The following is a 54,575-nucleotide window of genomic DNA, read 5'->3' as shown; positions in this document are numbered from 1 at the left end:
GGCGACCCCCGTCGGCGAGGCGTCCGCGTTCGCCCGGGGCGCGATGCCGGCTCCGGCGCTGAACCCCCGCCCGCCGTACGAGCGCGCGACCGCCCTGCCTCCGATGAGCGAGGCACCGTACGCACCGGACGCCGCCGCCGATGAAGGACGATGACCGGCTGCGCCTGGTCGAGGAGACCGTCCCCCCCGAATCCGGCAATACGGCACCCAGCCCGCAGGCCGTGGCGGACGCGTTCGACGGAACCCGCCTCACCCAGGCGCGACGGCTGGCGGCGCTGACGAAGAAGGAGGTGGCCGAGCGCATCGGCGTGTCCCCCGCCGCGGTCGGCCAGTACGAGGCCGGGGTCACCCGGCCGCGTCCCGATCTGGTCCCGCTCCTCGCCGAGGTGCTCGCGGTGCCCGCGGCCTTCTTCCTGCCGGGCCGCCCGCACGGCAAGCTGGACGGCTCGATGGCCCACTTCCGCAGCCTGCGCTCCACCCGGGCCTACCAGCGCGCCAAGGCCGTGGCCTTCGTCGAGCAGGTCTGGGAGCTGACGTACGCGCTGGAGAAGCGGGTGCGGCTCCCCTTCGTGGACCTGCCCGGCTTCGCCGGGGGCGAGGTGCATTCGGGCAGCGCCCTGCCCCGCGACCCCATGGGCGCGGCCCGCGCGCTGCGGGCCCACTGGGGGCTCGGCACCGGGCCGATCAGCCACCTGGTGCGGCACATGGAGTCCCGGGGGATCGTCGTCGTCTTCCCCCAGGCCGACGAGGACGCGGTCACGGTGGACGCCTTCTCCACCTCCAGCCTGCCGCGGCCCATCGTCGTCCTGACACCCAACCGCTTCGACGACGTCTACCGGCACCGCTTCACCGCCGCCCACGAGCTGGGGCACCTGGTGTTGCACGGGGACGCGGCCGCCGGCGACAGCCAGCAGGAGCGCGAGGCCGACTCCTTCGCCGCGGAGTTCCTCACGCCGCGCGACAGCATCCTGCCCAGCCTGCCCGCCCGCGCCGACCTGCGGCGGCTGGCGGAGCTGCGCCGCGTCTGGGGCGTGTCGGTCGACTCCCTGCTGTATCGGTGCCGGGAGGTCGGCCTGCTGTCCGACTCCGCCGCCGGGCGCGCCTATCAGCGGCTCGCCGCGCTGCGCGGGCAGCCCGGCTTCGCGACCGAACCGGTGTCGGGTTACCCCGGCGAGCAGCCGGTCCTGCTCGCCCAGGCCTTCGAGATGGCGGCGGCCGAAATCGGGCTGACCGTGCCCGCGCTGGCCCGGGAGCTCGCCTGGCCCATGGCGCGCGTACGCGAGCTGATCGGCCTGCCCGCCCACCGCCCCCGGCTCAGACTCGTCCCCTGAGGCCGCGCACACACGCGCCGGGTGACGGCTTCCTCAGTCCGTGGATCGGCGCTCGCTGAGGATCAGGTCGAGCATGCCGGGAAACTCGGCGTCGAACTCGGGACGCCGCAGGCGGTTGAACCGGCGCGCCCCCTCGTCTCGCTGTTCGATGAGGCCCGCCTCACGCAGAACCGCGAAGTGGTGACTGCGGGTGGCCTTGGAAACCGGCAGGTCGAATGTCCCGCACGCGCGCGTCCAGTCGGGCTGACCCGCGAGTTCGCGGATGATCGCCCGCCGTACCGGGTCGGCGACCGCGTCCAGGGCGTCCTGCAGGCTCACCTCGCGCGGATGCCGGTGCACGAGACTGCGGGCCCGGGCCGTGGACGCAGTGTTCGATCCTTGTCGTACACTCATGGTGTTAGACCTCCATCGAACATTCTAGATGGGAGCTCAGCGTGATCCAGCAGAACGATTCCCGATATGGTGCCGCCGCGCGCAACCGGCTCGACGCGACCGGCGACCCCTCGGCCGAAGGTGCGTACGCCGCGCTCGAGACCTTCTACTACGCACTCAACCATCGCGATGCGGCCGTGCTTCGCGAGGACTGGAGCGATCACCCGCTGGCACAGCTCAACAACCCGCTGGGCGGCATCCTGCGTGGCGGCGACGCGATAGCGGAACTGTACGGAAAGATCTTCGACGGCCCCGTGCGCGTGGAGGTCACTTTCGGCGACATCGTCGAGTATCTGGGCGAGGGGCACGCCGTCTTCGCCGGCCGCGAGAGTGGCACGTACACCGGGCCGGACGGCCTCGCCGTCCCGCTCGCCATCCGCACCAGCCGCTACTTCCGTTACGAGAACGGCCGCTGGCGGCAGTTCCACCATCACGGCAGCATCGACGACCCCGGCGCGCTTGCCGCCTATCAGCAGGCGGTGTCCGGCCGCCGCACCGCCGGTTGACCCTCTGGGCCGGCGGAAGCGCGGGTCAGACGAGCGGGGTGGGACCGGCGGGGGTGAGCAGGCGGCGGGTGGTCTCCAGCCCCCACTCGTCCAGGCCGCGCAGCCGGTCGCTGGAGGCCCGCAGGCCGCCGTACCGCTCGACGGTGCGCGCCCAGTCCTCCCGCCGTTCGACCTCCGGCCGGAGCATGAGGCAGTCGGGGTCGTTGATCCAGAACCTGCCGTGCTGCCAGGCCCGGGCGACGGTGTTCCTGGTGGCGTTGGCCTGGCCGGGCTCGGACGGGTGTCCGCTCGGGTTCTGCCAGTACGCCGCGATGTCCGGGCCCACCCGCATGGCGTCGACCATGCCGACCGAGGGCAGGATCGGCGCGCCGCAGCCCAGCAGGTACGCCTCGGGACCGATCGCCTCGCGGATGATCCGCAGGCCGTGACGGTAGGCCTCCACGCCGGTCACGTCCTCGTGGCGGCGACCCTCCAGCGCCCCCGCGTACACGAAGTCGATTTTGAAGTAGTCGACGCCCCAGCCGCGCATGGTCCGCAGCGTGTCGGCCAGGTATTCGGCCGCGCCGGGGTGGGTGAGGTCGAGCGCGGCGCAGGAGTCGCCGAGGACGTCCCCCGCGGAGACCGGGTCGCCGCTCGCGGGATCGGTCACCAGCCACTCCGGGTGTGCGGCGAACAGGGCGCTCTTGCGGGCCACGACCATGGGGGCGATCCAGATTCCGGCCCGCCGTCCGTGCTCCCGGATGCGCCGGATCAGCCCGGGCAGGTCGTCGAAGCGGCCCGAGGACGTCAGCCAGTCGCCCGGCGCGGCCTGGTAGCCGTCGTCGATCTGCACGACGTCCACGGGGACCGCCAGGTCGTCCATGGCGGTGAGGTTCTCGGCGACGTCCTCCTGGGTGACCTCGGAGAAGTACTGGTACCACGAGCACCAGACCGTGGGTGACGGGCGCGGGCGCACGCCGGCCCGCTCGGCGAAGGCGGCGCCCCAGCGGGCCAGCGCAGCCTCCAGGCCGCCCTGATGCTCCAGGTGACGCACGGGGGCGTCCGACGTGATCACGACCTGGCCGCCGCGCGGCCGCGCCTCGATGACGGGCACGCGGGAGTCGGCGGTCTCGGTTCCGAAGATGCGGACGGGGCCGCCGTCCCCGGGGTCGATCGCCAGCAACCCCTCGCCCCGGAACACGCCCTGGTCCGGGGCGGAGCCGTAGTGGCAGTCGATGACCAGCGAGTTGGGCAGGGTCACCCGATAGGGAGTCTCCGCCAGGGGCAGGGCGGCGGTGACGCTCCAGGACTGCCAGCCCTCCGCGTAGACCCGGGCCCTCGCCGGGTCCACGCTCAGGGCGGCGACGTCCTCAAATCGCGATTCCATCATTGGCCAGTTCATCCATGAACCGGTTAAGGGTCAAGGTCCGTCTCACCGGGTGGACGTTTCGGGCGTGCCCGACGTGGATCGTTCAGGCCGCGACGGCGCTCTGCACGACCTGCTCCTTCAGTGGCGCCAGGGCCCCGGCGATGGAGCCGATCGTCTCGGCGTCGACGCCGCACGATTCCAAGGCCCCGGCCAGATGGGAGACCACCTGGCCGAACTCCTCCGCCGTGATGCCTAGCCCGGCGTGCGCCTCGTCCATCGACTTGCCCCGGTATTCCTGGGGGCCACCGAGCGCGGCGGCGACGAAGCTGCGCTGGTGTGCCTTGAGCGTGGCCATGTCGACGTCCGCGAAGTAGCCCCGCAGCATCGGATCGGCGACGACCCGCGTGTAGAACTCGTCGACCACGGCCGCGACCGCGTCCGAACCGCCGATCCGATCGAAGATGGACGCCATACCGGTTTCCTCCCGCATCTGCGTGACCTCGTTGCCCACGACGATCGCCACGCTTCGTTACCAGCCGATTGCCGGGCGGAAATTCGTGGGTAGCCGGGCGCTCACGCGGTCGACACGGCCGAAAAGGCCGCAGGCGGGGGCGGGTGCGGGCGCCGGTTGTTGCTCCAAGTAGTTGATTGTTCCCACTGGCGACGGGGAGCGAGGCGGGGATACGGTCCCACTCGGGAGGACGTTTTTCGCCTTCACGACAAGAAAAGCGTCAGCGAATTCGCTCTCGATATACCGGCCATTTCGGGGTTGCCGACGCTTGAGGGCGATGTCTACCTTTGACATCAAATGTGACTCGGGGGCGAGCGGCGGGCGGCGACAGGGGGCGGCGTGGCGGAAGAGATGGTGCCCAACCCTCGCCACGCACAACTGGTGGAACTTCTCAAAGAGGTACACAACCGATCTCAGGAGGTCGGGCAGGCATACCAGCGCGTCTACGCGTCGATGCAGTCCGGCAAGGTCTGGACGGGACCGACCGCCGCGAAATGGACCACCGAGGTCGCCGACCGGCACCACCGCCTGGCGCAGCTCGTACGGCAGATGACCAACGCGATCGAGGACGAACTGCACCGGCACCCGGCGATGGTGACCCGTTCCCAGGCCGAGCTCATCCGCCGCCAGCAGACCGGACGCCCCTGAGCCCGGTGGCCACGGGAGGAAGGACGCGATGACATCCCCCAGCGGCGACTTCTGCGGCATCGACCCGGCGGCGATGAACGCCATGGCTGCCGACCTGCGCCAGGCGTCCGACCGGCTCACCACCTTCGCCACCGACTTCGAGGGGCTCTTCCGGGCCAACGGAGTGAGCACCACGCCACTCGCGCAGATCGCCGTTATCGCCGACTGGGGCAGAAGCCAGGCCCCCACACTGTCGGAGCGGGCCGAGCTGATCAAGGCGCTGAACGGAACCGGCGACCACACCTTCGCCCGCCTGCCCGACGCACTGGACAGCTTCGCGGCCGGCCGCGGCCTTGGCCTCATGTTCGGCACCGACATCCTCAGCAACCCTGACACCAGCGTGGAGACCAAGGGCGAACTCGCCCACCAGCACATCAAGGAGATCGCCGGACTGGCCAAGGATCCCGCCGCCGCCGCGGCGTTCTTCGCCGCACTACCGGCAAAGGTGCGCGACGCGCTGCCCAACCTGCTCATGAACACCGGCAGCCCGACGGCCAAGCAGGATCTCGCCGCCTTCAGCGCCGCCTTGGGCGCCGCGCTGCGCGCCCCCGGCGGCATCCCGGCGTTCGAGAAGGTGAAGGCCGAGCTGCTGAGCAAACCCGGCAGTCGCGAGACCGCGTGGAACCGGCTCGCGCTGCTGGCCGGAGCGAAGGCCCCGACCAGCGTGCGCGTGGCCGCCGCCCGCTCCCTCGCACTGGACGACTTCGTGAAGAACCCCCGCCAGGACCGGACCGGCGCCGGCCTCGACGAGAGCAGGACGTACGGCTACTCCCCCGACACCCTCGCCCTCGCGCTGGAGGTCCTCGTCGGGGACGGCAAGGCCGCCCGCGCCGCCTTCGCCCAGATGGGCGGCGACGGGGTCAAGCTCACCCAGGTCGAGAAGATGAAGCGGTTCCTCGACTACAGCAAATCCGTCGCCTCGGGTAACGACGTCGCGGACGCCTTCGGCCGGGTTCTGGCCACGGCCTCCGGAGCGTACGACGAGAAGGACGGGGCCCACTCGACCGAGGCCGCGAGGTTCGCCTTCGATGTGATCCGGGAGATGCCCAAGCTCGGTGTCCTCAGACCGATGCAGGTGTCCATGGCCGAGATCGCGGGCTCCTATGCCACCGAATTCACCGAGGGGGCCAACCTCAGTGATGCCAACCGCACCCAGCCCAGCGCCTTCGGACCGGTCAAGACGATCGTGCCCGGCCTGAACCCGGTGTTCCGCCTCAGCCCGAAGGACACCAAGGAATTCGTCAGAACGTTCGCGGATTCGGCTGCGCACATCAAGCCCTTCGAGGAGGGGATGGGCAATCTCACCGACAGGATCGTCAACGCCGCCGCGAAGATGGACCACGGCAAGAGCACCGACCACCTCGAACGGGCGATGCGGGCGCTCGGCTACGTCGCCGGCATGCAGCTCACCACCGAGCGGGAGGTGCAGGGAAAGCTCGACGCCGAGGATCAGGCCCGGGTCAAGGCAGAGATGTTCACGTACGGCCTCGGTCTCGGCGTCGTCGGGCTGGCCATTTCAGGCATGACCGGGCAGATTTTGTGGCTGGGGGTTTCCAGCTTCTCGCCGCTCATCGTGGAACCGGGGATCACTCCAGGCAAGAGCCGGGTGAGCGGGCTGGATGAAAAGGATCGCGCCGCCTGGATGGCGCGGGAAACCTGGCTGGCGAACCTCTTGATGTCCAACGGCTTCAAGGCCAAGGTCCCGCCGAACGACCCACGCTTTTCGAACGCGCCGATCACCGGAGCCGACGGCACACTGCTGCCCTTCTCCGAGATCGCCAAGAACAAGGAGGCCGTACGCAACTTCGACAACTGGCTCATCGCCAACGGCTCCGGCCGGACGAACGAAACCCGACTGGGCGAGGCACAAGTGGTCATTGAAGAGACATTCGGAGGAGCCAAAGAGCGCGTGCAATCTATGGGTCCATCGCCGTACGAGTGATGGCGCACCTCAGCTCAAGGGCAAGCAGTCGGTCTCACCACGGGCAACTATCTTTCCCTCAGCGGGAGAGGATACTGTGATTCGCGTGCGATACTGAGCACCAACGGCTTCCTGGGTAGTCGCATTCACATCAGTGTTGATCAGCTTATAATCACCCGCACCCTTCAGTGCGCCGACCAGCATGAGAATCACAGTCTCAGGATTTCCAGATCCGGCCCCAGACGTTGCCTTCACGGCATAGGTACGCTTATATTTTCCGCTTCCACAAGGGATGTCCTTGCCTCCAGGGTCGGTTACCTCAACGTCGGTAGCCCAGACATTCTTCATAGTTTGGTTGATGTGAGATTTGAGGACCTGGCCGGCTTCGGCTGCCGTTGGTTCCGGTTCGCCGCATGAGGACAGCATCAGTCCGGCTGCCAGGGAAATCGGGACGATAAGCCGCAGGCGAAGCGTCATGCAACCCTCCAGACAACCAAGTCCATGCGCCACACACCATCATGTCAACCGACCGGCCCATCGTACGTCCCGTTTACCGAAATACCTAGACTCCTATCAAAGGCGAGCTGTTCTGTTCAGTGGCTCTAATTAGCTCAGCTCTTTCTTGAACTCAATCACCCGCGACGACGGGCGCCCCGAGGTGCTCGCCTCGGGCCTGGGGCCCGTCTTGTTGCCCGACCGCCGGTCACTCACGCGGGCCCAGCCGGCTCAGCGGAGCGGACGCAGATCAGGAAGCGAGACGGTGCCCGGCCCCCGATGGGCACGGGCACCGTCTCGGTGGGAGGGTCAGTGTCTTCCGGCGTCGCGCAGGGCGTCGCGGATCGCGTAGTAGGCCGGCTTGGGCTGGAGGTTCTCGTCGTACGGCAGGGCCGCGCCCTCACCCTGGAAGACCGCGGGGATCCAGGAGTACTTGTCGGTGTAGTCCCAGATCGTGATGCCGACACAGCGGCGGACGGCGAGGCACGCCTTCGTCACCCTGGAGTACCAGTCGGCCTGGGTCGCGAGCTTGGCCTCGTCGGCCGGCACGTACATGCGGATGTCCAGCTCGGTGATGGCCACGTCCAGGCCGAGGTCGGCGAAGCGCTGCAGGTTCTGCTGGAGCGTGTCCGGATAGCCGTACTGCAGCGCGAGGTGCCCCTGGAAGCCGACGCCGTCGATCGGCACGCCCTGGGCCTTGAGCTGCTTCACCAGGGTGTAGTACGCGTCGCTCTTCGGCCCGATCGCCTCGAGGTTGTAGTCGTTCAGGTAGAGCTTGGCGTGCGGGTCGGCCTGGCGCGCCCAGCGCAGCGCGTCGGCGATGTAGCCGGGACCGAGCGTCCGGTAGAAGATCGTGTCGCGGTAGGTGCCGTCCTCGTTGAACGCCTCGTTGACGACGTCCCAGGAGTAGACCTTGCCCCGGTAGTGGCGGGCCTCCGTGAGGATGTGGTTCTTGAGGATCGCCCGGAGCTGGTCGGCGGTAAAGGTGCCGTTGGTCAGCCAGTCGGGGAGCTGGTTGTGCCAGACCAGCGTGTGCGCCCGGAAGGACATGTGGTGCTTGCGGGCGAAGTCGAGCACCTGGTCGCCCTGGGTGAAGTCGAACACCCCCTGCTGTGGCTCGGTGGCGTACCACTTGAGCGCGTTGCCCGCGGTGGTGGAGTTGAACTCGCTGCCGAGAATCTTGAGGTACGCCGCGTCGGAGAACTCGGGGTTGTCGGTGGCCGAGCCGAGGTAGCGGTGCGAGGCGGCGGCCAGCTCACCCAGGGTCTTGTCGTGATGCCGCTCGGGGTGGGCGGAGGCGGGGGCCGCCGCGAGCGCGGTGACGAGCCCGGCCGCGGCGAGGGCCGCGGCGAATCTGTGCAGCATGAGGAAGGTCCTCCGGTCGGGGGTACGTGGTCGGACGTCCAGATGCACAAGCCGGGAATGCTCCGCAAGCCGAAACTTTTCGAAACAATCCCCTAACTTTCTGTTGACGTACCTTACGAATTGACCGGTCTCGGGGTCAATACCGGATGACAAATGCGAGATTTACCAGCGGGAACGCCAGCAGAGAGCCACAAACTAGTCCGAAACTTTCATCGAGAAGGGCCGCAAAGGGCGCGCGTGACGGGTCTGTCGTACCCGGGAAGCATGATGGGCGGCATGAAGGACTGGATGATCGACTTCGCGGAGTTCGCGCGCGAGGAGTTGCCGGAGGACAGCGCGGAACGACTGATCGGGCTGTTACGACCGGCCATCCGGCTGTCCGCCGCAGAGGACGGGGAGAGCGTGGCCGGGCGGCTCGGGGGTCTTCCGAAGCTGCCGGACGGCATGGCATGGCCATCCCTCCCCGACGAGGGCCGGCCGATGTCGTTCGTCGCCGAGCTCGACTGCGGGGTGCTGGCGCGCTACGAGGTGGACGTCGCCCTGCCCGTCGCCGGCACGCTGCTGTTCTTCGCCACGACCGACGCGAGGCAGCACCAGGTGATCTACGTGCCGCGCGGAACCGCGGTCGCCGAGCGGCCCGCGCCGGACGACCGCGTCGAGGTGTACGCCGAGCTGCCGCTCGCCGCGGCCACCGAGCCGACCTGGCCGCCGCGGAACCACCCCGCTCTCGTGGATGTCTTCGGGAGCCTCGATGAGGCCGAGGACCTGGTGTGGCACCACGTGCTGGACGAGGACACCGGTGAAATCTTCGAGCAGCAGCTCCGGCTGTTCGAAGACGGGGGAAGGGACGGGCCGCCGCACCAGGTGGGCGGATACTCCGACGGGCTCCACAGCCCGATCGAGGCCGTAGCGGCGCATGCCGCCGGCACCGGCTGGTACGGCGATCCGGCCTTCCAGGAGGAGGCGTGCCAGTGGGTCACGCTGCTGCAGGTAGCCGAGGACACCAGGGCCGGGATGATCTGGGGCGACGGCGCGTGGCTGATCTGGGGTATCCGTAAGGACCATCTGGCCGCGCGCGACTTCTCCAAGGTCCACCTCTCCGTCCAGGGACACTGACCCCGGCGGTCACGGACGAAGGAGGAGGGCCGGGGCGTCCCGGCCCTCTCGTCGTCACGGTTCCAGGCTCTCCGGAACCGAGTCGGAGTGCCCCTTCGGGCGTTCGGTGCGGCCGTGGGCGTCGTAGATCTTCACCCAGCGGATGCCGGGAAGCCGCTTGAGCGTGGGCGTGATCTCGTCGGCGACGGTGAACGCCGACCCGCCGCTGCCGAGGGACCCGGTGAGCCGCACGTGGGCCACCCCGTCACGGACGACGACCGAACCGACGCCCGTGGCCCCCGAGGCGACGAAGCGCAGCCCCTTGGCGTACTCCGCCTGCGTGGGCCCGGCGAACAGTCGCTGGAGGGCGCCGCGCGCGGTGGACGGCGGCGCCACCGGCCGCGACACCGACGCCGTGTACGGCCGCCGCCCCGCCGCGTACGCCCGGGAGTCGAGGAAGTAGGTGCGCACCGGCACCGTCCGGTAGGGCGTCTTGATGTCCACGACCACCCGGCTCGGGTGCGTGAGGGTGTAGACGCGGTAGGACGCCTTACTGCTCAGGCCGACGCCGAACGTGAGCTCCGCCTCGAAGTCGCCCGCGTTGACGACCTGGATCACGCCGGGCAGCGCGAAGGTCTCGCGGGCGGGCCCGTAGGTGGGGCGCCCGCTGTTGTCGTGGCCGGTCGCGCCGCCGAAGCGCAGCCCGAGGATCGCGTCGCCGGCCACCGGGACCGTGCGGCCCGAGCCGTCGGCGATCAGCCGGGACACGTAGCCGGCGCTCCGCCGTGCCGGGAGCGGCCCGCGGAACTCGAAGACGACCCGGTCGAGTCCGGGCTGGTGCGAGGCGCGCACGTCGACCAGGGTCGCCACGCGCGGGGCCGCGTGAACGGCCGCGTTCGACGGGGCGGGTGTCGCGGCGGCCGGGGCCGCCAGCAGGCTCACCAGCGGCACGGCCAACGCCGCGAGCGAGCGCTTGGGGGGCAGAAACATGAGGGCTCCTTGCCGGGTTCCTTTCGCGAGTTGGGGGACCCGCGGGCGGGCGCAGGGCCGGTTCCGGACCGGCGCCCACCTTGAAGTATCCCCAGGTAGGCCCGGCTTGGGGACGGGACAGACCTGTCACCTTCCGTCCGGCTTTTCCGACCCATTGACGGCACGGTGGCCCCTATGTAACATCTGGGCAACCTAATGTAAGAAATTTGCAGCTCTAAATCGAGACTTTGCGGTTCTCCGCAAGTTCCGGCAGGAAGCACTGCGTCCGTGCGCCCCGCCACCGTCACCTTTCGCATGAAAGGACACAAGGTGATGTCGGCCACGGCAGTGGGCAACCGGTCGCCGCCGCGACCCCAGCGAGCCCCGATCTCCGAAACCCCCCACGACCACGGATCGGATGACCCGCCGGTCGGTTCCTGCCGGACAGAGGAACGCAAATGTCGAAAACGCATGTCCCGTTATTGCGCTTGATCGCTGTGGTGGCCGCGGCCTGCCTGCTCGCCGTGGCCGCGCCTCTCATCCCCGCCTCCGCCGCCGGCGGCCCCAACCTCGCCGCCGGCCGCACCGTGACCGCGAGCAGCAGCAACAGCCCGTACGTCGCGGGCAACCTCAACGACGGCAACCAGGGCACCTACTGGGAGAGCTCGAACAACGCCTTTCCGCAGTGGGCGCAGGTGGACCTCGGCAGCGCGACGAGCATCGACCAGGTCGTGCTCAAGCTGCCGGCGACGTGGGAGGCCCGCACCCAGACGCTGTCGGTGCAGGGCAGCACCGACGGGTCCTCCTTCGGCACGATCGTGAGCTCGGCCGGCCGCTCCTTCGCCCCCGGCTCGGGCAACGCGGTGACGATCGGCTTCACCGCGACCACGACCCGGTACGTCCGGATCAACATCACCGCCAACAGCGCCTGGCCCGCGGCGCAGCTGTCCGAGATCGAGGTGTACGGCGCGGCCACCGCCTCCGGCAACCTCGCGCTCGGCAAGACCATGAAGGAGAGCGCGCACGCCGACGTGTACGGCGCGGGCAACGCCAACGACGGCAACCAGGCCACCTACTGGGAGAGCGCCAACAACGCCTTCCCCCAATGGCTCCAGGTGGACCTCGGCGCCTCGACCGCGGTGAACAAGGTGGTGCTGAAGCTCCCGCCCACCTGGGAGGCCCGCACCGAGACGCTGGCCGTGCAGGGCGGCACCGACGGCACGAACTTCTCCACCCTCGCCGCCTCCGCCGGCCGCGCCTTCGACCCCGCGAGCGGCAACACGGTCACGATCGGCTTCTCCACCGCCAACGTCCGGTACGTCCGGATCAACGTCACCGCCAACACCGCATGGCCGGCCGCGCAGGTCTCGGAGTTCGAGGTCTACGGCCCGGCGCCCACCGGTGACACCCAGGCCCCGACCGCGCCCTCGAACCTCGCCTACACCGAGCCCGGCGCCGGCCAGATCAGGCTCACCTGGTCGGCCTCCACCGACAACGTCGGCGTCACCGGCTACGACGTCTACGCCAACGGGTCGCTGCGCACCAGCGTCGCCGGGAACGTCCTGACCTACACCGACACCCAGCCGGCCGACGCCACCGTGTCCTACTACGTGCGGGCCAAGGACGCGGCCGGCAACGAGTCGGCCAACAGCAACACCGTCACCCGCAAGGGCGCGACCGGCGACACCCAGGCCCCGACCGCTCCCGGCAACCTCGCCTACACCGAGACCACGCCGGGGCAGGTCAAGCTCACCTGGTCGGCCTCCACCGACAACGTCGGCGTCACCGGCTACGACGTCTACGCGAACAACGTGCTGCGCGGCAGCGTCGCGGGAAACACCACGACCTACACCGACACCCAGCCCACCAGCGCCACCGTGTCCTACTACGTGCGGGCCAAGGACGCGGCCGGCAACGAGTCGATCAACAGCAACACCGTCACCCGCAACGGCTCGGGCGGCGGCTCGAACATGGCCGTCGGCAAGCCGATCACCGCCTCCTCCTCCACGTTCACGTACGTCGCGACGAACGCGAACGACAACGACGTGGCGACCTACTGGGAGGGCGCGGGCGGCTCCTACCCGCAGACGCTGACCGTCCAGCTCGGGGCCAACGCGGTCGTGAGCTCGGTCGTGCTGAAGCTCAACCCCGACGCCGCCTGGTCCACCCGTACGCAGACGATCCAGGTGCTGGGCCGTGAGCAGAGCGCGTCGGGATTCACCAGCCTGACCGGCGCGGCGACCTACACCTTCAACCCGGCGAGCGGCAACACGGTGACGATCCCGGTCTCCGGCACGGTCGCCGACGTGCAGCTCAAGTTCACCGCCAACTCCGGCGCCCCGGCCGGACAGGTCGCCGAGTTCCAGGTGATCGGCTCCCCGGCGCCCAACCCCGACCTGACCGTCACCTCCCTGTCCGCCTCCCCCGCGTCCCCGGTCGAGACCGACGCCGTCACGCTGTCGGCGACGGTGCGCAATGCGGGCAACCTCGGCTCCGGCGCCACCAACGTCAACTTCTACCTGGGCGGGACCAAGGTCGGCACCGCCTCGGTCGGCGCGCTCGCGGCCGGCGCCTCGGCCACCGTGACGGCGAACATCGGCCAGCGCGACGCGGGCAGCTACCCGCTGAGCGCCAAGGTCGACGAGTCGAACGCGGTGATCGAGCAGAACGAGACCAACAACGCCTTCACCGCCTCCTCCCCGCTGGTCGTGAAGCCGGTGGACAGCTCCGACCTGGTGGCCTCCCCGGTGAGCTGGTCGCCCGGCAACCCGGCGGGCGGCAGCACGGTGACGTTCACCGTCGCGATCAAGAACCAGGGCACGGTCGCCTCGGCGGGCGGCGCCCACGGGATCACGCTCACGATCGCCAACGACTCGGGCACCGTGGTCAAGACGCTGACCGGCTCCTACAGCGGCGCGATCGCGGCCGGGTCCACCACCGGCCCGGTCACCCTGGGCACGTGGACGGCCGCCAACGGCAGGTACACGGTGAAGACCGTGCTCGCCGCCGACGCGAACGAACTGCCGGTCAAGCAGGCCAACAACACCTCCACGCTGCCGTTCTTCGCCGGCCGCGGCGCGAACATGCCGTACGACATGTACGAGGCCGAGGACGGCGTGACCGGCGGCGGGGCGACGGTCGTCGGCCCGAACCGGACCATCGGCGACCTGGCCGGCGAGGCGTCCGGCCGCAAGGCCGTGCGGCTCACCACCACCGGCAGCTACGTGGAGTGGACGACCAGGGCCGACACGAACACCCTGGTCACCCGCTTCTCCATCCCCGACGCGGCGGGCGGCGGCGGCACCGACGCCACGCTGAACGTCTACGTCAACGGCACCTTCCTCAAGGCGGTCAACCTGACCTCGAAGTACGCGTGGCTGTACGGCCCGGAGGCGGGCCCGGGCAACTCGCCGGGCGCGGGCGCTCCGCGGCACATCTACGACGAGGCCAACGTCCTGCTCGGGACGACCGTCCCGAAGGGCAGCAAGATCCGGCTGCAGAAGGACGCCGCCAACACCTCCACGTACGCGATCGACTTCGTGAACCTGGAGCAGGCGTCGGCGATCCCCAACCCCGACCCCGCGACGTACGCCGTCCCGACCGGGTTCACCCACCAGGACGTGCAGAACGCGCTCGACAAGGTGCGGATGGACACCACGGGCAAGCTCGTGGGCGTCTACCTGCCGCCCGGTGACTACCAGACGTCGGGCAAGTTCCAGGTGTACGGCAAGGCGGTCAAGGTGGTCGGCGCAGGGCCGTGGTTCACCCGGTTCTACGCACCCTCCAACCAGGAGAACACCGACGTCGGCTTCCGGGCGGAGTCGTCGGCCAACGGCTCGACGTTCTCCGGGTTCGCCTACTTCGGCAACTACACCAGCCGCATCGACGGGCCGGGCAAGGTGTTCGACTGGCAGAACGTCGCCAACATGACGATCGACAACATCTGGGTCGAGCACCAGGTCTGCATGTACTGGGGCGCCAACACCGACAACATCACGATCAGGAACTCGCGGATCCGTGACACCTTCGCCGACGGCGTGAACATGACCAACGGCAGCACCGACAACCTGGTCTCGAACAACGAGGCGAGGACGACCGGCGACGACAGCTTCGCGCTGTTCTCGGCCATCGACGCGGGAGGCGCCGACGAGAAGAACAACGTCTACGAGAACCTGACCGCGATCCTGCCGTGGCGCGCGGCCGGCATCGCGGTGTACGGCGGGTACGCGAACACCTTCAAGAACATCTACATCGCGGACACGCTGACCTACTCCGGCATCACGATCAGCTCCCTCGACTTCGGCTACCCGATGAACGGCTTCGGCGCGAGCCCGCCCACGGTGTTCGACAACATCTCGATCGTCCGCGCGGGCGGCCACTTCTGGGGCCAGCAGACATTCCCGGCGATCTGGCTGTTCTCCGCCTCGAAGGTGTTCCAGGGCATCCGGGTCAGCAACGTGGACATCGTCGATCCGACGTACTCGGGGATCATGTTCCAGACCCAGTACCTCGGCGGCCAGCCGGTCAACCCGATCAAGGACACCGTCTTCACCAACATCTCGATCTCCGGAGCGCACAAGAGCGGCGACGCGTTCGACGCGAAGTCGGGCTTCGGCCTCTGGGCGAACGAGCTGCCGGAGCCCGACCAGGGACCGGCGGTCGGGTCGGTGACCTTCAACAACCTGAAGCTCAGCGACAACTACCAGGACATCAAGAACACGACGTCCACCTTCACGATCAACATCAACCCCTGATGACGTGACGGCGCCGCCGGAGGGACGTCCCTCCGGCGGCGCCTGTTTTTCGGGGGGTGTCAGGGTGTCAGGAGCAGCGGGTGCCGTTCAGCGTGAAGCCGGTCGGGTTGCCGTTCGAGCCGCTCCAGGTGCCCTGGAAGCCGAACGAGACGTTGCCGCCGGCCGGGATCGAGCCGTTGTACGACAGGTTCTTCGCGGTCACCGATGATCCGCTCTGGGTGATGTCGGCGCTCCAGTAGCTGGTGATCTTCTGGCCGTTCGGGAAGGAGAAGCCGACGTTCCAGCCGTTCACCGGGCTCGAGGAGGTGTTGGTGACGGTGACGTTGCCGGTGAAGCCGCCCTGCCACTCGTTCTTGCTGTAGCTCACCCGGCAGGCGCCGCCGCCGTTGCCGGGGGTCGGGCTGACGGTGGGCGTCGGCGAGGGGCTCTGGACCACGCCGCCGATGCTGTAGGAGAAGTTGTTCACCGCGAGGCCGGTGCCGCCGATCCAGGGCTCGAATCCCGCCTGGACGCTGGTGAGGTACCACGACCGCTGGGCGTAGCCGCGGTTCACCGCGTCGTCGTAGAACGAGCGGACGGCGAAGCTGATCGAGTTCGTCGGCGAGGTGCGGACGTAGGAGATGACGTTCCAGCCGATGTTGCCCTCCCAGACGTCCCAGGTGCCTCCGGCGATGTTCGCCGTGCCCACCCGGGAGCCCACGGGCTGCACCGAGCCGGTGTGGTTGAGCCACACCATGATCTCGGCACCGGTGTTCTGGCCGTCCTTGCGAGGCGTCGGGTCGAACCAGATGTCGTACGCCGCGTCGTAGACCCCCGAGCCCGGGTAGCTCATGCTGACGCTGGTCTGCACCGTGTTGAACTGGCTGTTGCTCGCCTGGAGGGGCAGGCCGCTGCCGCTGGAGCAGTTGGCGTAGTGGCAGCCGGCGTAGATGGCCGGGTACGCCGCCGGGGTGCCGCCCGTGTTGTTGTGCCCCGCCTGCGTCACCGTGAAGCCGGTGTTCGTGACGTTGATGCACTGCGGGGCGCTGCTCCCCCACACGTTGTTCATGACGACGTACTTGCCGCCCTGAATGGTGGTGCTGCCGTACTTCTCGCAGATCGTCGTGTCCGCGTGCGCCGCCTGACCGACGACGAGCGACGCGGCGACCGAGCCGAGCATGACGAGGCTCGCCGTGATCATTCGCATCTTCATGTCCCGGACCATAGACATCGGGGCAAGGCGGGCGATATGGACCGATTTGATCGACAACTTGGCCGAAACCCCGACCAGCGACAATGCCCTTACGGAAAGTGAAACTTTCAGTTACACGCGCTGTCCGGCTCCCGGACACCGGCGTGTGCCGCCCTCCGCCGGGGAGTATGGCGGATGGAGGAGGTGGGGGCGATGTCCGTCACGGTCCGCCGCGTGTACGAGGATCCCGCGCCCGGGGACGGCACACGGGTGCTGGTCGATAGGGTGTGGCCGCGCGGCCTCACCAAGGAGGCCGCCCACCTGGACGAATGGCTCAAGGACGTCGCGCCGTCCGGCGCGCTGCGCACCTGGTACGGCCACGTCCCCGAGAGGTTCGCCGAGTTCCGCAGCCGCTACCTCGCCGAGCTGGACGATCCCGAGCGGCAGGCCGCCCTCGACCGGCTGCGCCGGCTGACGGAGAGCGGCCCGCTGACCCTGCTCACCGCGACCAGGGACGTCGAGCACAGCCAGGCCGCCGTCCTCGCCGAGGTCCTGTCCGGCCGCCCGTTGCAGTGATCCGCAAGCTGGCTCCCATTCGGTCCGGAGACCATGAGCGCCTCCGATCACAGAAGGGGTGCCAGACGACCTGTGACGACCGCGGAGGGCGGCATAACGGGTGTGCCGCCCTCCGCCGCGGGCTCGCTCAGTGGACTTCGCGGGTCCGGCGGCCTCCGGTGAGGTTGAGCCGGACCATCGCCGGGAGGCGGCGCAGGCCGAGTGTGGTGCGCAGGTCCGGGACGGCCTCGTCGTGCAACCGGGTGACCAGTGCCCCGAGGTCGGCCGGCTCCACGGCGGAGACGCCGAGGTCGAGATGCGGATCGTCGGACGACCCGCGCAGCACGGCGTGCGCCCGGCGCACCTCCGGATAAGCGCTGACCTGCTCGGCCAGGGCCTCGCTCGCGGGATGCGCGTCGACCTCGGTGACCCCGGACGTGCCCGACTCCAGGCGCAGCCGCCGCGGCCGGTCGACCCGCAGCAGCGCCAGCAGCCAGGCCAGCCCGATGAGCCCGATCACGAATCCGATGGCGGCCACGACCGGCCAGAACCACGGCGCCGTCGCCGCGAGGTTCCTCGCCCCTGCGTCCACCACCGGCTCCCGAACGGCGGCGTCGCCGAACGCGCCCAGCGCCCGCGCGAGCGCGAGACCGCCCGCGGCCAGCAGAACCAGGCCGCACAACGCCAGGCCCACCCGGTTGCCCTTGCCCGATCTCGTCTTCACGGTCCTGCCTCCTTCGCCTAGGACGGGCCGTGGACGCGCAGATGCAGCGAGACGTGGTGGGCGGGGGCGAGCCGGGCCAGTTCGTCCTCGACGGCCGCCCGCACGCGCTCCCCGAGCGCTGCCGTGTCGCGCAGGTCCGTCCGGACCGACACGTCCGCGTGCCAGCCGCGCATCCGCGCTCCGGCCTCGCGCACGCCGTCCACCTCGTTCGCCCTGGCTCTCAGCGCCCGCGCCAGCGCGCGGCGCGGCAGGCCGACCGCCAGGTCGGGGTCTCCCGTGCGCAGCGGGATCACCCGTCCCCGGCCGGGGACGGCCGCGATCAGTATCAGCACCAGGCCGATCAGGGCCAGCGCGGAGGCCACCGCGAGGACCCGGCCGTCGTCCCAGGCCGTGGTGCTCGCCCACCGGGCCCACTGGTCGTACGGCACGAGCTTGACGGGTAGCCCCAGCAGCGCGGAGACCACGTGGACGGCGGTGAGACCTCCGATCCCGAGCAGCGCCAGCGCGGCGACCGCGGCCGGCAGCGCCCGGCTGGGCCGGAAGGCCCGGCGGGCTCCCCCGTCTTCGAACCCCCGCATCGGCACGAAGCGCGGCGCGCTTTCCGACAGGCCTTGGCCTTCGCTCATCGCCACCCCTCCGATCGGGACTTCACACGGGCCTTCACGGGCTTGCGCCCGGACTTCCGCTCGGACTTCCGCTCGGGCACGAGCTCCACGACCTCGATGTCCACGTTCTCCACGGCGATGCCGGTCAGCTCACGCAGCCGCCGCCGGACGTGCTCGCGGATCTTCGCGGCCAGCCGCGGCACCGGCGCCGGATAACGCACGGCCAGATCGCAGTGGACCGCCGCGACCGCCCCGGACACCGACGCCGACACGTGGGGCGGGCCTGTCACGTGCTCGTCCTCGCTCGCGAGTTTCTCGGCCATCCTCGCGAAGGCGCGGTCCGAGATCGTCGTCGTCCCGTGCGCCGCGGGCTCGCTCATTGCCGTCTGGGGTGCATCTGCGGCAGGTGCACGCCGCCTTCGAGCACCAGGCCGACGAGGAACCCGACGACGCCGAGGACCAGGACGATGATGAACGCGCTGAGGCCGCCGAAGGCCCCGACCACCCCCAGCACCGTGCCGAACAGTAGCCCCGCGAGGCCCCAGAGCGGATAGCCTTCCATGATCATCCCTTCCTTCCACCGTCGTCTGTGACCACGTCGGCGATCGTCACGTCCACCCTGCGGCCGGCCGCCAGGTCGCCGATCGCGTCGCGGACCAGCTCGGCGACCTCCGGCAACGGTCTGCCGTACCGGGCGACGATCTCGACCTCGATCGCGTCGTCCCGTATGGCGACGCCGGGGACGAGGCCACCGGGCAGGTGCGTCGCGACCACGCCGAACGGTCCTCGGGACAGGGCGGCGACGTCGGGACACGACAGCACACGGTCCGCGATACGGCGGGCGGAGACCGCATGTTCCGCTTCCTCCACTCCGGCGTGGCCCTGCCGCACCATTCCGGCGTCCCGCTCCGGGGGCGGGCCTTCCGGGGAGCCGCGCCCGGCCTGCCCGGGCGTCGGGACCCGCCGGCGGCCGGATTCCGCCCCCGCGCTCTCCGGAACGGCGCTCATTGGACCCGCGGCTCCCCGTCCGCGGGCGCCTGCGGCTCCTGCTGCCTCGGCAGGTGGACGTCGTCGACCGCGATGTTGACCTCGGTGACCTCCAGCCCGCACATGCGCTCCACCGCGCGGATCACGTGGCTGCGCACCGCCTGCGCGAGGTCGGGGATCGCGACGCCGTACTCGACGATGAGGTGGATGTCCACGGCGGCCTGTCGCTCGCCGACCTCGACCGACATGCCCCGGGTGACGCCGTCCTCCCCGCCGAGCGCACCTCTGATCACGCCGAACGCGCGGGCCGTGCCGGTGCCGAAGTCGTGGACTCCGTCGATCTCGCGGGCCGCCATGCCGGCGATCTTGGCGACCACCTCGTCGGAGATCGTCGTGCGGCCCCGCTCCGTCACCAGGCTGGAACCGCCCTGCGTTCCGAGGGACCGTCCGGGTGCATGCTCGACGGTCGCGGTCGACGTTCTGGTCTCGGTCATGTGACTCCCCCGCTTCACGCGCGCGGTAGGTACTGCTTACCGCCGATACACGCCCGTGATACCCGGTTTGCACACAGTAATCATCCGAGGTGGGGCGAGGTTGGGTCATCGAAAGCCCTCCAACACGCCAAGACGGGCGAGCCCGGCGGGGGCCATAACGGACAGCACTAAGAAAGGGATCAAGTCCGACCAAAACTGCCCGGTATGTACGAGATCGAGTTTTTATGTCCCCGTCTAGGGCATTCATACCGTTCAGTCGGATCGCAGCGCCGTACGGCGAGACGGGCGGATGGCCGGAACGGCGCTTCGGGGGGCGGCCAGTAGGAGGCGCGATCATGAAAGACGGACTGAAGGTGGCCCTGGCTGTCATCGCGGGCTATTACCTCGGCCGGCACCACAAGCTGCGCCTGGCGCTGGTGCTCGCGCTGGCCATCCTCGCCGCCCGGCTCAAGGGAGAGGGAGCCGCGGGAGCGCTCCTCGAACAGGTACCCAAGATCCTCGGCGGCGCCGCCCCCGACCTTGGCAAGATCACCGAGCGCGTACGCGGCGACCTGCTGGACATCGGCAAGGCGGCCGCCATGCGCGCCACCAGCCGCCAGATCGACAGCCTGAGCGACAAGCTGCACGAGCGCGCCGAGGCGCTCCGGCAGCCCAAGGGCCGGGGCCGGGCCGCCGAGGAAGAGGAAGAGGAAGAGGAGAAGGGACGTCCGGAGGAGGGCCGTCGCCGGGTGCCCCGCCGCCGCCCGCAGCAGCGCGAGCCTGAGCCCGAAGAGGCCTACGAGGAGGAAGAGGAGTACGAGGAGGAGCCGTACGAGGAGGAGGCGGAGGAGCCCGAACCCGAGGAGCGGCGCCGGCCCCGGATCCGTCCCACCCGTCCCGTGCTGCGGAGGAGGTGAGACCGATGACCGAACAGACGCGGGAACGGGCCCAGACGGACCAGACGGAACGGACACAGGGCAAACGAGGGCCGGACGAGGGGGCGCTGCCCACGCAACGGCTCGGGCAGGAGTTCCAAAACCTCGCCACCGCCGTGGCCGAGCGCGCGTTGTCCCGGGTCGCCGAGAAGATCGACGGTCTGGCCGGCCGTCTCACCGACTACGTGGAGCACGGCGGCTCCGGGCTGCTCAGCGCGCTCACGGGGAAAGAGGGCGGCGGACGCGAGGCACTCGGCGGGCTGCTCGGCGGCCTCACCCGTGGCAGGGACGCCCGGGACCTGCTCAAGTCGGCGGCCGACCGGCTCGGCGCGACAGGCGGAGGCGGCCTGCTCGGCGCTCTCACCAGCGCTCTCACCGAGGACGGCGGAGGCGGCCACCCCGTGCGCGCGGCCCTCATGGCGTACGGCAAGGAGAAGATCAAGGGCCTGTTCGGCAGGGGCGGCGGGGGCAAGGGTCGCAAGGGCAAGAAACTCAAGCTCACCAACATCGTCGAGTCGCTCGACATCGGCGCGCCGATCCGCCTGGTCTACAACCAGTGGACGCAGTTCGAAGACTTCCCGAGCTTCATGAAGAAGGTCGAGATGGTCGAGCAGAAGTCCGACGAGAAGCTCGGATGGAAGGCCCAGATCTGGTGGTCCCACCGCACGTGGGAGTCGACCATCATCGAGCAGGTCCCCGACAGCAGGATCATCTGGCGGTCGCAGGGGCCGAAGGGCTGGCCGGACGGCTCGGTGACCTTCCACGCGGTCACGCCCGAGATGACCCGGGTCCTGCTCGTCATCGAGTATCACCCGCAGGGGTTGTTCGAACACATCGGCAACCTCTGGCGGGCCCAGGGCCGCCGGGTCCGGCTCGAGTTCAAGCACTTCAGACGGCACGTCATGACCCACGCCCTGCTGCGTCCCGACGAGATCGAGGGCTGGCGGGGCGAGATCCGCGACAGCAAGGTCGTCAAGGACCACGAGACGGCGCTGCGCGAGGAGCGTGAACGCGAGGGCCGCGAGCGGGGCGAGGAGGCCCCCGAAGAGGCCGAGGAAGAGGCTCCCGAGGAGCGAGAGGAAGCCGAGGAAGGCGAGGAGCCCGAGGAGTTCGAGGAGGAGCCGTACGAAGAGGAGGAGGAAGAGGAAGAAGAGGAGCCCGAGCGGGCGCGCAGGCCCGCCTACGCGGGCGCCAAGGCGGGCGGACGCACCAGGCCGCCGGCCACCCGCGAGCGCGGGGACGAGCCCGAGGAGCGCGGCTCGCGGGCACCCGCCAGGCGGCGCGGGGAGGAGGCCGAGCGGGGCGAAGGCGAACAGCCCCGGAGGGGCGAGCAGGCCCGCAGGGGCGAGCAGGCCGAGGAGACGGGCGAGGGCGAGGAGCGGCCGCCGCGCCGCCGTCCCCTGGTCCGGCGCCGCCGTCCCCCCGAATAGCGCAGCGAACGCGGAACAGCAGGCGGCGGGCGGAGCGAGTGATCGGAAACACGACATGGAATCGAGGAGGGGAAGCGCATGACGGTAGCCGTTCCACCGGCGGGTGGCGGCGGATTGCCGGGCCGGTCGTCGGGATCGGGCCTGGCCGACGTCATTGACACGATCCTGGACAAGGGCCTCGTGATCGACGCCTACGTACGGGTCTCACTGGTCGGCATCGAGATCCTGACCATCGACGTGCGTGTCGTCGTCGCGAGCGTCGACACCTATCTCCGATTCGCCGAGGCGGTGAACCGGCTGGACCTGGCGTCGCAGCAGCAGGGGCTGCCCGACCTCCTGTCGAGTGCGCCCCAGAGCATCGCCCGCGGCAAGTCCAAGGGCGTGGCCCAGGGTGTGATCGAGGCGGCCGGAGAGAAGCTGCAGGACCTCTTGGCGAACTACGCGGAGGAGGAACCCGCCCCGCGTACCCGCCGGCGTCGAAGGGAGGAGGACTGAGATGACGGGCTCCACGAGGCAGTCCGGGGCGGGCGACCGGGCCGAGGCCCCGCAGCGCAACACCGCGTGCTACGTCTACGGCATCCTCCCCGAGGACGTCGAGATCAGCGAGGACGCCGTCGGGGTGGGCGATCCTCCCGGCCCGATCAGGATCATCAGGCATGGTGAGATCGCCGCTCTGGTGAGCGACGTCGACGTGGACCGCCCCCTCGGCCGCGCCCAGGACCTGGTGGCCCACGAGCAGCTGCTCGACGAGGCCGCGGCCGAGGTCCCCGTGCTCCCCCTGCGGTTCGGCGCCGTGATGACCACGCCGGAAGCGGTCGTGGAGGAGCTGCTGGCCCCGCACCACGACTCGTTCGCGGCAGCGCTGAAGCAGATCGAAGGCCGGGCCCAGTTCGTCCTCAAGGCGCGGTACGCCGAGCAGCCGGTGCTGGTCGAGGTGCTGACGGAGAACGCCGAGGCCAGGCAGCTGCGCGACCGGATCAGGCAGTTGCCGGAAGAGGTGACGCGCAACGAACGGATCCGCCTCGGCGAGCTGATCACGCAGATCATCGCCGCGAAACGCGAGGCCGACACCCGGGCGGTCGTCGAACGCTTCGAGCCCTGCACCGTCGGTGCGGTGGTCCGGGACCCCAGCCACGAGCGGGACGCCGCGCACGTCGCGTTCCTCGTGGAGAACGACCGCCAGGCCGACTTCGAACGCGTCGTCGGGGAGCTGCGCTCCGAGTGGGGAGACCGGGTCGAGGTCCGGTTGCTCGGGCCGATGGCACCGTACGACTTCGTCACCACCTGACTCATGAGGGGAGGCCGCCGTGGGACTGATCAGCATGCTGTTCACCTGGCCGCTCGCCCCGGTCCACGGCGTCATCCGGCTGGGCGAGCTGATCCAGCAGCAGGTCGAGCATGAGCTGAGGGATCCGGCGGCGGTCCGGCGGCGGCTGGAGGCCATCGAGGAGGCCAGACGCTCGGGCCAGATCTCCGAAGAGGAGGAGGCCCAGGCCGTGGAAGAGATCCTCAGGCTCATGAGCGGCCCGCGGAGAGGGTGATCGTCCCATGCCTCCCCGGCGGAGAGTCCGTTACGACGAGGACACCGCGCCGTACGGGCGGCGGGCCTCCTCGGGCATGCCCGTCGAGGAGGACGGGCCGTACGACGAGTCCGAGGAAGACGAGGACGAGCGCAGAGATGAGCGCAGAGATGAGCGCGGTGCCGAGCCGCGCCGGCGCCGGGCCGCGTTGAACGCGGTGTCCGCCGGACGGCTCGGCCTGCGCTACATCGCGGATCTGACCTCCAAGGACACGGAGGGGGTCACGTCGGTGGAGCCCGTGGAGAACGGCTGGCTGGTGGACGTCGAGGTCGTGGAGGACCGCAGGATCCCGTCCACCAGCGACATGCTGTCGGTCTACGAGTGCATGGTGGACGACGAGGGAAACCTCATGTCCTACCGGCGCACCCGGACCTATCGGCGCGGCGCGGGCGCCTACGGCGGTGGGCTATGACCGATCCCCGCTCGCGTCCCATCCTGCGCGAGTCGTCGTACGCGCCGCCGACCGTGATGGGCCGGGAGTCGACCAACCTGGGCGACATCCTGGAACGCGTGCTCGACCGGGGCATCGTGATCGCCGGCGACATCCGGGTGAACCTGCTGGAGATCGAGCTGCTGACCATCAAGCTGCGACTGGTCATCGCCTCGGTCGACACCGCACGGGAGATCGGCATCGACTGGTGGGAGCGCGACCCGTGGCTCAGCGGCAGGGACCGCGAACTGGTCGAGGAGAACCGCCGGCTCCGCGAGCGGCTGAGCGCGGTCGAGGAGCGCCTGCTCGCCTGGGAGGAGCGGACGGAACTCGAACCGGGCGAGCGCGCGCACGAGCGCGCGGGAGAACGCAAGGGAGAACGCGCGGAAGGACGCGCGGAAGAACGCACGGGTGAGCGGCGGGGCGACCGCCAAGCCGAGGCCCGCACCCGGCGGCTCGGCCGCCTCGGCCGAACGGAGCCCGGCCGTGAGTGAGAACCTCGGCCGGGGGGTCTACCTGTACGCGGTGACGTCCGGCGGGGAGCCCCCCCGCGACCTGCGCGGCGTCATGGACGGCCCGGTGCGGACCGTGTCCTGCGGCGGGCTCGTGGCCCACGTCAGCGACGTGCCCCTCGACCGGTTCGGCGAGGAACCGTTGCGCCGCTCGCTGGAGGACCTCGATTGGGTGGAGGGAGTCGCCCGCGCCCACCACCGGGTCGTCGAGGCGCTGGCGGCCGCCGGGCCGACCGCCCCCGTGCGCCTCGTGACCGTCTACACCGGCGAGGAGCAGGTCCGCGACCTCCTCGACCGGCGGCACGACGACTTCGCGGAGATCCTGTCGCATGTCGCGGGACGGCGGGAGTGGGGCGTCAAGGCCTACCTGCGCCGGGACACACCACCCCCCTCTCCCGCGCCCGCGGCCGCCGCCGCGGCCGCGGCCGGTGGCGACAGCCCCGGCATGGCCTACCTGCGCCGGAAGAAGGAGAGCCTGCGCGGCAGGGAGGACCTGTGGCGCGCGGCGGCCGAGCGGGCCGAGCTCCTGCACGCCGAGCTGGGACAGGTCGCCGTGGCGAGCCGCCGCCACCGCCCGCAGGACCCCCAGTTGTCCGGTCGGAGCGAGTCGATGGTGCTCAACGGCGCCTACCTGGTGGATCCGGCCCGCGAGGAGGAGTTCGCGGCGGTGCTCGGCGGCTTCCGCGACCGGTTCCTGGACGTCGAGCTCACGGGCCCGTGGGCGCCCTACTCCTTCACCTCGATCGACCTCGGGGCGGGCCGTGCCGGGGGCGTGCGATGACGCCCGGCGGGACCCCGGCGTACCTGCCGGAGCGGCCGCGGGGCGCCGCCCTCGCCGCCGAGGGGCGCCTGCCGCCCGAGCGTGTGGCGCTCGTCGACCTGCTCGACCGGCTGCTCGCGGGCGGCGTGGTGATCACCGGCGACATCGTGCTGTCGATCGCCGACATCGACCTCGTCCGTATCTCCCTGCGGGCGCTGCTCGGCTCCGTACGCGGCACCGAGCCGTTCGACCCGCTCGGTGAGCCGCACACGGGGGCGGACGACCTCGGCGGCAGGAGGGAGATCGAGGATGAGCGGTGGTGAGGCCGGGAGCGCTCCGTGGGGCACCGGGGCTGGACCGTGGCGGATGGGTGTGGAGACCGAGGCTGGCGGCGCGGATCGGTGGGAGCAGGACCAGTGGGAGCAGGGCCGGCGTGAGCGGGACGCGGAAGCCGGGAGGGGCAGCCCCTGGCGGCTGAACACCGACCCGGAGGCGGTGCGGCGCGACCTGAGCCGTCTCGTGCTGACACTCGTCGAGCTGGTGCGCCAGCTCGTGGAACGGCAGGCCATCCGGCGGATGGACCAGGGCGACCTGTCCGACGAGCAGGTCGAGACACTCGGCCTGACGCTGATGCGCCTGGAGGAGGCCATGACCGAGTTGTGCGAGCGGTTCGACCTCTCACCCTCCGACCTCAACCTCGACCTGGGACCCCTCGGCACGCTGCTGCCCACCGACGGGCCCTGAGCGCGGGCGTGTGTACGGCCAGGTCGCAGGGGTAGGCGGAGGGGGGCGATCGGGGCCGGAAGGAGATGTCAGGGGTGTCGTCGGCCGGGACGAGGTCCGGGCGCTGCTGGAGTCGCCGTCGCCCGACGCGACCTTGGTACTGGTGGGCGGGCGGTGTGAGGTCGTGCCGGAGCCGCGCGCCGAGGGCCTCGTGATCGCCGGCAGGCGCGACCTGGAGAGCCTGCTGGGAGACGGCCCGGTGGACGACCGGCGGCTCGGCGAGCTCGCGGACCGGCTCGACACGGTCGCCCGCGACCTGGGGGCGTGACGGGCCGACCGGCAGCCCCATGGCGCGTGCCGGTCGTGTTGGGGGGAACGCATGGGGGAGTTCGATGCGTCCGCGTACGGGCGGACGATCGCCGACATCTACGACGAGATGGTGGAGCACCTGCCCGCCGGTCCGGCGGTCGAGCGCGTCTTCCGGCTGGCCGAGGGAGGGCCCGTCCTGGAGTTCGGGATCGGCACCGGCAGGCTGGCGCTCCCTCTCGCCGCCCGCGGCCTGGCCGTGGCGGGTGTCGACGGGTCGCCCGACATGGTGGCGGTCCTTCGCGGCAAACCCGGCGGTGACCGCATTCCTGTCACAGTGGGCGACTTCTCCAAGGTGCGGGTCGAGGGGCGTTTCGCGCTCGTCCTGCTGGCCGTCAACACCGTCTTCGCGCTGCCCTCCCAGGACGCCCAGGTGCGGTGCTTCCACAACGCGGCGGCCCATCTGCGGCCCGGGGGGCGCTTCGTGATCGAGGCGTGGGTGCCGGACCCCGCGGCCTTCCGCGACCGGACGGCACTGCGGCTGCTGTCGCTCGGCGAGGACGAGGTCGTCGTCGAGGCCGCCCGGCTGAGCCCGGCCGAGCAGTTCATGCACACGACGAAACTGCGGATGACCGCGGACGGCCTGCGGTTGCTGCCGGCCAACCACCGCTACGCCTGGCCGTGCGAGCTGGACCTCATGGCCCGCCTCGCGGGGATGGCGCGGGAGCACCGCTGGGCCGACTGGTCCGGCGCCCCTTTCACGGACGACAGCCGCGCCCACGTGTCCGTCTACCGCCTGCTGGAGAGCTGATGCAGTTACCCGCGCCCAGAGGCCCGCTCACCGACCGGCTCTTCGCGGAGCTGGCCCGGCCGCCTCACGCTTTCGGCCCGCCCCCCGCCGATCCGTACGGCGACCCGCGCGGCGGCTCATGCGGCGACTCGTGCGGCGACGAGGACGCCCAGCTCGCGCTGTTCGTCTGTTACGAGCTGCACTACCAGGGCTTCGACGGCGTCGACGACCGCTGGGAGTGGAACCCGTCGGTGCTGGCCCTGCGGGAGCGCCTGGAGACGTGGTTCGAGGGGTGGCTGGCCGGGCGCGTGTCCCGCCCGCCCGCTCCGCCGCCGCGGGAGGTGCCCCGGGCCCTGGCGGCGCTGGTGGCGGCCGACGACGGTCCCTCCCTGTCGGCGTACCTGCGTGGGAGGGGCGACGCCGCGCAGTTCCGCGAGTTCGTGGTCCACCGGTCGATCTACCAGCTCAAGGAGGCCGACCCCCACACGTGGGGCATCCCGCGCCTGCTCGGGCGGCCGAAGGCCGCGCTTGTGGAGATCCAGTCCGACGAGTACGGCGGGGGCAGGCCGGAGCGCATGCACGCCGAGCTGTTCCGCGCGACCATGCGGAGCCTCGGCCTCGACGACTCCTACGGCGCCTACCTGGGCAGCGTCCCCGGCGTGACGCTCGCGATCAGCAACGTCATGTCGCTGTTCGGGCTGCACCGCCACCACCGGGGCGCGCTCCTCGGGCACCTCGCGGCGTTCGAGATGACCTCGTCGCTCCCCAACCGCCGCTACAGCCAGGGCCTGCGGCGGCTGGGCGGCGACGCCGGCGCGCGCCGCTACTACGACGAGCACGTGCAGGCCGACGCCGTACACGAGCAGATCGCCGCGCACGACATGTGCGGCGCGTTCGCCGCGGAACACCCCGGCCTGACCGGCGACATCCTGTACGGTGCCGCCTGCGCGCTGACCCTCGACCGGCTCTTCGCGGAGCATCTGCTGGGCCGCTGGCAGGAGGGGCGCAGCTCCCTGTGGGAGGCGGAGTGGCGGGCCGACGCCGAGGTGACGATGCGATGACCACGCGCGGCCGCCGCCCGCCCGAGCCGGGCCCCGTCACAGAGTCGCGCCCCGTCACAGATTCCGGCTCCGTCACAGAGCCGGGCCCTGTCACAACGGAGATCGACTACGTGCTGCCGCTGCGCTGGCACGACGACGCCGGGCTGGCGGAGCTGACCGGCTACCTGCGCGGCCTGTCCCGGCACGCCCGGATCGTGGTGGTCGACGGCTCGCCGTCGCCGCTGTTCGAAGGGCACGCGCGCCTGTGGCGCGGCATCGCCGAGCACGTGCGGCCCGACGACGACCTGACGGTCGCGAACGGCAAGGTGGCGGGCGTGCTCACCGGCATGCGCCGCGCCCGGAGCGAGCACGTTGTCATCGCCGACGACGACGTGCGTTACGACGCGGGCGCGCTCGCCCGGGTCCACGCCCTGCTCGACCACGCCGACCTCGTCCGCCCGCAGAACCACTTCCGCCCGCTCCCCTGGCACGCCCGCTGGGACAGCGCCCGCACCCTGCTCAATCGCGGCCTCGGGGCGGATTATCCGGGGACCTTCGGCGTACGCCGCTCGACGTTCCAGAAGATGGGCGGCTACGACGGTGACGTGCTGTTCGAGAACCTGGAACTCATCCGCACGGTCCGTGCCCACGGCGGCCGGGAGGTCCGCCCGCTCGACCTGTACGTGCGACGCCTGCCGCCCGACGCCCGCCGGTTCTGGTCCCAGCGGGTCCGGCAGGCGTACGACGACCTGGCGCAGCCCGCACGGATGGCGGTCTTCCTCGCCGTCCTCCCCTGTGTGGGCGCGGCTCTGTGGCGACGGCGGCCGGAGTTGATCGCGGCGAGCGCGGTGGCGGCGGTCGGCCTGGCGGAGATCGGACGCCGCCGCGCCGGAGGCCGCCGGGTCTTCCCCGCCACGGCCAGCCTGTTCGCGCCGGTCTGGGTGCTCGAACGCGCCACCTGCAGCTGGGCGGCTCTGGCCGCCAGGTTCGCGCTCGGCGGCGTGCCGTACGCGGGGCGGCGCCTGCGGGTCGCCGCGCACTCGACGCGCCGGCTCCGCCGCCGGGCACTCTAGGCGTCCGCCCCTTCGGATCGGGCTTTGCCGGACGGCGGCCGGGCTTCGTCAGCCGGTCGGGTCGGGCTCGCTCGTCGCGCGGAAGCCGCCCGCCTTGTGAGAGCCGTCGCAGAACGGCTTGGTCGAGGACCGGCCGCAGCGGCACAGCGCCACCGTGGTCCTGCCCGGATCGATGCGCCGCCCGTCCTGCGTCACAAGCGTGAACGGCCCGCGCACCAGCAGCGGGCCGTCCTCGCAGGGCGTCACCGTGACCGCCGTCACCGTGGCCGGGTCCTCCGCCATGTGCTCCATGCGGTGCAGCCTGCCCGGGACGGTGACGGCATAACACGTGGTCAGCGGCGCACGGTCAGTCCCATCTCGCGCAGTGGGCGGAGGGGCTGAAGGCCCAGCACCCGGCCCGGCCGGCGTCCGGTTCCTCCGCCGCGAGTGCGAACCCGGCGAACGGCGCGCTGAACGCGCCGGGGACGCCCGACGGGCTGGGCACGCCCGACTTCACGCTCGGCGGGGCGAAGGCCCACCGCGGCGTCGCCGTGCCGCCCGTCTGCCCGCCGCCCGAGAACTCGTGGGAGTGCCCGGACGTACGGCTCCGCCAGGGCGCCAGGCTCCAGCAGCCGTCCGTGCCGTCGTCCCCGCATCGATCATGCGCCTGGGCGACCAGCGGCGGCAGCGGCAGATATCCCGGGATCGCGATCGGCGCGGTCGGCGGCTGCCCGCCCGCGGGAGGCGGCACCGCCGCGGACCGGCCGGTGAGCGAGGGCGCGGGAATCCCCCACGCCGGGCTGTCCGAGGACGTCGGCACGGCCGTGGGAACCGCGGGAACCGTGGGCGTCGCGGGCGGAAGGGCCGTCCGTGTCGGCGCCGCCGTATCGCCGGCCTGCGGGACGGCGGGCGGAGTGGCGGCGGGCGGAGTGGCGGCGGGAAGCGCGGTCGAGGTGACGGTCGCGCTCGGCTTGGGCTCCGGAGCCTGCTGCTGCGTCGGCTTGTCCGTCGGCTTCGGCTTGTCGGCCGGCTTCGAGGTGGGCTTGTCCGTCGGCTTCGGCTTGTCCGTCGGCTTCGAGGTGGGCTTGTCGGTCGGCTTCGGCTTGTCGGTCGGCTTGTCGGTCGGTCCAGCGGTGGCCGTGGAGCCAGGGTTGGGCGAGACACCCACCGAGACGGTCGCGAGGGGGCTGGCCTGCGGTATCGGGGTCGTGGTGGGCCCACTGCCCGCCTTGGGCGCGGTCGCGATGGGCCCGCTGCTCGCGGTCGGCGCCGGCACCCCCTGGCCTGTCTGGCCGGTCTGGCCGGTCTGGCCGGGAGTCGCGGTGGCACCGCCCGCCGTCGGCGTCGGAGCCGCCGCGCTCGGCCCGCCGTTCGGCTCCGGCTTGCTCAGCCCCATCGGCGCGGACAGTGCCCTCGTCATGGGAGCGCTGCTCGCGGTGGGGACGGGTCCTTGCGGAGCCGACGGCGAGGACACGGGCGGCGTCGCCGTACCACCGGGCGTGTACGGCGACGGAGTGGCCGGAGGCGGGGTGGAGCCTTCGGCGCGGCCGTTGCCGGCGTGGCGCGAGGTGCCGACCGGCCGGTCGGCACTGGTCCACCCGGACCGGTGGCCGTAATGACGGGTCTCACGAGCCGTCCGGTCGCCCGTGGGGCGGTTTCGGCCTTGGCGGTCCTGATCACGGGTCTCGCGCGCCGCCCGGTCGCCCGTAACGGGGCTTCGGCCTTGGCGGTCCTGGTCACGCGACTCGTGGGCCGTCCTGTCGCGGGTGGAGGTGCCGCCCGACCCGGTGTCCGGGGCGTCGCCGGACGAACGGGAGGAAGATCGAGCGGACTCGTGCGACCTCCCCGGCGAGCCGTCGGAGCTACCGGCGGAGTCGCGGGCCGCATCGGACGATCCGCCGGAGGAACCCGAACCGGCCTTGACCGCCGTCCGTCTCTCGGGGGCGGCGTCGCCGGCCGCGCCCCCGGCACCGCGTGATGCGTTCCTGGCACCGTCGGGCCCGTTCGCGGCGTGGCCCGGTGCGATCGTGGTGTCGTCGGGCACGTCGGCGGTGTCCTCGGAGGAGTCGTCGTGCGCCGAGCCGGACGAATCACCCGGATCGCTGGACGAACTCTGCTCCGCACCCGACGCACCGTCGGAACCGCGCGAGGAGCGACGGGAGGCGCCGGAGGAGTCGCGGGCCGCATCGGACGATCCGCCGGAGGAACCCGAGCCGGCCTTGACCGCCGTCCGTCTCTCGGGGGCGGCGTCGTCCGGGGCGATCGCGGCGTCGTCATGCGCGCTGTCACGCACGCCGTCGGAGCCGCCCGACGAGGAATCCGGCGCCGAATCGGACGTCGAATCAGACGAGTACGACGAGGCGTCGCCGGGCTCGTCGGAGGTGGGCGCGGCCGGCGGGGCGGCGCCTTCTATCGGTGGGGGGGCGTCCCGGCCGGGCTCGGCCACGGCGGTCCAGGGCTGCGCGACGACGACGCCGCCGGTCGCGGATACCGCGGCCAGGAGCAGGCCGGAGACCAGGGTGGCGCGCCGGGAGGACATTCGGGGGGTCATTGAGGGGCTCTTCCTCGATCTAGGGAGTGGGCCGGGGACCGATGAGGGACTTCCAGCCCGCCGCGGCGAACTCGGGCGTCCCTGGGAGAGCGGCTGCGGGCACGGACGGAGGCGTCGGGTCGGGGATGTTCACCCAGTCGCCCTTGTCCGCACCGCGCATGTCGGGTTTCCACGCCATCAGCAGGCTCATGGCGTAGGGGCTGGAGTAGACGGGGCCGGTGGCACCGGCGCCCTTGGTCGCCGTCACCTGCACCAGGACGGAGACCTGCACCTGCTCTTCGGAGCGGACCTTCCACTGGACGCCGATCGTCTGCGTCCGCAGGGCCGCCCCGGCGGGGAGTTCGCCTTCGGCGGGAAGGCCGAGGGTCTCCCGCCAGCCGCGTACGGCGTCGCGGGCACCCTCGCGTGCCGCCTCACGCTGGTCCGGCGGGGCGTACAGCGCGGCCGCCTGTTCCGCCTGGCCGACGTCGAGCGTCCAGGCGGCCTCCAGGGCGGCGGCCGCGGCGGACGCCGCCCCGATCTCGGTGTGGGGGAAGCCGACGGGGTAGCCTCCGTCGCCCTCGTGACCGGTGGGCGCCGCCATCGCGACGGACGGCGCGGCGACGCGCGCAGGCCTGGACGGCGCCTCGGCGTGCCGGGTCTGCAGCACGATCACCGCGACGGCGATGACGGTGACGACCCCCGCGACGGCGACGATCAGGTGCCGGGGATCCCACCGTCGCGGCGGTCCCAGGTCCCAGTCGAGCGCCGGATCGGGGATGACCGGTCCCACTACTTGCTCCGGTCCTGCCGCTGCGAGAACGCCTGCCCGGCAGCCGCGGCGAGGCGCAGGTAAGCGCCACGGGTGGTGGGCCGCAGCCGGGCAAGGTCGACCTCCGCGCCCTCCTTGAGATGCGGGTCGAACGGCACCCGCACCACCGTGCGGCAGCGTCCGGCGAAGTGGCGTTCGAGCAGGTCGACGTCCACGTGTGACTTGGGCTCGACCGCGTTCAGCACGACGATGGCGTTTTTGACGAGGTGGCCGTGGCCGTGGGCGGTGAGCCAGTCGAGGGTCGCGGCGGCCGAGCTCGCGCCGTCCACGGCGACCATGGTGACCAGCACGATCTGGTCGGCGAGCTCCAGCGTGGCGCCCATGGCGCCGTGCAGGAGCCCGGTGCCGCAGTCGGTGATGCAGATCGAGTAGTAACGCTCGATCAGATTGGCGACCGTACGGTAGTCCTCGGCGTTGAACGCCTCGCTGACGGCCGGGTCGGTGTCGGAGGCGAGCACCTCCAGCCGGGCGGACGACTGCGAGGTGAACGCGCGGGCGTCGGCGTACCGGACGATGTGCGGCGCCTCGGCCAGCAGGGTCCGGATCGTCGCCGCGGTCTCCGACTTGACCTTGATGCCGAGCGTCCCCCTGTCGGGGTTGGCGTCGATGGCGATCACCCGGTCACCGCGCAGCGAGGCCAGCGTGTTGCCCAGCGCCGCCGTCGTCGTGGTCTTCCCCACCCCGCCTTTCAGGCTCATGACCGCGATCCTGTGGTGACCGCTGGCGACGGGCGTCTGGGCCTGGGCGATCAGCGTGCGCCGTTCCAGCTCCGCCGCCGACTCCGAGGGGATGATCCGGCCGCCGGAGAGCTGGTAGACGAGCCGCCTCCATCCGCCGGTGGGCTCTATACGGCGGTTGGTCAACAGATGTTCTGCCGTGAGAGGCACGCTCTCCGGGAACTGCTCGGCGGGAGTGGGCGCCGAAGTGCGAATCTCGGTCATAAGGGTCCTTTCACCGAGGACGGGAGGAAACGGCGGTGGTCAGCAGGTGCTCCAGCGCACGGTGGCGGTGCCCTTGCCCTTCGGGGCATGCAGTTCGAGCGGCGCCGTCACGGGCGAGGGGACCCCGCACCAGTAGCGGACGCGCAACGCGCGCACGGTGAGCACGTCGGTGTGCCCGGGCTTGAGCGTTCCACTGGACGGCTCGACCACCAGGCCGGGAGCCGATATCCGCCATTTCACGGGTTTTCCGGAGGTCGTCGAGAGAGTGAGGGTCCCCCTCCCGAACGCGTCGAGTGTGACGACGGACGGCGCCTGCACGCCCCAGGCGCCCATCAGGAAGGCGCCGGGAGATGCGGGGGTGTCCGGGGCGGCGCCCTGTCCATCGGGCCGCGTGGCACCCCCGCCTGCGGCGCCCCCGGCCGCGGTGCCCTGTTGCCCGCCAGGCTGCGCGGTGCCCTGCCCACCGGGCTGCGCGGCACCCCCGGCCGCGGTGCTCTGTCCGCCGGACTGCGATGTGCTCTGCCCGCCGGGCTGCGCGGCACCTCCGGCTGTGGCGCCCCCCGCGGCGGTCGCCGTCACCGTGGCCCGCGGCGTGCCCGAGGCCGTACTCGTGGCGCCCTCACCCACCGCCGCACCGCCCGCCGTGGTCCCGCCGGTCGCCGCCCCCTCTGTCGCTACGCCGTCCGCCGCCCGGGGGTTCGCGCCCGTCCCCGTTCCCGGCGGATCGGCGGACGTCTGCGCGGCGCTCGCCTCCAGCGATCCCTTCTGGGACTGGGGGGCAGGAGCGAAGAGGTTGATTCCCGCCACCGTCCCCGCCGCCCCCGCGACGACGACGATGACGATCCGTAAGGCGGTCGCCCGAAGCAGCGTGCCGACCCGGGCCAGGACCTCGACGATCCTGATCTGCGCACCGGCGAGCGGCCTGTGGGTGAGGTCCGCCTCCCCCGCCGTGTCGGCGACATCGGCGGCGTAGGCGGGGGTGGGGGCGGGAACCGCCTCGGCGGCATGCGCCAGGGCCTCCCTCGCCCTGATCTGCGAGAGCAGCGCGTTGTAGAGAGGCGTGTCCTGTCCCGGCGGCAGCGCGCCGCCCTCTACGGAGGCCGGGTGTGCCCCCCGTGCCGCCCCGGTCGGCCCCGCCGACCCGGCAACCGGCCCAACCGGCCCGACTGACCCGGCCGGCCCGGCAGGCCCGGGCGAGCCCGCGCCCGGCGACCCCGGCGACGCGGGTGAGCCGGGTGAGCCGGTGGCCCCACGGGACCCAGGCGATACGGAGGCGCCCGACCCGGGGAACGGGTTGGGCCGTCGCGCGCCGCGTGACTTCAGCGTCCCCGGCGGCCACGGCAGGCTCGGCTGGGTGTCCTCCTGGGAGATGGCCCGCACCGGGCGCTCCGGCAGTTCGGGCCCGGCACCGGCCGCAGCGCCAGCCCCAGCCCCGGCGACAGCGCCAGCCGCAGTGTCGGCCGCGGTGTTCGCCACAGGGTTCGCCACAGGGTTCGCCACAGGGTTCGCCACAGGGTTCGCCACAGGGTTCGCCACAGGGTTCGCCACAGTGTCGGCCGCAGGGCCGGCAGGACGCGGCGCCTCCGGCTGCGCGGGCGGGATCACGTGGCCGGGTCTCGTGACCTCCCTGTCCTCCCTGTGCGCTCTGTCCTCCCTGGACGGCGGGCGGGACTCCTCACGGGACACGGCCGGCGACAGGCCGGAATCGGGCGGCACCAGCGGCGGAGCGGCCGGAGACGACGCGGGGAACGCCGGTGCGGGGATGGCGGGAGCGGGCGCGGTGTCCACGGGAGCGGACAGCGGCATGCCGAACGACGAGGGAGGCCGATGCCCCGTCCGCTCCGCCGGTGCGGGCCTGGCTCTGTTCAGGGCGTCCAGGAGCCGCTGCCTGGTCTCGGGCGTGAGGTCGGCGACCGGAGGACGGGAGAGGATCTGCGGAACGGTGTACCGGATGTTGATGGGCCGCTTGCACACCACGCACGTCACGATGTGCCGGAGCAGCGCCGTACGGGCGGCGCCGAAGTCGGCCGCCTCGCCGTGCTCGTCCGGGAAGACGGCGGCGGCCAGCGGCGCGATCTCCGGGCAGATCGGACGACCCCGGGCGAGGCCGTCCAGCCCGCTCACGAGGATCTCCACCACGTCCTGGGTGCGCGCGATGAGCCTGCCGGCCTCCTTCAGCGGCAGGGCGAGCACGTACACGAGATCCCGAAGCGGGAGTTCGTGGCGGTAGAGCAGGAGCAGCGTCTCCGCGCCCAGGGGGTCCGCCAGGCGCCACGCGCGCCGCACCGCGAGGTGGTCGGGCCCGCCGGGACCGGGTCCGGGCAGGAATCCCCGCCCCGGGCCGGTGGCGACCTCACGGCGCAGCGCGGACAGCAGCCAGGCCCGGTCTGAAACGTTCCCAGGCCGTTCGCGGGCGGCACACGACTCCAGCGCGGCGATCACCGCCGCGAGCATGGGACCGGACTCGAGGTGGCCGGAGGCGTAGTCGACGAGGTGGGCGCCGTGCTCGTCCACCCATGCCATCCCCCGGCCGGGGTCGAGCGTCACATCCCCGGCGGGCGGATTCATGCGCACCGGATCGGGGTGAGGATGACGACGGCGTCATGTTCGGCCAGAGCATCCCTGCGACTTAGGCATCGCACTTGCCTAACAGGAAATCTTGATGCATACCGATACATAGAACGAGATCTTAGACTGACTGCGATGTGTTGGGAAGGAAAAGAACCAGAGAAATCCTGAGTTGAGGATAAGCCGCAAATAACGCCGATATGGTCATCCGAAAGGGGCCCAGTCGCGGCACCGTTATCGTCTCCCGACTTGTCTGGAGAAGTTGCGGATCATACCCGCTTCCACTGCCCCGCCAGCCGGATGACCTGGCCTTTCATTCTGTTTTCACGCACCGAGCACACCCGGCGGTGGACGGGTTTCCGCCCCCGCCTTTCATCCGTCATCCGTTAGCCACATCCGATGTGAATAGCCTTCATATTTCCGGGGAATAACCAGCTTTCCATGCTTTTTCGGCATTACAGCATGCGCACGCTCGGTCTCGGCCTGAAGCAGCCTCCGCCGTACGACGAAACGATCTCCTGATTTACTCGGGAGCCGCAACCGTCGGCGTGATCGACGGCGAAGAGGTACGCGTGGAGACCGTCGTCGTGCTGTTCAACCGGGACCTGCGCATTCATGATCACCCAGCGCTGTCCGAGGCGTGCGCCGTGGCCCGGCACGTCGTTCCGTTGTTCGTGTTCGACCCCGCGATCGGGGCCCGCCACCGCCGTGACTTCCTCCACGCCTCCCTCCACGACCTGCGGTCGTCCCTGCGCGCGCTCGGCGGGGACCTGGTCGTACGGCACGGCGACCCGGTGGCCCACGCCGTACGGGTCGCCGGGGAGGCGGGCGCGTCGGCCATCTGGGCGAGCGAGGACGTCAGCCCGCTGGCGCGGCGGCGGGAGCGGCGCCTGGCGGAGGAGTGCCGGGCCCACCGGCTGGAGTTCCGCCTCTTCCCCGGCGTGACCGTGGTGCCCCCCGGCGCGCTGCGACCCGGCGGCGGGAGCCACTACCGGGTCTTCTCACCCTACTGGCGGGCCTGGTCGGCCCCCGCGAGACGGCCGGTCCTCGGCGCACCCCACCGCCTGTGCCTGCCGCCCGGCGTCGACCCGGGCGTCCTGTCCGAGGCATCCCCGGAGCCGTACGGGATCGTGCGGGGCGGGGAGAGCGAGGCGCGGCGGCGGCTGGAGCGGTGGGTGGGCGACGGCCTGGCCTCCTACGCGGAGACCCGCGACCGGATGGCGGGGCGCACCTCCATGCTCAGCGCCTACCTCCACTTCGGCTGCGTGTCGCCGGCCGAGGTGGTGGACCGCGCCTGCGAACGGCCGGGCGGCGAGGAGTACGTCAGGCAACTGTGCTGGCGCGACTTCCACTACCAGGTCGTCGACGCCTTCCCCGACATGGGCCGGCGCGACTACCGGCCGAGGGACGTGGAGTGGCGGCGCGACGAGGAGACCGAGGCCGCCTGGCGGGAGGGCGCGACCGGGATTCCGATCGTGGACGCGGGCATGCGCCAGCTTCGCGCCGAGGGCTGGATGCACAACCGGGTGCGCCTGATCACCGGCTCCTACCTGACCAAACGGCTGGGGATCGACTGGCGGGCCGGGCTTGAGCACTTCGCCGAGTGGCTGCTCGACGGCGACATGCCGAACAACTGCGGCAACTGGCAGTGGGTCGCGGGGACGGGCAACGACACCCGGCCCTACCGCACGCTCAACCCGCTGCGGCAGGCGAAGAGATTCGACCCGGAAGGGGAGTACGTGCGGCGCTACGTTCCCGAACTCGCGTCGCTGCCCGGCGACCTGGTCCACGAGCCGTGGAGGGTACGCGGCGGGGTGCCGGGTTACCCCTCCTCTCCCCTCGGCGGTGAGCTCAGGGCGTGACGGCCGCTGTGCCCGTCCCGCCAGCGCCTGGGCGGCATTTCCCCACGCGCGCTTGGAGGTCGTCGCCGGGAGCGGGCACCCGCTGCCCGTGGAGGCGCCGGACGCGGTCGCCACGGCGGTGGACCGGTTCATCGCGGCCGTCGCCGAGGGCTGACCGCGCGACCGGCCGCTCAGAAGATCAGAACGAGCTTGCCGGTGGTGTGGCCGGTCTCGATCAGCCGGTGCGCCCGCGCCGCCTCCTCGACCGGGATCGCCTCCTGGATCCGCACCTTCAGGTCGCCCTTCTCGTACAGGGCCGTCAGCCGGGCGAGCCGGTCCGCGGAGCGCTCGGTGCCCAGCCGCTGGACGCCGATCCGCTCGGCGGCGGGCTGGTAGGCGATCGTGCCGGTCCGGGTGCGGTCGGCCACGAGCGCCGCCGAGACCTCCAGCGCCTCCACGGTCCCGGCCGCGTCGAGCGCGGCGTCCACTCCGTCCGGGGCGGCCGCCCGCACCCGCTCGGCCAGCCCGTCGCCGTACGCCACGGGGATCACGCCGAGGTCGCGCAGGTAGGCGTGGTTGCGTTCGCTCGCGGTGCCGATGACCGTCGCCCCGAGCGCGCGGGCGATCTGCACGGCGAACGTGCCGACCCCGCCGGCCGCCGCGTGCACGAGCAGGGTGTCACCGGCGCCGACGCGCAGCTTCCCCAGCGCGGTGTCGGCGGTCTGCCCCGACGCCGACAGCACCCCGGCCTCCGGCCACGGCATCGACGCGGGCTTCGCGACCACCTGGCCGGCCGGGACGACGACGTGCTCGGCGTACGACGCGAGCATCGCCCAGCCGACGACCTCGTCGCCCGCGGCCACGCCGGTGACGCCCTCCCCCACGGCGTCGACCACACCCGCGAACTCGTTGCCCAGCCGCTGGGGGAACGTCGCGGGCACGTAGGCGTGGGCGCCCCCGCTCCGGAACAGCGCGTCGAACGGCTGCACGCCCGCCGCCCGCACCCGGACCCTGATCGCGCCCGGCCCCGGCTCGTCCGGCTCCGTCTCGGCGACCTCGAGCACCTCCGGGCCGCCGTAGGCGGAGAACACGACCGTCCTGCTCATGAGTCTCTCCTCGTCATCGCGGCCAGCTGGCCGACGACCCACTCGCGGTACTCCTTCGACAGCGGATCGACGCCGACGATCCCCTCCACCATCCGGGGCAACGCGATGGGCGCGAAGGCCAGCGCGTAGGCGACCAGCAGGACGAACTCGGCGTCCAGCTCACCGGTGATCTCGCCGTCCTCCTGGCGCCGGCGGGTCCGCTCCACGGCCTGGCGCAGCCGGGCCCGCTGCGCCGCCGCCCATTCGTCGTCGCCGGCGGCGGCCGGGCTGTCCCCCAGCGCCTGCCAGACCACGAGCCGGGACCAGTCCGGGTTGTCCAGCGTCGCGTCGAGGTGGGCCGCCACGCTCTGCGCGTACGTCGCGCCGGGCGGCGTCACGCTCTCCTGCGCCCGCGCCCACCTGCGCCGCAGTTCCTCGACGAGCCCCTGCTTGCCGCCGAAATAGTACGAGATGAGCTGCTGGTTGACCCCCGCTCGCGCCGCGATGGCGGCCGTACGGGCTCCGGCGTATCCCTTCGCGCCGAACTCCTCGACCGCCGCGTCGAGGATCCGCTCGCGGGTCCGTTCGGCCGCCTTCCCGCGCTCCTGTGGCGCGCGCCGTGGTGTTGAAGCCATGCGTCGCACCCTAGCCAATCATGTAGTTGAATGACAAACGTCAATCAACCACATGATTGGGATGAGCGCATGATCTTCACAGAGCGCGAGATCGAGTACCTCGGCGGTCAGCGCATCGGGCGCCTGGCCACGCTCCATCCGAACGGCACCCTCCAGGTGAGCCCGGTCGGGTTCCGCTACAACCGCGAGCTGCAGACGATCGACATCGGCGGACGCGACATGGCGGCCAGCCGCAAGTTCCGCAACGTGCTGGCGAACGGCAAGGTGGCGTTCGTCGTGGACGACCTCCCGTCCGTCGATCCCTGGCAGGTGCGCTGCCTGGAGATACGCGGGCACGGCGAGGCGCTCACCGAACCCGCCGGCTCGCAGGCCCCGCTGTCCGGCCCGATCATCCGCGTCCATCCGCAGCGGATCATCAGCTTCGGCGTCGACCCCGGCAACCCCGCCGCAGGCAAGCGCGACGTCGCCTCACGATGACCTCACGATGACCGACTCCTCACAGTGACCGGCGGTGGACCTCGTCCACCCGCTCGGTGAGGCCCGTGCGGTCGAGGTGTTCCAGGAGCGGCACCGCGACCCTGCGGCTGGTGCCGAGCGCGCTCCTGGCCTGGCTGACCGTGAACGGCTGCGGCAGCCGGGCCAGCAGCGCCGCGGCCCGCGCGTCGGCGCCCGGCGCGAGCACGACGCCCTCGGCCACGCGCAGCAGCGCCCCGGCGCGTACGGCGGCGGCGAGCTCGCGCGTCCCAAGCCCCAGCGCGGCCAGCCGCCCGGCCTCCGGCGCCTGGAACGGGGCCTCGGCGAGGTCGTCCAGCAGGGCACGCACCGCCCGGGCGACGGGAGCGGGCAGCGCCGCGGTCCCGGCGACGACGCGGCCCGTCGTGGTGATCCGCCCGTCGGCCACCGTCAGTGGCGGCCGTACGAGCGCCGTGACGAGCCGGCGGTCGGGCAGGCCCAGCTCGTGGCGGGCGACCTCCACCGGCATCCCGGGCTCCAGAGGGTGAGCGGCGGCATACCGCCGCACGACCTCCGGCAGCCGGGTGGACAGATCCGACCAGTGATCGGGGTCGGCGTGCCAGCCGGCGGCCACCGGCCGTCCCTCGGGCGGACAGCCCATGGCGGCCAGCTCGCCGTCGCGCAGCAGCAGGTGCGTACGCAGGAGGGAGGCAGCGTCCGCCGACGCGTCCGCCAGCGCCTTCGCCCGCTCCCTGGCCGCCCCCCGGCGGCGCAGCTCCGGGGGCCGCACATCGAGCACCGTCGCCCGCGCGAGCACCCGCAGCTCGCCCTGCCCCCGGCCCGGGTCCCGCAGCAGCAGCGCGTCTCCCAGATGCAGGGGAAGCGGCCGGGCCAGGCGCAGCCGGGCCGCCGCCCCCTCGGCCTCGGCGCCGAGCGGGCGCACCTCGCACGGCACCGACGCCGAGCCGATGTGGGCGGTGAGCCGCGCGGGCAGGGGCCCGCGGGCGCCTTCCGCCATCGTCACGCGCACGTCGACCAGGCTCGTCGCCGTCCAGGCGCCGGGCGTGACGAGGGCGTGCCCGCGTTGCGGCGCGATCCGCCCGCGCAGGTTGAGCGCCACCCGCGCGACCCCGGTGACCGAGGCGACGTGCTCCTTCAGCGACTCCAGGGCGCGCACCCGCACCGGCTCGCCGTCCAGTTCCAGCTCGTCGCCCACCTCGACGCGGCCGGCGGGCAGCGTGCCGGTCACGACGGTCCCGCTGCCGCGCACGCTGAACGCCCGGTCGATCCACAGCCGCACGGGGGCCAGCGGATCGGGCGCGGGCAGCGCCGCCACCAGCCGGTCGAGGGCGGCGCGCAGCCCGTCCAGGCCCTCACCGGTGCGCCCGCTGACCGGAAGGGCCTCCACGTCGCCCAGCCCGGCCTCCACCAGCCGGTCGCGCGCGTCCTCCAGCGCGGGCGCGGGGTCGGCCAGGTCCGCGCGGGTGACGGCGAGCAGGCCGTGCCGTACGCCGAGAGTGCGCAGCGCGACCAGATGCTCCTCCGACTGGGGCATCCACCCCTCGTCGGCGGCGACGACGAACATCACGGCGGGCACCGGGCCGACCCCGGCGAGCATCGTGCCGAGGAACCGCTCGTGCCCGGGCACGTCGACGAACGCCACCCGCTCCCCTGAGGGCAGCGTCGTCCAGGCGTAACCCAGCTCGATCGTGAGCCCGCGCCGCCGCTCCTCCGCCAGCCGGTCGGGTTCCATCCCGGTCAACGCCCGCACCAGCGTCGACTTGCCGTGGTCGACGTGTCCGGCCGTGGCCACGACGTGCATGGGCGGGGCCATCAGGAGGTCGCCTTCAGGACGGCCTCCAGGACCTCGCCGTCCCGGTCCGGCGGCACGGCGCGCAGGTCGAGCAGCAGGCGGCCCCCCTCGACCCGGCCGACGACCGGCGGCTCGCCCCGCCGCAGCGGTACGGCCAGCCGTTCCGGCAGGCTCACGGCCACACTCGGCAGGCGCACTCCGGGGGCTCCGCCCCCGCCCACGGTCGCCTCCGCCGACACGGCCGCCGCGTCCACGCCCGCCTGGCACAGCGCCTTGGCCAGCGCCTCGGCCCGCTCGCCGACAATGATCGGGTCGGCGTGGAGTGCCTGCCGTACGGGGGGCTCCGGGCCCCGCAGCGTCGCCTCGAGCGCGGCGAGCGTCAGCTTGTCCACGCGCAGCGCGCGGGCGAGCGGGTGCCGCCTGAGCCGTTCGACGAGGTCACGGCGGCCGAGCAGCAGGCCCGCCTGCGGGCCGCCGAGCAGCTTGTCGCCGCTCGCGGTGACCAGGTCGGCGCCGGCCCGCAGCACACTCGCGGCGTCGGGCTCCTCGGGCAGGAGGGGATCGCGGTCGAGCAGCCCCGAGCCGATGTCGACGACCACGGGCACGCCCAGCCCGGTCAGCTCGGCCACCTCGACGGAGCCGGTGAAGCCCTCGACCCGGAAGTTCGACGGGTGGACCTTGAGCACGAACCCCGTCTGCGGCCCGATCACGTCCCGGTAGTCGGCCAGGGTGGTGCGGTTGGTCGTGCCCACCTCGCGCAGGCGCGCGCCGGTGGACACGAGCAGGTCGGGGATGCGGAAGCCGTCGCCGATCTCGACCAGCTCACCTCTGCTGATCACGATCTCCCGCCCTGCGGCGAGCGCGGTGGCGGCCAGCACGAGGGCGGCGGCGTTGTTGTTGACCACGTGGACGCCCTCGGCGTCGGGCACGGCCCGGGCGAGCGCCTCGACCGCGCCGCGTCCCCGGCGCGCCCGCTCTCCCGTGGCCAGGTCGAACTCCACGTCGGTGGCACCCGCCGCCACCGTCACCGCCTCGACGGCGGCCGGGGACAGCGGCGCACGGCCCAGGTTCGTGTGGAGCAGCACGCCGGTCATGTTGATCACAGGACGGAGGCTCGTGGCGTGGCGCGGCAGCGCCGCCAGCGCGACGTCCGCGACGTCCTCCGGCTCGATCTCGCCCTGCCGCACCCGCTGCTGCGCCCGCGCGACCGCGTCCTTGACCGCCGGACGGCCGAGCCGCTCGACGGCGGCGGCCAGCCGCGGATCGGCCAGCACGGCGTCGGTGCGCGGCACCCGCCTCCGTGGATCCACACTTCAAATTACAGCGGAGGCCCACGGCCCGGCCGCGCGGGCCGGGCCGTGCGCTCACCCGGTTTCTCCGTCAGCTCTGGCAGCGGATGGGATAGGCGGCCTGCGCCGTCGGCTTGTTCTGGGTCAGGACCTCAATCTTGACCGTGCCGTCGGTCTTCTCGGCCCGCGTCCAGTACCAGGCCTGGATGCCTATCACGCCGCTCTCGGGGACCGTGTGGGTGAAGGTCTGCTGGTTCACGCCGTCGACCACCCAGCGGTAGGTGATCTCCGTCCCCGCGGGCGCCTTGAACTCGCCGAAGGCCGTCACGTAGGGGGCGATGACGCAGTCGCCGTAGTAGCCGACCGACTCGATCTCGGTGATCTGCACGGTGCCCGGCGACGGGTCCGGCGCCACGCAGGTCCAGCTGTACGGCGCCTGCTTGACGGGCTTGTTGTTGTTCAGGATCTCCAGGCGGACGACGCCGGAACCGCTTGACCTGGCGTTGCCGTACCAGAAGTCGCCGATCGTGCTCCGCACGCCGGGCTTGAGCTGGGCGGTCCTGAGCACGCCCGGCTTGTCATCGACGACCAGGCGATACTTGACCTCCGCGTCGCGGTCCGTCAGGACCATCGCGCTGGCCCGCATGGGGAACGAGCCGTCGCACTCGCCCTTGAAGTGGGGCGTCAGCATGTACTCGACGGTCAGGTTGGCGTCGCCGCCCTCGGCCGCGCACGTGAAGGTGAACGTGCGCTGGGCCGGCTGGGCGCCGCCTTCGGCCTGCAGAGCGAGGGTGTGGGAGCCGCTCCGGGTGGAGTCGAGGCTCCAGGTCGCGGACACGTTCTGCACACGGGGCTGGTCACCGGCGGGGAAGTCGGCGAACTGCTCCTGCCACTTGGAGCCGTCGAGGCTCCACCAGTATCTGACCCGCTGCGCCGCGCCCGCCGGGAGCGCGATCTGGCCGGTGGCCTGGTACGCGACGGGCTCAAGGCAGCCGCCCTCGTAGTCGCCGGGCGTGAGGTCGGCGATCTGCGGCACCGGCGTCTGCACGGGCGGCGGCGTCGGGCTCGTGGAAGGCGCGGGGCTCGTGGACGGCCTCGGGCTCGTAGAGGGGCTGGGCGAAGGCGACCGGCTGGGCGGAGCCGAGGGGCCCGGCGAGGTCGGCGGCGTGGTCGTGCAGGTCACCGTGTAGGCGGCCCGCCCGGAGTCGCGGCCGCCGGCGTTGACGATGCGGATGGCCTTCCAGCCCGCGGTGGAGCTGCCCACGGCAAGCGGGAGGGTGACCTGCCGGCTGCGCGGGCCGCCGGCCGCGAAGACGAGCGACTCGAGCCGGCCCTCCCCCGTGCCGCTGTCGATCCAGCGGTAGTACACCTTGGCGGGCGTACGCGACACCTGGACGGTGCCCGTGAACGTCACCGTCGTGGGGCAGGCGCCCCGGTAGGTCGCCGGGCTCGCGCCGACCGCGGCCGCGGCGACCAGCGGTGCGCTCGGCCTGGCGGGCAGCGGGTGGGCGTTGTCCCAGATCACGACGGCGCCGGTGCACCCGACGTCGAAGCGGCCCTTGGCCGACAGCCCCTTCTTGCCGAGGATCTCCACGGCCTGCCAGCCGGAGGTGCTGCGGTCGAACGTCTGACGGTCCCGCACGACCACCTTGCGTGCGCCGTTGACGCGGAAGCTCCTGATGGCGCTCTTGCTCCCGTCGCCGCGCACCCAGCGGTAGCGCACGGTCCCCTTCCCCTTGGCCGCCACCACGGCGGAGAAGCCCACAGTGGTGGGGCAGGCGCCGGATCGCGTGGCCGGGCTCGCCGTGACCCTGGCCACGGCCGTCCGGATGGCAGGGGCCGGCCTGGCGGCGGCCGACTTGGAGGTGGGGGCCGTCATGGGAGCAGGGGCCGCGAGCACCGGAGGGGCGGTCAGCAGGCTGCCGAGCAGCGTGGCGCTCAGCAGCGTCGCCGTCCATCTCATCGGGGGTCCTTTTCGTTGTTCGGGGAAGTCGTCGCTCATGGAAGACGGGCCATGCTGTCCCATCCGGCTTGGAGATCACTTGCCACCGTCTTGTAACTGCCGCCCCACGCGTTTCCGACCGTCGTTGACAGGGCCGGAAGCGGATCTTACGGTGCTTCTGTTCGCATTTGAGGAACTAGTTCACGTATGTGACCGGAGGAGCCGCCATGTCGCCCCTGACCCCCCTGATCGGCCGACGGCAGGCGCTGGCCGGCGCGGCCGGCGCGGTCCTCGGACTCGCGGTCGCGTCGCCCGCGCGCGCCGCCCACGTGCTCCCCTTCGGGCGGTACGGCTCGCCCCTGCGCCGGCTGAACGACCGCACGCTGTACGTCGACGCTGAGGGACGGGGGGACCACGCCACCGTCCAGGCCGCCGTCGACGCGACGCCGGACGCCCCTGCCGAGGGCTGGACCCTGGTGATCGCCGCCGGGACATACCGGGAGATCGTCCTCGTGCCGCAGGCCAAGACCGGCCTGTGCTTCCTGGGGGCGACCGGCGACGCGCGCGACGTCGTGATCGTCTACGACAACGCGGCCGGCACGCCCAAGCCCGAGGGCGGCACGTACGGCACCAGCGGCAGCGCCGCCACCACGATCCAGGCCGACGGCTTCACCGCCGCGCACGTCACGTTCGCCAACGACTGGCTGCGGGCCGACCACCCGGACATCACCGGCACCCAGGCGGTGGCGGCGAAGGTCATGGGCGACCGGTCGTACTTCGAGAGGTGCCGCTTCCTCGGCCACCAGGACACGCTGTATGCCGACACCCGCGCCCTGGCCTACTTCGCGCGGCAGTACTACCGCGAGTGCCACATCGAGGGTGACGTCGACTTCGTGTTCGGCCGCGCGACCGCCGTCTTCGAGCGGTGCGAGCTGAGCACCCTGGCCAGGGACGTGACGTTCCGTCCGTACGGCTTCGTGTTCGCGCCGAGCACGGCCGCCGCCAACCCGCACGGCTACCTGGCGGTGCACTGCGTGGTCAACGGGACCGCGGCCGACGCGTCCTTCGGCCTGGCCCGGCCCTGGCGGCCGAGCAGCGACCCGACCGCCCTCCCGTCGCTCGTCGTACGCGAGACCTGGATGGGCCCCTCGATCGACGCGGCCACACCGTACGTGGACATGAGCTCCGGGTATCACTGGCAGGACGCGCGGTTCGGCGAGTTCCACGACATCGGCCCGGGCGCGGCGATCCCCGTCCCCGGGAACCGGCCGCAGCTCACCCCGGAACAGGCCGCCGAGCACACCCCCCGGAACTACCTCGGCGACTGGCGCCCCGGCCCCGCCCTGCTCCCCCGCCCCTCCGGCAGGTGACACCGTTCTGTCGGTCCCGGCGGTAACGGCGGGCTCCTCGTCCGCGAGTTCCTGGTAACCGCTTCGGGAGGGGAGTCCCCATGGACGTGCGGGACCACGCCGGCGCCGGTCCCGGCCGGGAACCGGCGGTTCGAGCCGGGACAGCGAACGGACGCGGCGTGCTCGAAGGGGCGTTCCACCTGCTCGACGTCCTGGCGGCGGCCGAGGAGGGAGCCGGTCTGTCCGAGCTCGCCCGCGACGCCGGCATGCCGAAGGCGACGACCTATCGCCTGCTCCGGCAGCTCGCGAACCTCGGCGCGGTGCAACAGCACGGGCAGCGCTACTTCGTGGGACGGCGGCTCGCCCGTCTGGGCGGCGCCTGGCAGCCCGACCCGCGGCTGCGGGCCGCCGCCCGCGAACCCGTACGCCTGCTGTCCGCGCTGACCATGACCGTCACGTTCCTCACCGTGCTGGAGGAGGAGCGGGTCAGAGTGATCACGGCGACACGGGGAGAGATCAGGGAGGTGCCGCCGGTCCTGCCGGGCTCCGAGCTGGCCGAGGCGACCGCCGCGGGCCGGGTGCTGCTGATGCAGAGACCGGACGGCGACGCCGTGCCGCCGGGGTTCACGCTCGCCGAATGGCGGCGGGCCCAGGCGGCCTTCCGCCGGTCGGGTTCTGTCGCCGCCGATCACCAGGAGGTCCTTCCCGGGATCTGCTGCGTGGCCGTACCGGTCCGGCGCCCGGACGGCGAGATCGTCGCGTCGGTCAGCGCGCTCGCGGTGCGGCCGGCGGTGCCGGCGGGGCTCACCGAACTCGTGCTGCGCGCGTCGAGGGAGATAACGCGCAACCTCGGCCGCACCTGACGCCCGGTCCGCTGAGTGGACCGCGCTGTTTCCTCCCCTTGGCCGCCCGGCCGACACTGCATCGGCAGGGACCGGCCGTACGCGCGAGGGAGCCGCAATGGCCGCTGAAACGACCCGGTTGACCATCCAGATCGGGGAGGAGAACGCCGACCCCCACGAACTGGAGGACCTGACGGCCCGGCTCCGTGCGGAGTTGCTGGAGATCGACGTGGTGGCGGCGCAGCCCGAGCGGGGGGCGCCGCCGCCCGGCGCCAGGGCGGTCCTGTCGTTCTCCCTCGGCGGCCTGGTGGTCTCCCTCGCGGGCACGGAACTGCTCGCCGCGGTCGTGAGCGCGGTGACGGCCTGGCTGACCCGCGATCAGCACCGGTCGGCGAAGCTCACGATCGACGGCGACGCGATCGAGCTGACCGGCGTGCCGTCCGGAGAGCAGCGCCGGCTGACCGATCTCTGAGTGCGTCGGCATGAGACCGTTCGCGCTCCCGCAGGGACGCGGAGCGCCCTCATCGTGGCCGGCGACGAGTACCGCGATCCGGGACTGCGCCGGCTGCGCGCTCCCGCACGCGACGCGGAGGCGCTGGCCCGCGTGCTCGGCGATCCGGCGATCGGCGGCTTCCGCGTACGGACGCTGCTCAACGAGCCCACGCACGTGGTCAGCGAGATGGTCGAAGAGTTCTTCACCGACCGCGCCCCGGACGACGTGCTGCTGCTGCACTTCTCCTGCCACGGCGTGAAGGACGACAACGGAGAGCTGTACTTCGCCACGCCCACCACCAAGCTGAACCGCCTGGGGGCGACCGCGGTCTCCGCCGAGTTCGTCAGCCGCAGGATGAGCCGCAGCCGGTCCAGGCGCATGATCCTGTTGCTCGACTGCTGTTACGCGGGAGCGTGGGCACGCGGCGCGCTGCCACGCGCCGGCATGGGCGTGCACGTGGAGGAGCAGTTCGGCGGTCACGGCCGAGTGGTGATCACCGCGTCGAACGCGATGGAGTACGCCTTCGACGGCGCCGAGCTCGCCGACGCCCAGGAGCAGGCGCCGTCGGTGTTCACCCGTGCCCTCGTGGAAGGGCTGGAGTCCGGGGACGCCGACCACGACCAGGACGGCTACGTCGGCATCGACGAGCTGTACGACTACGTCTACGACAAGGTCCGGCAGACGACACCGGGTCAGACCCCGGGCAAGTGGGCGTTCGACCTGCAGGGCGATCTCTACGTCGCGCGGCGCGCCCGCCCCGTCACCGTCCCCTCGCCCTGCCGGCGGAGCTCCAGGCGGTCATCGAGAACTCCATTCCCCGGGTCCGTGCCGGGGCGGTCGAGGAGCTGCGGCGCCTGCTGCGGAGCAGGCACGAGGGTCTCGCCCTGGCGGCCCGGCTGGCGTTGCAGGAGCTCGTCGACGACGACAGCCGCACCGTGTCCACGGCGGCCGCCGAGGCCCTCGCCACCGGCAGGACAGCGGCGTCGGCATCGCCGTCGGCGTTCCCGCCCTCCGCGCCGGCATCGCCGCAGCAGGGGCCGTCGGGGTCTGCGGCTCACGCGACCTCTGTCCGTGCCTCCACAGACGAACCCGCTCCGTCCGCACCCGCCCGCCCCGCGGACGACCGCGCCGACCCGGTTCCGGAGGCGGCCACCGCCCCTGGCACAGGCGTGCCGAGCCGATCGGCCGCGTCACCCCGTCCGGAAACGCCCCCGGCCACGCTGTCCCCGGCGGGGCAGGGCACGTCATCCGTCCCCGCCGTGGCGACGCCCGAGTCACGGATTCCGTCCGGTGGCATGGCGGCGATCCGGAACCGCATCCTCACGGCGCTCCGGTCACGCGACCGAGCCCTGAATCTCCAGGTCCCCGCCCTCCTGGCGGCCTTTGGCGGTGATCGCGGCCCACCTGGTCTCTCCTGAACGCATCACCTACGACGCCGGGGAGACGCAGCAGTGGTGGGGAGCGATGGTGGTGGCGGTGGCCTGCCTCTGCCTGTTCGTCGTCCACGGCGTCGAGCAGCGACGGGACGTCCGAGCCCTCGTGGCGTTCGTCCTCGCCGCCGCCGCGACCGTGGTCGTGGTGCTCGACCTCGGCAGGGACGAGATGCGCACCGTCTACCTGCCCACTCTGCTCGTCATGCTGCTGCTCGGCGTCCGCCCGGCCCGCGGGCGACCGGAGTTCCTCGTCGCCGCCCGGCTCTCCCTCATCGCGGGAGTTCTGCAGGGCGTCGCCGACCACGCCTCGTGAACCGCGTCAATCCGACGTTCGTCGTCGGCACCGTCGCGAAGGACCATCTGATCCTCCAGATCGTCGCGGCCCTCCTGATCGCCGTCGCCGCCCACACGGCCAGGGGGAGATCCTCCCGCTCGTCCCGACAGGAATAGAGCCAGGCCTCCGCCCGGCAGATCCACCACGCACCCTTCGGCAGATTTCACCACCGATCATGCGGCGGATTCACCACAGGCCCTTCGGCAGAGGCTTGACGTGGGAAGGCCGGAGGTGAGCGGAGGTGGACGGGAATCGAACCCGCCAGGCCGAGGACCTCGGCCTCGTCGGTTTTGAAGACCGCGGGGGCCACCAGGCGCCCACACACCTCCAGGGAGAAACCTAGCCGGAACGGGGTAGGGACCGGGGCGGCGCCCCCGGGGTGGCGGCGTGGCGGACGAACGACTCGAAACGGGTGCGGCATGACCGAGACGGCGGAGCGGGCCGGAATCCGGCTGACCCAGCAGGCGCACGGAGGCGGCTGCGCCTGCAAGATTCCCCCGGGTGAGCTGGAAAGCATCGTGGCCGGGCTCGTGGCCCCGAACCCGTCGGCGTACGCGAACGAGCTGATCATCGGGCTGGACGACGGCGACGACGCGGCCGTGGTCAGGATCGAGGGCGGCCGGGCGATCGTCGCCACCGCCGACTTCTTCACCCCCGTCGTCGACGACCCGTACGACTGGGGGCGGATCGCGGCCACCAACGCGCTGTCCGACGTGTACGCCGTGGGCGGCGAGCCGGTCGTGGCGGTGAACCTGCTGGGCTGGCCCAGGGAGACGCTGTCCATGGACCTCGCCAGGGAGGTGCTGCGGGGGGGCCTGGACGTGGCGCGGGCGGCGGGCTGCCACGTCGCGGGTGGTCACAGCGTGGACGATCCCGAGCCGAAGTACGGCATGGCGGTCACCGGCCTGGCCGACCCGGACCGGCTGCTGCGCATCGACGCGGGCCGGGCGGGAACGCCGATCTCCCTCACCAAACCGCTCGGCGTGGGCGTGCTCAACACCAGGCACAAGGCGACCGGCGAGGTGTTCCCGCAGGCGATCGAGGTCATGACGACGCTCAACCGGGACGCCTCGCGGGCGGCGCTGGCGGCCGGGGCCGGATGCGCGACCGACGTGACCGGATTCGGCCTGCTCGGCCACCTCTACAAGCTGGCCAGGGCGAGTGGTGTCACGGCGGTGGTCGACGTGGCGGCCGTGCCCTACCTGGAGGGCGCGCGGCAGGCGGTGCGCGAGGGCTACGTCAGCGGCGGCACCCGCCGCAACCTGGATTGGGTGCTGCCCCACCTCGACCCGGGCCGGTACGCGGAGGAGGACCTGCTCCTGCTGGCAGACGCCCAGACCTCGGGCGGCCTGCTGGTCGCCGGCGAGGTCCCCGGCGCGCCGATCGTCGGCGAACTCGTCCCGGCCGAGGACGCCGCGATCCGGCTCGCCTGAGACCTCGATACCGGCCGCGGCGAGGTGGTAGACCCGGGACATGCGACCCGAGCCCGGCGAGGTGCTGCATTTCTCCGAGGATCCCGATATCACTCGGTTCGTTCCGCACGTGGCGGCCACCGCCCGGCAGCCGGAGGCGTACGTCTGGGCGGTGACGGCCGAGCGCTGCCCCGACTACTGGTTTCCCCGCCAGTGCCCCCGGGCCATGGCGTGGACGACGCCGGACTCCACGGACGCCGACCGCGACCGGATCATCGGACCGGGTTGCGGAGAGCGGGTCCACGCCATCGAGTACGGCTGGCTGGAGGCGTTCCTGACCGTCCGCCTGTACGCCTACCGCTTCCCGGCGGAGAAGTTCGTCCCGTTCGGAGAGCCGGTGCCGAACGCGGTGGTCGCGACCGAGCCCGTCGAACCCCTCGGGCCGCCCGACCCCGTCGGCGACCTGCTGCGGCTGCACGAGGAGGCCGGCATCCAGCTCAGGCTGCTGGACGACCTCTGGCCGTTCTGGGACGCGGTGACCGCGAGTTCCCTGGGCTGGAGCGGCATCCGCCTCCGCAACGCCCGCCCCCGGCGCCCACAGGAGTCAGCGGGGTTTGCCGAGTGACCACAGGGATGCCGCCATGAGGAGAGCGGTCAGCCCGCCGCAGATCATCACTGTGGAGACCGAGAAGGCGTCGACGACGCGTCCGCCGAGGAACGCGCCGAGGGCGAAGGTCGCCTGGAAGGAAGAGGTGAAAACGACCGTCGCGGCTTCGGGCGTGCGAGGGGCGGCGGCGATGAACGATGCCTGCGAACAGACGGGTACGCCTCCATAGGCCAAGCCCCAGACCACGAGTGACACCACGGCGCCGGTGGTCGTGCCGCCGACCGAGGGCAGCAGCAGGGTCGTGACCGCGATCAGGCAGCCGCAGGTCACGAAGGCCGTTCGCAGCCGCGTGACCGTGCCCTTGCCGGCCAGGAAGTTGCCGGCGATTCCGGCGATGCCGTACGCCAGCAGGACGGCGCTGACGGCGGCGGGAGGCAGGCCGGTGACGTTCTGGAGGAAGGGGGTGACGTAGGTGTAGGTGCCGAAATGGGCCAAGACGATGAGGAAAGTGGCCAGCAAGGCGATGGCGGCGCCCCGGGTACGCAGCATGTCGAGCAGGACACGAGGGCTGGTGACCTGATGGGCGGGCAGCGGCGGCAGCAGCAGTATCAGGGCCACGAGGACCAGGAGTGCCGGCACGGCCAGGACCAGGAAGGCGGTCCGCCAGCCGGCGACGTTGCCGATGAAGGTCCCGGCCGGTACTCCGAGCACGGAGCCCAACGGCACGGCCGAGAAGATCACAGCGGTGGCGGTGCCGACGGCGTGCGGCGGCATCAGACGGCCGGCCAGCCCGGCCCCGATGGACCAGAAGCCGCCGATCGTGAGGCCGACGAGCCCCCTGGAGATCAGCACGATCCAGTAGGAGGTCGCCGATGCGGCCAGCACGTCGGCTGCGGCGAGCACCCCCATGAGGACGCACAGCATCACACGGCGGTCCAGGCGCGCGGTGGTCAGTGTGACGGTAGGCGCGGCGACCGCGGCGACGAGACCGGGCAGGGCCATGGTCAGCCCTGTGGTGCCGTCGGAGATGCCGAAGTCGGCGCCTATGGCGGGCAGCAGGCCGATGGGCAGGATTTCGCTGGTGACGATGGCGAAGATGCCCAGCATGAGCGAGGTGACGGCGAGCCAGCCGATGAGAGGCGAGCGGGGCCGGGTGAGCGTGGTGGTCGACATGGGTCCGTTCGGCCAGGGTGCGGGTGGAGGGCGTGCACCCAGCCAAGCAGTGGGGAGGCAGCGGGCACCGGCACGTTTCGGACGTGACCACACGCCTTGCCGGCGGTGGCCGGAAAGACGGGGCGTTCGGCCGCATACCGCGCCCCCGTGTCGCTCGCGCGCTCCCACGGGCGCCCTCGGTCTCCCTGCGATGCCAGCGCGCGGATGGAGGGTTGCACATTCTTATCCATACGGATAATTTTATCCGCATGGATAAGAACTCGGTCTGGACTCCCGTACGGGCGCTCTTCGTCGCCGTCCTCGTCATCTCGATCGCCGCACTCGGGGTGGCCGCCGTCGTCGGCGGCACCTGGGTGGTGTGGGTGCGCGGGGTGGCCGTGGCCGCCGCCTCCGTCTGGCTCGTCGCCCTGACCGGGCAGGCCGCGCGGGGCAAGAGGTCCGCGTACGTACGCATCCGCTTCGTCAGCATCGCCGCGCCCATCGGCATCGTGCTCATCCTGCTCGCGCCCGACAGCGGCTATCCGCTGTGGATGAAGGCGGAGCAGGCGGTGGTCGGCGTCCTGGTCGCCGCCGTCGCGCTGATCGTCAACCGCCGTGCCGTGCGTGCGGCGTACCCCAAGGGTGGCAAGCTCAGGTGACATGAGAAGCCCTGGAACCCGCCGGACCGCCACCGAGGCGCGCAAGGCTCAGATCGCCGCGGCCGCGATCGCCGTGCTCGCCGAGCGCGGCTACGCGGAGACCACCTTCGAGGCCATCTGCGAACACGCCGGGCTCAGCAGCAAGAGATTGATCACCTATCACTTCTCCGGCAAGGACCAGCTGTTCGAGGCCGTCGTCCACCAGGTCGTCGCCGACGCCGCGGCATTCATGCGACCGGCGCTGCAGGCCGCGACCGGAGCCCGCGCCCAACTGGAGGCGTTCATCAGGTCGAACATCGCCTTCGTCGCCCGTCACCCCGCACACGTGCGCGCGGTGCAGCAGATCGCCTTCAACAAGGCCCCCGTCGGCGGCCGGGAGCGGGACGCCGCGATAGCCAGGCTGGTGGAGCTGTTCGCGGACGGGCAGCGTACGGGGGCCTTCCGGACGTTCGACTGCACCGTGATGGGGGCGGCCCTGCGCGCGTCCATCGACACGATGGCCGACCGGGTCGTCGACGGCCTCGACCCCGACGTCTGCGCGGACGAACTCGTCGAGCTGTTCGACCGCGCGACCCGCGCCGAGCCGCCGCCCGCACAGGGCGACCGGCACTAGTAGTGCTTTGTTAGGTCAGCCTTTTGTGGCTGGTCGGCATCGGGGTGTAGTGGTGCGATGCGGGCGTGACCCCCGAGCACCTCGCGCATGTCCGGCAGCAACTGGAGTCCTTCGCCGCGGAGATGTTCGCTCCTTTGGCCCGCCGGGATCAGCGGGCCAAAGGGCTGACCTACCTGCGGGGCCTGCTGCTGGACGGCCGCCGCAAGTCGATGCAGCCGATGGCCGAACGCCTGGGCGTGGACCACCAAGGACTGCAGCAGTTCCT

The 54,575-nt window shown here is 71.9% G+C and carries 59 protein-coding genes and 1 tRNA gene (1 of these 60 running past the window's edge); 35 read left to right on the top strand and 25 right to left on the bottom strand.

Annotation, left to right across the window (positions count from 1 at the left end):
* Together FLW16_RS16425 and FLW16_RS16420 are read left to right on the top strand one after the other, a co-directional pair.
* Window positions 1-154, top strand: the final stretch of a protein-coding gene (locus FLW16_RS16425; protein WP_142560930.1) for a hypothetical protein. Its footprint begins 638 nt before the window's first position; only the last 154 of its 792 coding nucleotides appear in the window; its start codon lies beyond the left edge, outside the window; the stop codon is at window positions 152-154.
* On the top strand, window positions 141-1,331 hold the full coding sequence (locus FLW16_RS16420) for an ImmA/IrrE family metallo-endopeptidase (RefSeq protein ID WP_185949446.1): 1,191 nt from the start codon (window positions 141-143) through the stop codon (window positions 1,329-1,331). The genes FLW16_RS16425 and FLW16_RS16420 overlap by 14 nt, the downstream gene beginning before the upstream one ends.
* Before the next feature lie 33 nt (window positions 1,332-1,364).
* Here the strand turns inward: FLW16_RS16420 and FLW16_RS16415 are convergent, their stop codons facing one another.
* A complete protein-coding gene (locus tag FLW16_RS16415; protein ID WP_142560928.1) occupies window positions 1,365-1,724 on the bottom strand; it encodes a helix-turn-helix transcriptional regulator in 360 nt (119 codons plus the stop codon).
* Between the two features lie 41 nt (window positions 1,725-1,765).
* Here FLW16_RS16415 and FLW16_RS16410 point away from each other — a divergent pair, with 41 nt between their 5' ends.
* On the top strand, window positions 1,766-2,269 hold the full coding sequence (locus tag FLW16_RS16410; RefSeq protein ID WP_142560926.1) for a nuclear transport factor 2 family protein: 504 nt from the start codon (window positions 1,766-1,768) through the stop codon (window positions 2,267-2,269).
* Between the two features lie 25 nt (window positions 2,270-2,294).
* On the opposite strand, the gene FLW16_RS16405 is transcribed toward FLW16_RS16410, so the two are convergent.
* Window positions 2,295-3,638, bottom strand: coding sequence for a glycoside hydrolase family 36 protein (locus tag FLW16_RS16405; RefSeq protein ID WP_142560924.1), 1,344 nt, complete (start codon window positions 3,636-3,638; stop codon window positions 2,295-2,297).
* An 82-nt stretch (window positions 3,639-3,720) separates the two neighbouring features.
* Window positions 3,721-4,140 (bottom strand): group 1 truncated hemoglobin, encoded by a 420-nt coding sequence (locus tag FLW16_RS16400; protein WP_221891118.1) that lies wholly within the window; start codon window positions 4,138-4,140, stop codon window positions 3,721-3,723.
* A gap of 327 nt (window positions 4,141-4,467) precedes the next feature.
* Here FLW16_RS16400 and FLW16_RS16395 point away from each other — a divergent pair, with 327 nt between their 5' ends.
* Window positions 4,468-4,776 (top strand): hypothetical protein, encoded by a 309-nt coding sequence (locus FLW16_RS16395; RefSeq protein WP_142560923.1) that lies wholly within the window; start codon window positions 4,468-4,470, stop codon window positions 4,774-4,776.
* Between the two features lie 28 nt (window positions 4,777-4,804).
* Window positions 4,805-6,757, top strand: a complete 1,953-nt coding sequence (locus FLW16_RS16390; RefSeq protein ID WP_142560921.1) for a hypothetical protein — start codon at window positions 4,805-4,807, stop codon at window positions 6,755-6,757.
* A gap of 9 nt (window positions 6,758-6,766) precedes the next feature.
* Here FLW16_RS16390 and FLW16_RS16385 read toward each other — a convergent pair whose 3' ends face one another.
* Together FLW16_RS16385 and FLW16_RS16380 are read right to left on the bottom strand one after the other, a co-directional pair.
* The gene (locus FLW16_RS16385; protein ID WP_142560919.1) at window positions 6,767-7,213 is read right to left on the bottom strand and encodes a hypothetical protein; all 447 of its coding nucleotides are present in this window, start codon (window positions 7,211-7,213) and stop codon (window positions 6,767-6,769) included.
* A gap of 327 nt (window positions 7,214-7,540) precedes the next feature.
* Window positions 7,541-8,596, bottom strand: a complete 1,056-nt coding sequence (locus tag FLW16_RS16380) for an endo-1,4-beta-xylanase (protein ID WP_142560917.1) — start codon at window positions 8,594-8,596, stop codon at window positions 7,541-7,543.
* A gap of 276 nt (window positions 8,597-8,872) precedes the next feature.
* On the opposite strand from FLW16_RS16380, the gene FLW16_RS16375 reads away from it, so the two are divergent.
* Window positions 8,873-9,712 carry a DUF1963 domain-containing protein gene (locus FLW16_RS16375; protein WP_185949445.1) on the top strand — a complete coding sequence of 280 codons (840 nt, stop codon included), beginning with the start codon at window positions 8,873-8,875 and terminating at the stop codon, window positions 9,710-9,712.
* Between the two features lie 54 nt (window positions 9,713-9,766).
* On the opposite strand, the gene FLW16_RS16370 is transcribed toward FLW16_RS16375, so the two are convergent.
* Window positions 9,767-10,681 carry a GerMN domain-containing protein gene (locus FLW16_RS16370; RefSeq protein WP_142560913.1) on the bottom strand — a complete coding sequence of 305 codons (915 nt, stop codon included), beginning with the start codon at window positions 10,679-10,681 and terminating at the stop codon, window positions 9,767-9,769.
* Window positions 10,682-11,157: 476 nt separating this feature from the next.
* On the opposite strand from FLW16_RS16370, the gene FLW16_RS16365 reads away from it, so the two are divergent.
* Complete coding sequence (locus tag FLW16_RS16365; protein ID WP_312847140.1) at window positions 11,158-15,414, top strand: discoidin domain-containing protein; 4,257 nt, start codon at window positions 11,158-11,160, stop codon at window positions 15,412-15,414.
* Window positions 15,415-15,481: 67 nt separating this feature from the next.
* On the opposite strand, the gene FLW16_RS16360 is transcribed toward FLW16_RS16365, so the two are convergent.
* Entirely contained in the window at window positions 15,482-16,606 is a 1,125-nt protein-coding gene (locus FLW16_RS16360) for a GH12 family glycosyl hydrolase domain-containing protein (RefSeq protein WP_221891117.1), read from the bottom strand.
* A 192-nt stretch (window positions 16,607-16,798) separates the two neighbouring features.
* On the opposite strand from FLW16_RS16360, the gene FLW16_RS16355 reads away from it, so the two are divergent.
* Window positions 16,799-17,161, top strand: coding sequence for a DUF488 domain-containing protein (locus FLW16_RS16355; RefSeq protein ID WP_142560909.1), 363 nt, complete (start codon window positions 16,799-16,801; stop codon window positions 17,159-17,161).
* 127 nt (window positions 17,162-17,288) lie between these two features.
* Here FLW16_RS16355 and FLW16_RS16350 read toward each other — a convergent pair whose 3' ends face one another.
* The 6 genes from FLW16_RS16350 to FLW16_RS16325 are packed head-to-tail and all read right to left on the bottom strand — an operon-like array spanning window position 17,289 to window position 19,950.
* Window positions 17,289-17,864, bottom strand: a complete 576-nt coding sequence (locus tag FLW16_RS16350; RefSeq protein ID WP_142560908.1) for an alkaline shock response membrane anchor protein AmaP — start codon at window positions 17,862-17,864, stop codon at window positions 17,289-17,291.
* Between the two features lie 17 nt (window positions 17,865-17,881).
* Window positions 17,882-18,490 (bottom strand): DUF6286 domain-containing protein, encoded by a 609-nt coding sequence (locus tag FLW16_RS16345; RefSeq protein ID WP_142560906.1) that lies wholly within the window; start codon window positions 18,488-18,490, stop codon window positions 17,882-17,884.
* A complete protein-coding gene (locus FLW16_RS16340; protein WP_142560904.1) occupies window positions 18,487-18,849 on the bottom strand; it encodes an Asp23/Gls24 family envelope stress response protein in 363 nt (120 codons plus the stop codon). The genes FLW16_RS16345 and FLW16_RS16340 overlap by 4 nt, the downstream gene beginning before the upstream one ends.
* Window positions 18,846-19,031: a hypothetical protein gene (locus tag FLW16_RS16335; RefSeq protein WP_142560902.1), complete on the bottom strand. Its 186-nt coding sequence runs from the start codon at window positions 19,029-19,031 to the stop codon at window positions 18,846-18,848. Before FLW16_RS16335 ends, FLW16_RS16340 begins: the two co-directional genes overlap by 4 nt.
* 2 nt (window positions 19,032-19,033) lie before the next feature.
* Window positions 19,034-19,477 carry an Asp23/Gls24 family envelope stress response protein gene (locus FLW16_RS16330; RefSeq protein ID WP_260615321.1) on the bottom strand — a complete coding sequence of 148 codons (444 nt, stop codon included), beginning with the start codon at window positions 19,475-19,477 and terminating at the stop codon, window positions 19,034-19,036.
* Window positions 19,474-19,950: an Asp23/Gls24 family envelope stress response protein gene (locus FLW16_RS16325; protein ID WP_142560900.1), complete on the bottom strand. Its 477-nt coding sequence runs from the start codon at window positions 19,948-19,950 to the stop codon at window positions 19,474-19,476. The genes FLW16_RS16330 and FLW16_RS16325 overlap by 4 nt, the downstream gene beginning before the upstream one ends.
* Before the next feature lie 335 nt (window positions 19,951-20,285).
* On the opposite strand from FLW16_RS16325, the gene FLW16_RS16320 reads away from it, so the two are divergent.
* The 14 genes from FLW16_RS16320 (at window position 20,286) to FLW16_RS16260 (ending at window position 29,508) form a co-directional block, all read left to right on the top strand.
* Window positions 20,286-20,846 (top strand): hypothetical protein, encoded by a 561-nt coding sequence (locus FLW16_RS16320; protein WP_142560898.1) that lies wholly within the window; start codon window positions 20,286-20,288, stop codon window positions 20,844-20,846.
* A 5-nt stretch (window positions 20,847-20,851) separates the two neighbouring features.
* Complete coding sequence (locus FLW16_RS16315; RefSeq protein ID WP_142560897.1) at window positions 20,852-22,294, top strand: SRPBCC family protein; 1,443 nt, start codon at window positions 20,852-20,854, stop codon at window positions 22,292-22,294.
* A gap of 78 nt (window positions 22,295-22,372) precedes the next feature.
* Window positions 22,373-22,789, top strand: coding sequence for a gas vesicle protein GvpJ (gvpJ, locus tag FLW16_RS16310; RefSeq protein WP_139577517.1), 417 nt, complete (start codon window positions 22,373-22,375; stop codon window positions 22,787-22,789).
* A gap of 1 nt (window position 22,790) precedes the next feature.
* Window positions 22,791-23,582: a GvpL/GvpF family gas vesicle protein gene (locus tag FLW16_RS16305; protein WP_142560896.1), complete on the top strand. Its 792-nt coding sequence runs from the start codon at window positions 22,791-22,793 to the stop codon at window positions 23,580-23,582.
* A gap of 19 nt (window positions 23,583-23,601) precedes the next feature.
* Entirely contained in the window at window positions 23,602-23,835 is a 234-nt protein-coding gene (locus tag FLW16_RS16300) for a gas vesicle protein GvpG (RefSeq protein ID WP_142560895.1), read from the top strand.
* A 7-nt stretch (window positions 23,836-23,842) separates the two neighbouring features.
* Window positions 23,843-24,286: a gas vesicle protein GvpO gene (gene gvpO / locus FLW16_RS16295; protein WP_142560893.1), complete on the top strand. Its 444-nt coding sequence runs from the start codon at window positions 23,843-23,845 to the stop codon at window positions 24,284-24,286.
* Window positions 24,283-24,798, top strand: coding sequence for a gas vesicle protein (locus FLW16_RS45210; protein WP_142560891.1), 516 nt, complete (start codon window positions 24,283-24,285; stop codon window positions 24,796-24,798). The genes gvpO and FLW16_RS45210 overlap by 4 nt, the downstream gene beginning before the upstream one ends.
* The gene (locus tag FLW16_RS16285) at window positions 24,791-25,597 is read left to right on the top strand and encodes a GvpL/GvpF family gas vesicle protein (protein ID WP_260615319.1); all 807 of its coding nucleotides are present in this window, start codon (window positions 24,791-24,793) and stop codon (window positions 25,595-25,597) included. Before FLW16_RS45210 ends, FLW16_RS16285 begins: the two co-directional genes overlap by 8 nt.
* Window positions 25,594-25,899, top strand: coding sequence for a gas vesicle protein (locus FLW16_RS16280; RefSeq protein WP_142560890.1), 306 nt, complete (start codon window positions 25,594-25,596; stop codon window positions 25,897-25,899). Before FLW16_RS16285 ends, FLW16_RS16280 begins: the two co-directional genes overlap by 4 nt.
* A complete protein-coding gene (locus FLW16_RS16275; protein WP_260615318.1) occupies window positions 25,886-26,320 on the top strand; it encodes a gas vesicle protein K in 435 nt (144 codons plus the stop codon). The genes FLW16_RS16280 and FLW16_RS16275 overlap by 14 nt, the downstream gene beginning before the upstream one ends.
* A gap of 163 nt (window positions 26,321-26,483) precedes the next feature.
* Window positions 26,484-26,627, top strand: a complete 144-nt coding sequence (locus tag FLW16_RS43700; RefSeq protein ID WP_185949444.1) for a hypothetical protein — start codon at window positions 26,484-26,486, stop codon at window positions 26,625-26,627.
* A 51-nt stretch (window positions 26,628-26,678) separates the two neighbouring features.
* Window positions 26,679-27,416 carry a class I SAM-dependent methyltransferase gene (locus tag FLW16_RS16270; protein WP_142560889.1) on the top strand — a complete coding sequence of 246 codons (738 nt, stop codon included), beginning with the start codon at window positions 26,679-26,681 and terminating at the stop codon, window positions 27,414-27,416.
* Window positions 27,416-28,456: an iron-containing redox enzyme family protein gene (locus FLW16_RS16265; protein ID WP_142560887.1), complete on the top strand. Its 1,041-nt coding sequence runs from the start codon at window positions 27,416-27,418 to the stop codon at window positions 28,454-28,456. Before FLW16_RS16270 ends, FLW16_RS16265 begins: the two co-directional genes overlap by 1 nt.
* Window positions 28,453-29,508, top strand: a complete 1,056-nt coding sequence (locus tag FLW16_RS16260) for a glycosyltransferase family 2 protein (protein ID WP_142560885.1) — start codon at window positions 28,453-28,455, stop codon at window positions 29,506-29,508. Before FLW16_RS16265 ends, FLW16_RS16260 begins: the two co-directional genes overlap by 4 nt.
* 48 nt (window positions 29,509-29,556) lie before the next feature.
* Here FLW16_RS16260 and FLW16_RS16255 read toward each other — a convergent pair whose 3' ends face one another.
* The 5 genes from FLW16_RS16255 to FLW16_RS16235 are packed head-to-tail and all read right to left on the bottom strand — an operon-like array spanning window position 29,557 to window position 36,364.
* The gene (locus FLW16_RS16255) at window positions 29,557-29,799 is read right to left on the bottom strand and encodes a CDGSH iron-sulfur domain-containing protein (protein WP_260615316.1); all 243 of its coding nucleotides are present in this window, start codon (window positions 29,797-29,799) and stop codon (window positions 29,557-29,559) included.
* 55 nt (window positions 29,800-29,854) lie between these two features.
* Window positions 29,855-32,038, bottom strand: a complete 2,184-nt coding sequence (locus FLW16_RS16250; protein WP_142560883.1) for a hypothetical protein — start codon at window positions 32,036-32,038, stop codon at window positions 29,855-29,857.
* Between the two features lie 19 nt (window positions 32,039-32,057).
* Window positions 32,058-32,810, bottom strand: a complete 753-nt coding sequence (locus FLW16_RS16245; protein ID WP_142560881.1) for a hypothetical protein — start codon at window positions 32,808-32,810, stop codon at window positions 32,058-32,060.
* The gene (locus tag FLW16_RS16240; RefSeq protein WP_142560880.1) at window positions 32,810-33,790 is read right to left on the bottom strand and encodes a MinD/ParA family protein; all 981 of its coding nucleotides are present in this window, start codon (window positions 33,788-33,790) and stop codon (window positions 32,810-32,812) included. The genes FLW16_RS16245 and FLW16_RS16240 overlap by 1 nt, the downstream gene beginning before the upstream one ends.
* A gap of 39 nt (window positions 33,791-33,829) precedes the next feature.
* Window positions 33,830-36,364 (bottom strand): hypothetical protein, encoded by a 2,535-nt coding sequence (locus FLW16_RS16235; protein ID WP_185949443.1) that lies wholly within the window; start codon window positions 36,362-36,364, stop codon window positions 33,830-33,832.
* Between the two features lie 542 nt (window positions 36,365-36,906).
* Here FLW16_RS16235 and FLW16_RS16230 point away from each other — a divergent pair.
* Window positions 36,907-38,220, top strand: a complete 1,314-nt coding sequence (locus tag FLW16_RS16230) for a deoxyribodipyrimidine photo-lyase (RefSeq protein WP_260615314.1) — start codon at window positions 36,907-36,909, stop codon at window positions 38,218-38,220.
* A 170-nt stretch (window positions 38,221-38,390) separates the two neighbouring features.
* Here FLW16_RS16230 and FLW16_RS16225 read toward each other — a convergent pair whose 3' ends face one another.
* Together FLW16_RS16225 and FLW16_RS16220 are read right to left on the bottom strand one after the other, a co-directional pair.
* A complete protein-coding gene (locus tag FLW16_RS16225) occupies window positions 38,391-39,305 on the bottom strand; it encodes an NADP-dependent oxidoreductase (RefSeq protein ID WP_142560875.1) in 915 nt (304 codons plus the stop codon).
* Window positions 39,302-39,919 carry a TetR/AcrR family transcriptional regulator gene (locus FLW16_RS16220; protein ID WP_142560873.1) on the bottom strand — a complete coding sequence of 206 codons (618 nt, stop codon included), beginning with the start codon at window positions 39,917-39,919 and terminating at the stop codon, window positions 39,302-39,304. Before FLW16_RS16220 ends, FLW16_RS16225 begins: the two co-directional genes overlap by 4 nt.
* Window positions 39,920-39,988: 69 nt before the next feature.
* On the opposite strand from FLW16_RS16220, the gene FLW16_RS16215 reads away from it, so the two are divergent.
* On the top strand, window positions 39,989-40,396 hold the full coding sequence (locus FLW16_RS16215) for a PPOX class F420-dependent oxidoreductase (protein ID WP_142560871.1): 408 nt from the start codon (window positions 39,989-39,991) through the stop codon (window positions 40,394-40,396).
* A 19-nt stretch (window positions 40,397-40,415) separates the two neighbouring features.
* Here FLW16_RS16215 and FLW16_RS16210 read toward each other — a convergent pair whose 3' ends face one another.
* The 3 genes from FLW16_RS16210 to FLW16_RS43695 all read right to left on the bottom strand — a co-directional run bounded on the left by FLW16_RS16210 (window position 40,416) and on the right by FLW16_RS43695 (window position 45,437).
* Complete coding sequence (locus FLW16_RS16210; RefSeq protein WP_260615313.1) at window positions 40,416-42,206, bottom strand: SelB C-terminal domain-containing protein; 1,791 nt, start codon at window positions 42,204-42,206, stop codon at window positions 40,416-40,418.
* Entirely contained in the window at window positions 42,206-43,495 is a 1,290-nt protein-coding gene (selA, locus tag FLW16_RS16205; protein WP_142560870.1) for an L-seryl-tRNA(Sec) selenium transferase, read from the bottom strand. The genes FLW16_RS16210 and selA overlap by 1 nt, the downstream gene beginning before the upstream one ends.
* Before the next feature lie 70 nt (window positions 43,496-43,565).
* Window positions 43,566-45,437, bottom strand: coding sequence for a hypothetical protein (locus tag FLW16_RS43695; RefSeq protein ID WP_185949442.1), 1,872 nt, complete (start codon window positions 45,435-45,437; stop codon window positions 43,566-43,568).
* Window positions 45,438-45,643: 206 nt separating this feature from the next.
* Here FLW16_RS43695 and FLW16_RS16195 point away from each other — a divergent pair, with 206 nt between their 5' ends.
* The 6 genes from FLW16_RS16195 to FLW16_RS43690 all read left to right on the top strand — a co-directional run bounded on the left by FLW16_RS16195 (window position 45,644) and on the right by FLW16_RS43690 (window position 49,983).
* On the top strand, window positions 45,644-46,786 hold the full coding sequence (locus FLW16_RS16195; RefSeq protein WP_142560869.1) for a pectinesterase family protein: 1,143 nt from the start codon (window positions 45,644-45,646) through the stop codon (window positions 46,784-46,786).
* Between the two features lie 80 nt (window positions 46,787-46,866).
* Window positions 46,867-47,628 carry an IclR family transcriptional regulator gene (locus tag FLW16_RS16190; RefSeq protein ID WP_142560868.1) on the top strand — a complete coding sequence of 254 codons (762 nt, stop codon included), beginning with the start codon at window positions 46,867-46,869 and terminating at the stop codon, window positions 47,626-47,628.
* A gap of 97 nt (window positions 47,629-47,725) precedes the next feature.
* Entirely contained in the window at window positions 47,726-48,079 is a 354-nt protein-coding gene (locus tag FLW16_RS16185; RefSeq protein ID WP_142560867.1) for a hypothetical protein, read from the top strand.
* Window positions 48,080-49,453, top strand: a complete 1,374-nt coding sequence (locus FLW16_RS16180) for a caspase, EACC1-associated type (RefSeq protein ID WP_142560866.1) — start codon at window positions 48,080-48,082, stop codon at window positions 49,451-49,453. It abuts the gene before it with no gap.
* 36 nt (window positions 49,454-49,489) lie between these two features.
* Window positions 49,490-49,846, top strand: a complete 357-nt coding sequence (locus tag FLW16_RS16175; protein ID WP_142560865.1) for a hypothetical protein — start codon at window positions 49,490-49,492, stop codon at window positions 49,844-49,846.
* On the top strand, window positions 49,843-49,983 hold the full coding sequence (locus FLW16_RS43690) for a hypothetical protein (protein ID WP_185949440.1): 141 nt from the start codon (window positions 49,843-49,845) through the stop codon (window positions 49,981-49,983). The genes FLW16_RS16175 and FLW16_RS43690 overlap by 4 nt, the downstream gene beginning before the upstream one ends.
* A 119-nt stretch (window positions 49,984-50,102) precedes the next feature.
* On the opposite strand, the gene FLW16_RS16170 is transcribed toward FLW16_RS43690, so the two are convergent.
* Window positions 50,103-50,196 (bottom strand) — tRNA-Sec (locus tag FLW16_RS16170).
* Window positions 50,197-50,286: 90 nt separating this feature from the next.
* Here FLW16_RS16170 and selD point away from each other — a divergent pair.
* On the top strand, window positions 50,287-51,300 hold the full coding sequence (gene selD / locus FLW16_RS16165; RefSeq protein WP_142560864.1) for a selenide, water dikinase SelD: 1,014 nt from the start codon (window positions 50,287-50,289) through the stop codon (window positions 51,298-51,300).
* Window positions 51,301-51,340: 40 nt separating this feature from the next.
* Window positions 51,341-51,904 carry a DUF6886 family protein gene (locus FLW16_RS16160; protein ID WP_142560863.1) on the top strand — a complete coding sequence of 188 codons (564 nt, stop codon included), beginning with the start codon at window positions 51,341-51,343 and terminating at the stop codon, window positions 51,902-51,904.
* Here the strand turns inward: FLW16_RS16160 and FLW16_RS16155 are convergent.
* A complete protein-coding gene (locus FLW16_RS16155; protein WP_142560862.1) occupies window positions 51,884-53,059 on the bottom strand; it encodes an MFS transporter in 1,176 nt (391 codons plus the stop codon). The two genes, FLW16_RS16160 and FLW16_RS16155, sit on opposite strands and share 21 nt — an antisense overlap.
* 248 nt (window positions 53,060-53,307) lie before the next feature.
* On the opposite strand from FLW16_RS16155, the gene FLW16_RS16150 reads away from it, so the two are divergent.
* From FLW16_RS16150 to FLW16_RS16140, 3 genes are all read left to right on the top strand, one after another.
* Complete coding sequence (locus FLW16_RS16150; protein WP_142560861.1) at window positions 53,308-53,697, top strand: hypothetical protein; 390 nt, start codon at window positions 53,308-53,310, stop codon at window positions 53,695-53,697.
* Window position 53,698: 1 nt separating this feature from the next.
* The gene (locus tag FLW16_RS16145; protein ID WP_142560860.1) at window positions 53,699-54,310 is read left to right on the top strand and encodes a TetR/AcrR family transcriptional regulator; all 612 of its coding nucleotides are present in this window, start codon (window positions 53,699-53,701) and stop codon (window positions 54,308-54,310) included.
* Window positions 54,311-54,375: 65 nt separating this feature from the next.
* Window positions 54,376-54,575, top strand: a 200-nt coding sequence (locus FLW16_RS16140; protein WP_221891116.1) for a transposase, incomplete at its 3' end; no start/stop codon positions are given.

It is taken from the genome of Microbispora sp. KK1-11 (genome assembly GCF_006874435.1).
Classification (GTDB): Bacteria; Actinomycetota; Actinomycetes; order Streptosporangiales; family Streptosporangiaceae; genus Microbispora; species Microbispora catharanthi.
Note: the sequence above shows the minus strand (reverse complement) of the source record. Positions and strands in the feature narration are given on the sequence as shown.

Excerpts from the sequence above, each read along its gene's own strand:
- gvpJ (WP_139577517.1), top strand. The coding sequence starts at position 22,373 with ATGACGGTAGCCGTTCCACCGGCGGGTGGCGGCGGATTGCCGGGCCGG.
- FLW16_RS16185 (WP_142560867.1), top strand. The coding sequence starts at position 47,726 with ATGGCCGCTGAAACGACCCGGTTGACCATCCAGATCGGGGAGGAGAAC.
- FLW16_RS16270 (WP_142560889.1), top strand. The coding sequence starts at position 26,679 with ATGGGGGAGTTCGATGCGTCCGCGTACGGGCGGACGATCGCCGACATC.
- FLW16_RS16340 (WP_142560904.1), bottom strand. The coding sequence starts at position 18,849 with ATGAGCGAGCCCGCGGCGCACGGGACGACGACGATCTCGGACCGCGCC.
- FLW16_RS16305 (WP_142560896.1), top strand. The coding sequence starts at position 22,791 with ATGACGGGCTCCACGAGGCAGTCCGGGGCGGGCGACCGGGCCGAGGCC.
- FLW16_RS16150 (WP_142560861.1), top strand. The coding sequence starts at position 53,308 with ATGGATAAGAACTCGGTCTGGACTCCCGTACGGGCGCTCTTCGTCGCC.
- FLW16_RS16195 (WP_142560869.1), top strand. The coding sequence starts at position 45,644 with ATGTCGCCCCTGACCCCCCTGATCGGCCGACGGCAGGCGCTGGCCGGC.
- FLW16_RS16240 (WP_142560880.1), bottom strand. The coding sequence starts at position 33,790 with ATGACCGAGATTCGCACTTCGGCGCCCACTCCCGCCGAGCAGTTCCCG.
- FLW16_RS16325 (WP_142560900.1), bottom strand. The coding sequence starts at position 19,950 with ATGACCGAGACCAGAACGTCGACCGCGACCGTCGAGCATGCACCCGGA.
- FLW16_RS16355 (WP_142560909.1), top strand. The coding sequence starts at position 16,799 with ATGTCCGTCACGGTCCGCCGCGTGTACGAGGATCCCGCGCCCGGGGAC.
- FLW16_RS16255 (WP_260615316.1), bottom strand. The coding sequence starts at position 29,799 with ATGGAGCACATGGCGGAGGACCCGGCCACGGTGACGGCGGTCACGGTG.
- FLW16_RS16280 (WP_142560890.1), top strand. The coding sequence starts at position 25,594 with ATGACGCCCGGCGGGACCCCGGCGTACCTGCCGGAGCGGCCGCGGGGC.
- FLW16_RS16330 (WP_260615321.1), bottom strand. The coding sequence starts at position 19,477 with ATGAGCGCCGTTCCGGAGAGCGCGGGGGCGGAATCCGGCCGCCGGCGG.
- FLW16_RS16380 (WP_142560917.1), bottom strand. The coding sequence starts at position 8,596 with ATGCTGCACAGATTCGCCGCGGCCCTCGCCGCGGCCGGGCTCGTCACC.
- FLW16_RS16275 (WP_260615318.1), top strand. The coding sequence starts at position 25,886 with ATGAGCGGTGGTGAGGCCGGGAGCGCTCCGTGGGGCACCGGGGCTGGA.
- FLW16_RS43695 (WP_185949442.1), bottom strand. The coding sequence starts at position 45,437 with ATGAGATGGACGGCGACGCTGCTGAGCGCCACGCTGCTCGGCAGCCTG.
- FLW16_RS16335 (WP_142560902.1), bottom strand. The coding sequence starts at position 19,031 with ATGGAAGGCTATCCGCTCTGGGGCCTCGCGGGGCTACTGTTCGGCACG.
- FLW16_RS16385 (WP_142560919.1), bottom strand. The coding sequence starts at position 7,213 with ATGACGCTTCGCCTGCGGCTTATCGTCCCGATTTCCCTGGCAGCCGGA.
- FLW16_RS16225 (WP_142560875.1), bottom strand. The coding sequence starts at position 39,305 with ATGAGCAGGACGGTCGTGTTCTCCGCCTACGGCGGCCCGGAGGTGCTC.
- FLW16_RS45210 (WP_142560891.1), top strand. The coding sequence starts at position 24,283 with ATGACCGATCCCCGCTCGCGTCCCATCCTGCGCGAGTCGTCGTACGCG.
- FLW16_RS16260 (WP_142560885.1), top strand. The coding sequence starts at position 28,453 with ATGACCACGCGCGGCCGCCGCCCGCCCGAGCCGGGCCCCGTCACAGAG.
- selD (WP_142560864.1), top strand. The coding sequence starts at position 50,287 with ATGACCGAGACGGCGGAGCGGGCCGGAATCCGGCTGACCCAGCAGGCG.
- FLW16_RS16155 (WP_142560862.1), bottom strand. The coding sequence starts at position 53,059 with ATGTCGACCACCACGCTCACCCGGCCCCGCTCGCCTCTCATCGGCTGG.
- FLW16_RS16420 (WP_185949446.1), top strand. The coding sequence starts at position 141 with ATGAAGGACGATGACCGGCTGCGCCTGGTCGAGGAGACCGTCCCCCCC.
- FLW16_RS16190 (WP_142560868.1), top strand. The coding sequence starts at position 46,867 with ATGGACGTGCGGGACCACGCCGGCGCCGGTCCCGGCCGGGAACCGGCG.
- FLW16_RS16250 (WP_142560883.1), bottom strand. The coding sequence starts at position 32,038 with ATGACCCCCCGAATGTCCTCCCGGCGCGCCACCCTGGTCTCCGGCCTG.
- FLW16_RS16390 (WP_142560921.1), top strand. The coding sequence starts at position 4,805 with ATGACATCCCCCAGCGGCGACTTCTGCGGCATCGACCCGGCGGCGATG.
- FLW16_RS16215 (WP_142560871.1), top strand. The coding sequence starts at position 39,989 with ATGATCTTCACAGAGCGCGAGATCGAGTACCTCGGCGGTCAGCGCATC.
- FLW16_RS16375 (WP_185949445.1), top strand. The coding sequence starts at position 8,873 with ATGAAGGACTGGATGATCGACTTCGCGGAGTTCGCGCGCGAGGAGTTG.
- FLW16_RS16315 (WP_142560897.1), top strand. The coding sequence starts at position 20,852 with ATGACCGAACAGACGCGGGAACGGGCCCAGACGGACCAGACGGAACGG.
- FLW16_RS16265 (WP_142560887.1), top strand. The coding sequence starts at position 27,416 with ATGCAGTTACCCGCGCCCAGAGGCCCGCTCACCGACCGGCTCTTCGCG.
- FLW16_RS16220 (WP_142560873.1), bottom strand. The coding sequence starts at position 39,919 with ATGGCTTCAACACCACGGCGCGCGCCACAGGAGCGCGGGAAGGCGGCC.
- FLW16_RS16160 (WP_142560863.1), top strand. The coding sequence starts at position 51,341 with ATGCGACCCGAGCCCGGCGAGGTGCTGCATTTCTCCGAGGATCCCGAT.
- FLW16_RS16345 (WP_142560906.1), bottom strand. The coding sequence starts at position 18,490 with ATGAGCGAAGGCCAAGGCCTGTCGGAAAGCGCGCCGCGCTTCGTGCCG.
- FLW16_RS16370 (WP_142560913.1), bottom strand. The coding sequence starts at position 10,681 with ATGTTTCTGCCCCCCAAGCGCTCGCTCGCGGCGTTGGCCGTGCCGCTG.
- FLW16_RS16405 (WP_142560924.1), bottom strand. The coding sequence starts at position 3,638 with ATGATGGAATCGCGATTTGAGGACGTCGCCGCCCTGAGCGTGGACCCG.
- FLW16_RS16415 (WP_142560928.1), bottom strand. The coding sequence starts at position 1,724 with ATGAGTGTACGACAAGGATCGAACACTGCGTCCACGGCCCGGGCCCGC.
- gvpO (WP_142560893.1), top strand. The coding sequence starts at position 23,843 with ATGCCTCCCCGGCGGAGAGTCCGTTACGACGAGGACACCGCGCCGTAC.
- FLW16_RS16320 (WP_142560898.1), top strand. The coding sequence starts at position 20,286 with ATGAAAGACGGACTGAAGGTGGCCCTGGCTGTCATCGCGGGCTATTAC.
- FLW16_RS16360 (WP_221891117.1), bottom strand. The coding sequence starts at position 16,606 with ATGAAGATGCGAATGATCACGGCGAGCCTCGTCATGCTCGGCTCGGTC.
- FLW16_RS16145 (WP_142560860.1), top strand. The coding sequence starts at position 53,699 with ATGAGAAGCCCTGGAACCCGCCGGACCGCCACCGAGGCGCGCAAGGCT.
- FLW16_RS16210 (WP_260615313.1), bottom strand. The coding sequence starts at position 42,206 with ATGGCCCCGCCCATGCACGTCGTGGCCACGGCCGGACACGTCGACCAC.